Genomic DNA, 54,937 nt, shown 5'->3' on the forward strand with positions numbered 1-54,937 from the left:
GGCATCCATGCCCGTCACCTCCCTCCGCAAGACCTGCGTTCGGCCTCCTGAAGTCGCGAAGTTACGGGCGGCGCCTGCACTGGCGCAGCTGTCGCTAGTGGGCTTCGGGGTAGACTTCTGATCGGCAACGGCAACGGCAACGGCAACGGCCCACGCGTTCGCGTCAATGGGTCTGCCAGATCCCATTGCTGCGTTCGCAATCACTGCGCGCCTGCCCCAGGCTTGGGGTGTCGTAGTAGTAGGTGATAATCCGCGCATCCTTGGGCACAGCCGGCCGGGTCGAGGGCTCGCCGCGCCCTGCGGCATCAGGATTGGCCAGGGTTTCCTGGGTCAGCGGGGCGATGCAGCTGCCCACGCTGCCATCAGCGCAACGCTCGACCTTGCGTTTCTGGCTGTTGAGCATCTCCTTGCTCTCGTTGCTGCACGACCAGGCGATCGCTTCAGCCGGCATGTTGCCGTAGCTGTAGCAGGTATGCTGCTGCACCGGCTTGACCGCCTCGCTGGACGAGCGGGTGACCACGTCGCAGCCCTCGGCCAGCACCTGCCCGCTGAGCAGGCAGCCCAGCAATGCCACACACACAATGAACCGCATGACGAACCTCCCGGGCCCGTGGGGCCCTCAGCGCTTGTCCAGGGCTGGCCCGGCCTGTCGGCGCAGGGCCTTGGCGCGCTTCTCCAGGATCAGGTAGGTAATCACCGCCAGCAACAGCGGGATCAGGTAATACAGCGTCCGATACCCCAGCAATGCGGCCACCAGCGTGCCCTGGCCCAACTGTCCGTGCAGCAGGGCAAGGAACACCGCCTCCAGCACCCCCAGCCCGGCAGGAATATGCGCCACTACCCCTGCCACGCAACTGATCAGCAACACCCCCAGTACCGAGGGATAGAACAGCGCCGGCGGCAGCAGCAGGTGGATCAGCGCCGCCATCAACGCCCAGTTGCTCGCGCCCAGCGCCACTTGGCACAACGCCAGGCGCAGGCTCGGCAGGGTCACTTCATGCCCGCGCAGATGCCATGTGCGTCGCTTGGCAAAAGCACAGGCGAGCAGGTAGCTCGCCGCGACCGCCACCATCAGCACACCGATCAGGCGCAAGCCGCCGGCCCCCACCGCCCAGCTTGCCGGCAACTTCACCAGGCCCAGGGCGAACACCGTGCCGGCCAGCAGCAAATAGCCCATCCAGTTGGTCAACAGACCCAGGGTGAGGATGCGGGTGATGGTCGCGGTGTCCAGCCCCAGCCGGCTGTACAGGCGGTAGCGCAGCGCCACGCCGCCGACCCAGGTGGTGAAATTGAGATTGAACGCGTAGCAGACAAACGCCACCGGCAGCACCTGACGGGCTGGCAACCGGTGACCGGTGTAGGCGCGGGCGAGCAGGTCGTAGCTGGCGAACACCAGGTAGCTGCACAGGGCCAGCAACAGGCCAAGGACCAGGGTGGAAGGTCGATAGGCCAGCAGCGACTGGCGCACCTCGTTCCAGTCCAGGTTGCGTGCCAGGGTGAACAGCAGCACCGGGATCAGCACCAGGAACAGCAGGGTGAGCAGGCGCATGCCCCAGGTCTGCCAGCGTGGCTTGGCCATCAGGTCTTGCCCCCGTTGAAGTCCGCCGGCGCTTCGCTGTCCGTCTGCAGCGACTGCAGGCGCTGCCGGTGCGCGGGGAACCAGCCGGCGATACGCGGGAAGTAGCGGGTGATGTGAAAGCCCAGGAATATCAGCGGCGCGCGCCACCAGTAGCCACGCACCATGCGTTCCAGGGTCACGCGCTTGCAATGCGCGGCGGTCAGTTCGCTCAGGTGGCGGTACAGGCCATCGTTGAAGGCGCGGTCGCGGATCATCAGGTTGGCTTCGAGGTTGAACGACAGGCTCAGCGGGTCGAGGTTGCTCGAGCCTACGGTGGACCACTCGTCGTCCACCAGTGCCACCTTGCCGTGCAACGGGCGCTGGCAGTACTCATGGATCTGCACATTGTCGCGCAACAGGTAGTTGTAGAGCAGCCGCGACAGGGCGCGTACCCAACGCATGTCCGGTTGCCCCTGGAGGATCAGGGTCACCGCAACGCCGCGCCGGGCAGCATTGCGCAGCTCGCGCAGCAAGCGGTAGCCGGGAAAGAAATAGGCGTTGGCCACGACGATGCGTTGCCGAGCTTCACGGAAGACTTGCAGGTAGCACGCCTCGATGTCGGTGCGATGGCGGCGGTTGTCGCGTTCCACCAGTACGGCGCTGGCCGAACCTGCGACGTCACCGCCCGGCACGACCGCGCTTGGGTCACCCAGCGCGGGGGCGAGCATCCGGCAGCTGGAGGCGTGCACCTGGGCCACTACCGGGCCTGTGACTTCCACGGCGTAGTCCTGCTTGGCCTGCGGGCCGAAGTCGCCGAGATGATCGGCACTGTAGTTGATACCGCCAATGAACGCGCGCTGGCCGTCGATCACCAGGATCTTGCGGTGCAGACGCCGGAACAGGTTGGTGCGCATGCCGGCCAGACGCGGCTGCGGGTCGAATGCATGGAAGCGCACCCCGGCCTCGGTCATCGAGGCAATGAACCCGTCAGGCAGGTCGGCGGTGCCGTAGCCGTCAACCGCCACTTCCACCCGCACGCCGCGCCGCGCCGCGTCGATAAGCGCCAGGCGCAGCGGCTGGCCGACCTTGTCGTCGTAGATGATGAACGTTTCCAGGAGGATCTCCTCCCGCGCTTGGGCGATCGCCTCGAACACGCGCGGGTAGTACTGCTCGCCATTGATCAGCAGTTCGACGTGGTTGCCATCGCTCCAGGTCTGCTTCATAGCGTCACCTGCGCTACCAGCGGGGCATGGTCGGAAAGGTGGGACCACGGGTACCTCGACAACACCCGTGCCTCGCACGCCTGGGCATTGCGCAGGTAGATGCGGTCCAGGCGCAGCAGCGGCAGGCGCGCGGGAAAGCTGCGCGCCGGCCTGCCGAAGGCTTCGACCAGCGACACCGACAGCCGCGCATCGGCCTTCAGCCGCCAGTCGTTGAAGTCACCGGCGACAATGACCGGATCGTCCGGTGGCAGGCGCTCGAGCAAGGTCAGCAGCAGGTCGACCTGACGCTGGCGGTGGTCCTCGCGCAGGCCCAGGTGCACACAGATCGCGTGCACCTGCTCATGACCGGGCACTTCAAGCTGGCAGTGCAACAAGCCGCGCTCTTCATTGCCGTGAATCGACACGTCATGGTTGTCATAGGCGCGGATCGGGAACTTGGACAGCAGCGCGTTACCATGGTCGCCATGGGGGTAGACCGCATTACGTCCGTAGGCGAACTGCGGCCACATGCTGTCGGCAAGAAATTCGTACTGCGGGGTCTGCGGCCAGGCCGGATGGCGCTCGGCATGCCGTTGGTGGCTGCCATGCACTTCCTGCAGGAACACCAGGTCGGCGCCGGTGGCGCGCACCGCCTCGCGCAGCTCCGGCAGGATGAAGCGGCGGTTGAACAGGGTGAAACCCTTGTGCACGTTGAGGGTCAGCACCGTCAGGCGGTGCACGGCCGCGACCTTGTCGATGATGCGGTCGGGGGCGGGTAGGGTGCCGTTCATAGTGACTCCTGCGGCTCGACGCCAGGTTCGGTCACCAGTTCGCCGTCCAGGCCAAGCTTGCCCAGCAGGCGACGCGCATCGTAGGGGGCATGCACCTTCTGATCGTTGTCGAAGTAGCAATACACATCCCGGGAGGCGCGCTTGACCGGGGCACGACGGATGACGCGCTGGGCATCCTCCGGCTGGCCGCCCGCGGCCCAGGCCTGGATGCGCAGGCGCCAGCGACGCAGCGCGCTGGCGGTGTAGCCGCTGCTGTAGAGCTCGACATCGCCATGCAGGCGCAGGTAGACGAAATCGGCCGTGACTTCCTCGACACAGGGCCATTTGCCGGCGCTGTCGGCAACCACCAGCGCGACCTTGTGCTTGCGCAGCAAGTTGATGAAGGTGTCGCAGAGGAAGCTCGGATGGCGGATCTCCACGGCATGGCGCAAGTGCGCATTGCCACGGATGGCAGTACCACCATTGTCCTGCAGGCGTTCGGCCGCGTGCCGGGCACAGGCGCGCGCAGCCTTGCGATCGCGGGGCAGCAGGTCGAGGAAAGCGCTGAAGCGCTGGGCGTCGAACTTCATGCTCGGGGGAAACTGCCAGAGAAACGGCCCCAGCTTGTCGCCCAGCAGCAATGGCCCCGAGGCAAAGAAATTGGCCAGCGGCTCGTCGATGTCGCGCAGCCGTCGCACGTGGGTGATGTAGCGCGGCGCCTTGACCGAGAAGACGAAGCCTTCCGGTGTTTCATCGCGCCACTGGCGGTAGCGCTCGGGGGTCTGCAACGCGTAGAACGAGCCATTGATCTCGATGCTGTTCACCGCCCGAGAGGCGAATGCCAGCTCATCGTCCTGGCGCAGACCCTTGGGGTAGAAGTCCTTGCGCCATGGGCCATAGCGCCAACCGGAAATACCAATGCGGATCTCGCTCACGAGGGCTCCCTTTCGTTCGTGCACTCTTGACTAGCGACCGGCATCGCGGCGTCAGGGTTCACCAGGAATGACGAGTGGCCAGTGACGCAAAACCCGGAACTTTGCCTACCATGCGGCCCTCCACCACAAAGGGAAGCAGCCAATGGAGGCAACGCCGATGAACAGCGAGACAGAACCGGGGGAAGTGCAGGCGCCGCCAGCACCGACCGAGGCATACGACGAAGAACCCGAGGTGCTCCCGGACGACCCTGACATCGAGGGCCTGCCCGGAGAAACCCGGCAGCCGGCCTGAAGGAGCGCTAGCCATGAAATTCGATCGTTTCGCCCAATGGCTGGCCAACCGCAGCGGACGTCCACTGACCTTTGCCGTGGCATTGCTGCTGATCATCCTATGGGGCGTGAGCGGACCGCTGTTCGATTTCAACGACACTTGGCAACTGGTGATCAACACCTCGACCACCATCATCACCTTCCTCATGGTGTTCCTGATCCAGAACACCCAGAACCGCGACAACGACGAACTGCACATCAAGGTCGACGAACTGCTGCGCACCACCCAGCGGGCGCACAAGGCCCTGCTCGACCTCGAGGACATGGGGCCGGCCGAACTGCATGCGCTGCGCAAGCAGTACCAGCAACTGGGCGAGCACGACCAAGCGGCGCCGGGCAACGATGCACCGGCCAAGGACACCCCTGACTGACCCTGGAGGACGGCATGGCCAGACACATCATCCACTACACCGGCCCGATCAATTCCGCGACCTGCGGCAACCTCATCAACACCTGTTCCAAGGCGTTGCAGCAGGGCGCAGAGGTGCTGCAGATCAACATCGCCACCATGGGCGGCGAATGCAGCTACGGTTTCACCCTGTACAACTTCCTGCGTTCACTGCCGGTGCCGGTGCACACCCACAACCTGGGCACGGTCGAATCGATGGGCAACATCCTGTTCCTGGCAGGCAGTCACCGCACCGCCTGCGCCTTCAGCAAGTTTCTGTTCCACCCGTTCCACTGGACCCTGCATGGCTCGGTGGACCATGCACGGATGGCCGAGTACGCCATGAGCCTGGACTATGACCTGCGCCTGTATGCGCAGATCGTCGCCGAGCGCACCGAGGGTGCGAGCGAGCGGCTCGATGTGCCGCGCTACCTGATGGCCTATCCGCGAATCCTGGGGCCCCAGGAAGCGCTCACCTGCGGGATGATCCAGGCCGTGGACGAGCTGCCGATCGAGGCCGATGCCGTACAGTGGAGCGTCCATGCCTGAGCCGTGGCGGCACTGGCCCCGCAGCCGGTCAGGGCAAGTGTCCGAGGGCCAGTTGCAGGCAAGCGTGGTGCATGGGGCGTCTCCTTCATGCTTGGCCTGGCGGATAAGTGCCGTCGGTCAGAACCTTGGCACACCAAATGAGCCGTTGGCCTGCGCCCCTGTTCGTAATTGAGTGCACGGCATCTTCGCGCGGCACGTCCAACCTAGCGTAAAGGAGAAACGTCATGGCTCGTGACCAGGATCAGACCGGACAACGCGGCGGCACCAAGCAGACCAATCCCGGCAACTTCGCCAACGATCGTGAAAGGGCCTCCCGGGCGGGCCAGAAGGGCGGCCGCAACTCAGGCGGCAACTTCGCCAATGACCGCGCCCGCGCCTCCGAGGCTGGTCGCAAAGGTGGCCGCAACAGCCACGGGAACGCCAGCGGTTCGTAACCTTGCGGGCCCTCTCTTGCTGTTGTCGGACATTTTTTGAATTTTCATGGAACAACGTGATCTGTCAGAAAGTCATCCATGGAGAAGAGGAGGGCCTGCGTCAATGCCAAGTCCCCAGTTGTTTACCATCGAATACCTGCTGCATGGTCAGCCACGGCGTTTCATCATCCGCCAGGAACACATGGACAATGCCGAGGCCTGGCATTGGGCGAGTTGCGACGCGGGTTTGGGGATCATTCCGAAGTTCGGACGCGAGCGCATCAAGAAAGTCAGCCGGCCCATGGCCGAACGACATGGGATCACCGAAGTGCGCTGGCGGGTGTGAGCCGGCGCGGATGGTTGTAGACAATCGTCGATGTGCGCATCAGTGTGAGAGCGGGCCTGGCCCGCTCTCACACTGCCATGCACACTCAGGTGCCTGACTCCGGATCGCTGGCCGGTACCCCAGGACGGTTCTCTTCCTCGGTCAGGTCGGGGTCGGCATCCGGGTCGTCGGCCTGATCGTTGCGTCGGTCTGGCTCGAGTTCCGGCCAGTCGCTCTGCACATCGCCACCGCCCATCCAGTGTTTCGTGCTCATGTCGTCATCCTCTCCTCAGCGTGAAAAAAACGGCCCACGCTCGGGCAGGCCGAACACAGGAGTGAACATCGCCACCCTCATGGATTGGGAGGTTGCAAAGCGCTTGAAGGGTCGATTGCATGCCACTGTGCGCCGACCAGCGGTCGCTCAGTTTCCGGAATATTTCACCGCGGCGGCCGTGCGGGTCGGCACATTGAGGGTCTTGAGCAGCGACGACACATGGATGCGCACGGTGAATGGCGAGATGTCCAGCGCCCGGGCGATCTCCTTGTTGGTCTTGCCCTGGGCGATCAGGCGCAGTACGTCCTGTTGGCGGTGGGTGAGCTGTTCCAGCTCGCTGGGGGCATCGAGATGCGGCAACAATCCGCTGGGGGCGTAGTCGACCACCACTTCGCCGTCGCGAATGGCAAGGATGGCGGCGCCGATCGCCTCGGGGCTGACGCTCTTGCCGATGAAGCCATCGACGCCGGCGGCCATGACTTCGCAGATCACCTGCGGGTCGTCGACCATCGATACAACGATCAGCGTGGTGCGCTGCAATTGTCGGCGCAGCTCGGCGAGGCGGCCGATGCAGGTGAGGCCGGGGAAGCGCAGGTCGAGGATCAGGGTGTCGGGCGTCTCGCCCATGGCGGCCAGCCTGAGCACGTCAGCGAGGCTGCCAGCTTCCTCCAGACGCGCCTCGGGCAGGATGCGCCGTACGGTGTTGACCATGGCCTCCCTGAACAGCGGATGGTCATCCGCCACGATGATGCGGCAACTCACGTCGTGGAACTCCCTGTCAGCCGACACATGCTAATTTAGCAGTCACCTGCGGTTTTTTCCCACGCAGCGTGCCGCAAATGCCGACTGGCGCACAAGGACGTTACCCATGAAGTTCGAGAAGAACAACGAGCTGGACCAGGCCAACCTGCGCATCATCGTCGCCTCTTGTGCGATCACCTACGTGGCGTTGCTGGGTTTCCTGCCGGGCCGCTCGCCCGCCACCTACCTGCCGGTGCTGCTCTACTACGCGGGCTTCGTGGTGGTCTCCATCGGCATGCGCCAGGCGATCAAGCGTTGGCCGGGACACTACCCGGCGCGGCGCATCTTCGGCATGCTGGGCGATTACACCGGCACCAGTTTCGGCCTGGTGGTTGGCGGCGAAACCGCACTGCCGCTGTATGCAGTGATGGTCTGGATCAACCTGGGCAACGGCATGCGCTTCGGCTCGCGCTACCTGGCCATCGCCACCGTGCTGGCCCTGGCCGCGCTGGTTGTGGTGTGGCAACTGACCCCCTATTGGCAGGAACAGCCGTTCCTGCTGCCGATGCTGCTGACCACCAGCACCCTGATTCCGTTCTATGCCCACCTGCTGCTGGAGCGCACGCGCAAGGCCACAGCCCTGGCCGAGGCGGCGACCCGCGAAAAATCGCGCTTCCTGGCCCAGGCCAGTCACGACCTGCGCCAGCCGATCCACTCCATCGGCCTGTTCACCGCCTGCCTGCGCGAAGCGCGGCTGGGCGAGGAGGAGCGGCGCCTGGTGGACAGCATTGATCGCTCGCTGCTCAACGTTTCGCAGTTGTTCCGTTCGATCCTCGACCTGTACACCCTGGACAACGGCCGGGTGCAGCCCAAGTGGGAAACCTTCGCCGTGGATGGTTTCCTGCGCGAGTTGTTGCGCCAGAACAGCGAGGCGGCGCGCTGGGCCGGGGTCGAGATGCGCCTGGTGCCCAGCCGCCACTGGACACGCGCCGACCCGGGGATGCTCGCGACCATGGTGCAGAACGTGCTGTCCAACAGCTTCAAGTATGCCGCCGGGCGCCCGTTGCTGATCGGCGTGCGGCCACGCGGCGAGGGCCTGGCCATCGTTGTCTGCGACCAGGGCCGGGGCATTGCCGAAGAGCACCAGGGCCGCGTGTTCGAAGAGTTCTATCGGGTGCGCGAGGCGCGTGACAAGGACGTCGAGGGCGTCGGCCTGGGGCTGGCCATCGTCAAGCGCCTGGGGCAACTGATGGGTTTGACTGTCAGCCTGCGCTCGCGCCAGGGGCATGGCACCACGCTGACCTTGCAAGGGTTGCCCAAGGTGCCGGCACAAGTGCCACGGGCCGTTGCCGACCAGGCGGTGCAGGCCGGCATGCTCACCGGTTTGCGGGTGTGCCTGGTGGAGGATGACCACAACGTCCTGCAGGCCACCAGTGCCCTGCTGCAACGCTGGGGGTGCGAGGTGCAGGCCGAGAGCTCGCCCTTTGGCCTGGCCAGTGACTGTGATGTGATCGTTGCCGACTACGACCTCGGCCCGCAGGCCACCGGCATCGACTGCATCGACCAGTTGCGCGCGCAACGCGGCGCCGAAGTGCCGGCGCTGATCATGACGGGCCATGATCTCGACAGGCTGCAGGGCGCCCTGCAGGCACGGGGTATCGCGGTACTGGCCAAGCCGGTGCGCCCGGCGGAGCTGCGTGCGGCGCTGCGCGGTTTGCGTGAGAGCGTGGCGGCGCCGGTCGCCTAGGCCGGCGCCGTCGACCCTCACTGGAAGACCGGCGCCTGGCCTTCTTTCCAGCAGGTGGGGGATGGCGTGTAGATACCCATGCCGGCCACGGCCACCAGGCCGCCGCTGGGCACCTGGCAGTCGTACTGGCCCTTGCTGGTGCTGGCGGTGAAGTAGGTGGTGTTGGAGTCGCTGCGCAGGTTGCTGACCTTGCTCACGGGCACGCCCAAGGTGACCTCGGTGCGTTGCTTGAGGGTGTCGGCACTGGGGCTGGCGGTCTGGCAGCCGGCCACGGCGGCAAGGGCGCTGAGCAGGACGAGGGACTTGAAGGGGAAGGACTTGAGGATCATCGCGTTGCTTCCTTGGCATTGTTCTCGGTACGGCGCCCGCGCCGCCAGGAAGGGGGCTGGCGGTGGGACGCTGGACCGACTATAGCGCCAGGGAAACGTTGCGCGATGTAGGGCGGATGTGCGAGGTGGCATTTTGCCTTGATTGGGTTGCGGGATGCCTGCCATCTGACTGCATGCAGGCATCTCGCCGCCCACTCGCAGTCAGCGCTTGAGCACCAAGGTCAGAATGTCATAACTGGCCACCAGCTCACCCAACTGGTTGGTCACTTCCACATCCCAGGCCACCACGCCTTGCGCCTGCCCCTGAGGGCTGGTCTTGCCCTGGTCGATCTTGCGCTTGCAGGTCAGGCGCGCCTGGATGGTGTCGCCGATGCCCACCGGGGTGATGAAGCGCAGCGTGTCCAGCCCGTAGTTGGCCAGCACCGGCCCTTCGCCGGGGCTGACGAACAACCCGGCGGCCGCCGACAGCACGAAGTAGCCGTGGGCGATGCGTTTACCGAACTGCGACTGTTTGGCGGCGATCTCGTCGAAGTGCATGTAGAAGTGATCGCCCGACAGGCAGCCGAAGTTGACCAGGTCGGCCTCGGTCACTGTGCGCCGGTGGGTCAGCAGCGACTCGCCGATGCGCAAGTCATCGAAATGGCGGCGGAACGGGTGCACCTCGGTTTCGATCACCTCGGCCCCGCGCACGTACTCGCCGGTCACCGCCATCAGCATGCTCGGCGAGCCTTGCACCGCGGCTCGCTGCAGGTAGTGCTTGACCGCGCGCAGGCCGCCCAGCTCCTCGCCGCCGCCGGCACGGCCGGGGCCGCCGTGCTTGAGCTGTGGCAACGGTGAGCCATGCCCGGTGGATTCCTTGGCCGCCTCGCTGTCGAGTACCAGCAGCCGCCCGTGCCAGGCCGCAGCCACCGGGATGGCCTTGGCCGCCACGCCGCGGTCGGCGGTGACCAGGCTCGCCACCAGGCTGCCCTTGCCGCGGGCGGCCAGGGCCAAGGCCTCGTCGAGGTCGTCGTAGGCCATCAGCGTGCTGACCGGGCCGAACGCTTCGATATCATGGGCACCGCCCTCGGCATGCGGGTCGCGGGCCAGCAGCAGGGTCGGGGCGCAGAACGCCCCCTCGGCCACGCCATCGCCGACCGGGGTGAAACCGTCACTGGCGCCCAGCAACTGCTCGCAGGTGGCCAGCAACTGGCGCACGCGCTCGGCGACATCACGCTGCTGGTCATGGGAGGCCAGCGCCCCCATGCGCACGCCCTCCACCGAAGGATCGCCCACCACTACCTTGCGCAGCCGTTCGCGCAGGCGAGTGGCCACCGCGTCGATGTGCCTGGCGGGGACGATGGCGCGGCGGATCGCCGTGCATTTCTGCCCGGCCTTGGTGGTCATTTCCCGCGCCACTTCCTTGATGTACAGCTCGAACTCCTCGCTGTCAGGGCTCACGTCCGGGCCAAGGATGGCGCAGTTCAGCGAGTCGGCCTCGGCGGTGAAGGGCACCGAGTTGCGGATCAGGTTCGGGGTGACGCGCAGCTTGGCTGCGGTGTCGGCGGAGCCGGTGAAAGTCACCACGTCCTGCCCCTGCAGGCGCTCGAGCAGGTCACCGGTGCTGCCGATCACCAGTTGCAGGCTGCCGGCCGGCAACAGGCCCGATTCGTTCATCAGGCGTACCACGGCCTCGGTCAGGTAGCTGGTGGACGTGGCAGGCTTGACGATGCACGGCATGCCGGCCAGGAAGGTCGGGGCGAATTTCTCCAGCATCCCCCAGATCGGGAAGTTGAAGGCGTTGATATGCACGGCCACGCCCACACGCGGCACCAGGATATGGCTGCCGGCGAAATGGCCTTGCTTGCCCAGGGGGATCGCCGGACCTTCGTGCACCAGGTTGCCCGACGGCAGCTCGCGGCGGCCCATGCTCGAATAGGCGAACAGCGTGGCGTTGCCGCCTTCGATGTCGATCCAGCTGTCGGTGCGGGTGGCGCCGCTGTGATGGGACAGGGCGTAGAGCTGCTCCTTGCGCTCGGCCAGGTACAGCGCCAGGGCCTTGAGGCGGGCGGCGCGCTGCTGGAAATCCATGGCCAGTAGCTGCTTCAGGCCCTGGGCGCGGGCAAAGTCCACGGCCTCGGCGAAGTCCGGGCGTTCCTCGTGGCTGTAGGCCAGAACGTGACCGTCGAGGGCGCTACGCAGGGCCTGGGCGCCGTGCTGGCCGATCCAGCGGCCGGCGATGAAGCTTTGCAGGGTAGGGGCGGCGGACATGCTGTTCTCCTTGCTGTTCTGATAGACAGGGGGCGCGCTTACCAGAGCGCCAGGGTGTAGCCGATGATCAGGCGGTTTTCGTCCACGGCATTGGTCAGGCCATTGCCGGAACGGAAGGTGACATTGCGCCAGCGCAGACTTACGTCCTTGAGCGGGCCGCTCTGGATCACGTAGGTGATGTCGGTGTCGCGTTCACGCTCGCGGCCATTGCTGAGCGTGGCGGTTTCGGCGTGGCGGCCGTCGGTGTAGCGGGTCATGAAACTCAGCCCGGGGATGCCCATGGCCACGAAGTCGTAGTCGTAGCGCAGCTGCCAGGAGTCGAGCCCGGCGCGGGTGAAGGTGTTGTAGGTGACCAGGTTGACGGTGTACGGGTCGCCGCCGTTGAGGAACGGGAAGGCGCTGTCGCCGGACATCTGCTGCCAGGTGGCGGTGAACTTGTGGGCCTTCACGCCCAGGGTGAACATGGCGTTGAAGTTGCGGTTGTCGATCTTGCCCGCGCGCTCGGCGCCGTCGCCGCGGCTGTCGAAGTAGCGCAGGTCGCTGCGCAGGCTGACGCCCTCGGCCAAGGGTTGGGTATGCAGAAAACCGACGTATTGCTGGCGGTAGATCTCCTCGAGCTTGGCGTAGTAGTAGCTGACGCTGGCCTGCGGGGTGATGGCGTAGCTGCCGCCGGCGAAGTCGAAGTGGTCGCTGCTGGCGGCGCCGTAGCCGATATCATCGCGCCCGGACGAGTCGCGCAGGTTGGCCTTGGTCAGGCGGCCGCCGTTGAAGGTCAGGCCGTCCAGTTCCTGGCTGGTCAGCAGGCCGCCCTGGAAGGTCGAAGCCAGCAGGCGGGTGTCGTTGTACACCACCACCGGCAGGATCGGCTGCAGGGTGCCCAGGCGCAGGGTGCTCTTGGAGACCCGCAGCTTGGCGGTCAGGCCCAGCTCGCTGTAGTCATCCACCGGCTCCAGGCTGTTCGGCCCGTAGGGCAGCAGGCCGGTGTTGCGTCGGTCGCGGCTGGAGTCGAGCTTGATGCCCAGTTGGCCCATGGCGTCCACCCCGACACCAACCGGCCCCTCGGTGAAACCCGATTCGAAGCGGGCGGTGAAGCCCTGGCCCCATTCTTCGGCCTTGCTCTGCGGGGCGTTGCTCTGGCGGAAGTCACGGTTGAGGTAGTGGTTGCGCAGTTCGAGGCGGGCGTGACTGTCAGCGATAAAGTCCGCCATGGCCGGCAAGGGCAGGGCGAGGGTGGCCAGCCAGGCGGCTGACTTGAGGTGCGTGCGGTTCATTGTTGTTGTACCCGACATTGTTATTGTTCTTGAGGTCAGTGCTTGCTGGCACCGGCGGCGCCGATACCGGTCATGGAGCGGATGAACTGGGCCAGGTAGCGCCCACGCTCTTCGCGCGCTTGTTCCGAGCCGTCGGTAACCGAGAAGGCCCAAGCCGCGAGGAAGGCCAGCGACATGGAGAACAGCGCCGGGTTGCTGTAGGGGAACAGCGCCCGTTCGTTGTGCAGCACGTTGACCCACACCGCCGGCCCCAGCACCACCAGCACGATCGCCGAGACCAGCCCGGCCAGGCTGCCGCCCACGGCGCCACGGGTGGTCAGGCCCTTCCAGAACATCGAGAGCAGCAGCACCGGGAAGTTGACCGAGGCGGCCACCGCCAACACCAGGCCGGAGAGGAAGGCGATGTTCTGCGACTCGAACAGCAGCCCCAGCAGCACCGCGAACAGGCCGATCCCCAGGGTGGCCAGGCGCGACACGCGCATTTCTTCCTGCTCGCTGGCCTGGCCCTTGCGCACCACGCAGGCGTACAGGTCGTGGGACACCGCCGAGGCGCCGGACAGCGCAAGGCCCGCGACCACGGCGAGAATGGTGGCGAAGGCCACCGCCGAGATGAAACCGAGGAACAGGTTGCCGCCCACCGCCTGGGCCAGGTGCACCGCGACCATGTTGCCGCCGCCGATGATCGCCCCCGTGGCGTCGCGGTAGGACGGCTCGGTGCCGACCATGACGATGGCGCCGAAGCCGATGACGATCAGCAGCAAATAGAAGTAGCCGATGAAACCGGTGGCGTAGAACACGCTCTTGCGCGCTTCCTTGGCGTCGCTGACGGTGAAGAAGCGCATGAGGATATGCGGCAGGCCGGCAGTGCCGAACATCATGCCCAGCCCCAGGGAAATGGCGTCCACCGGATTGGACAGCAGCGCGCCCGGCGCCATGATCGCCTGGCCCTTGGCGTGCACGGCCACGGCGCTGGCGAACATCGCCTCGGTGCTGAAGCCGAAATGCCTGAGCACCATGAATGCCATGAAGGTCGTGCCGCAGAGCAGCATCACCGCCTTGATGATCTGCACCCAGGTGGTGGCGAGCATGCCGCCGAAGGTGACGTACAGCACCATCAGCGCACCCACCAGCATCACCGCGTACAGGTAGCTGATGCCGAACAGCAGCTCGATCAGCTTGCCGGCGCCGACCATCTGCGCCACCAGGTACATCAGCGCCACGGCCAGGGTGCCGAAGGCCGAGGTCAGGCGCACCGGAGCCTGGGCCAGGCGGTAGGAGACGACGTCGGCGAAGGTGTACTTGCCCAGGTTGCGCAGGCGTTCGGCGATCAGGAACAGGATGATCGGCCAGCCGGCCAGCACGCCCAGGGCATACAGCAGGCCGTCGTAGCCGTTCATGAACATCATCGCCGAGATGCCCAGGAAGGACGCGGCGCTGATCATGTCGCCGGCGATCGCCAGGCCGTTCTGCATGCCGGTGAGGCCGCCGCCGGCGGTGTAGAAGTCGCTGGCCGAGCGGGTGCGCAGGGCGGCCCAGCGAGTCACCAGCAAGGTGAAGCAGACGAACACCAGGAACATCGAGATGGCGGTCCAGTTCATCGCGCGCACTCCTGCTTGACCACTTCGTTGAGCGGGTCGATGACGCGGTTGGCGCGGTGCATGTAGATGCCGGTGAGGGCAAAGGACAGCAGCACCATGAGCACTCCCACCAGCATGCCGACGCTGGTCACGCCGCCGCTGAGAGACTGGCCGAGCACGCCGGGGGCGAAGGCCACCAGCAGGACGAAGCCGTAGTAGGCGGCGAGCATGGTCAGGGTCAGTGAGCCGTTGAGGCGGCGCTTGCGCTTGATCAGTTGCACGAAGGCGGGGTGGTTGCTGATGGTTTCGAGGTGTTCGGGTGTCATGGGAGCGTTCTCTCTGGCTGTTGTAATTGTTTTTTCAGGTCACGCGTGTGTTGCCGAGGGCTTCATCGCTGGCAAGCCAGCGCTTGTGGTAGCTGGCTTGCCAGCGATGAAGGCAATGCGGTCTCAAAGCTGATCGAAGTCGAGCACCACCTTGTCGCTCAACGGGTAGGTCTGGCACGACAGCACATACCCGGCGGCCACTTCGTAGTCTTCCAGGGCATGGTTGCTGTCCATCTCCACCTCGCCCTCGATCACCTTGCACTTGCAGGTCGAGCACACCCCGGCCTTGCACGAGTACGGCAGCTCGGCGCCGATGGCGTTGCCGGCGTCGAGCACGCTGCGGGTGTTGCGCGGCAGGTCGAAGGCCAGGGCGCGGCCATCGCTGATCACGGTCACCTGGCTGATCGCCGAATCCAGCTCGCGGGCCGCTTCACGGGCCTCGCGGCGAGCTTCGCTGCCGGCGGCGGCGAACAGTTCATAGTGGATGCGCGCCTTGTCCATGCCGTTGGCCTGCAGGCTGTCGCGCACGGTTTCGGTCATGGCCTGGGGGCCGCAGATGAAGGCAGCATCGAGAGAGGCCACGTCGAGCCAGCGGGAGAACAGCTGGCCGCACTTGTCGGCGTCGATGCGGCCGTTGTACAGGTCGACGTCCTGTTGCTCGCGGCTGAACACGAAAATCAGGTTGAGGCGCTCGAGGTACCGGTTCTTCAGGTCCTCGAGGCGGTCGCGGAACAGCGCGCTGTTGCTGGCGCGGTTGCCGTACAGCAAGGTGAAGCGGCTGTTGGGTTCAGTGGCCAGCGTGGTGGCGACCAGCGACAGGATCGGAGTGATGCCGCTGCCGGCGGCCACGCCCAGGTAGTTGCCCCGGCGCGTCGGTTCCAGCGGCACGAAGAAGCTGCCCGCGGGCGGCATCACTTCGAGCTGCTGGCCGGCCTTGAGCATTTCGTTGGCAAACGCCGAGAAACGACCGCCCGGCACGCGCTTGACGGCGACCCGCAGCTCGTCGTCCTGCACCGCGCTGCAGATCGAGTAGGAGCGGCGCACCTCTTCGTCATCCAGGTGGGTGCGCATGACCAGGTACTGGCCCTGGGTGAAACGGAACTCATCGCGCAGGTGCGCGGGCACGTCGAAGGCGATGGACACCGCGTCCCGGGTCTCCTGGCGCACTTGCTTGATGGTCAGGCTGTGAAACTGGCTCATGGCGTTCTCCACGGCTCAAAGGCATTTGAAATAGTCGAACGGTTCCAGGCAGGCGCGGCAGCGGTACAGGGCCTTGCAGGCGGTGGAACCGAACTGGCTGAGCAGTTCGGTATCGGCGCTGCCGCACTGCGGGCAACACACGCTGGGTGCCGCCCCACGCAGGTTGGCGCGGCCCTCGGGTGGGGCGATACCGTAGGCGCGCAGCCGCTCACGGCCTTGCGCACTGATCCAGTCGGTGCTCCACGCCGGGGTGAGACGACGCTCCAGCGCAGGCTCCGCGAAGCCGGCCTGTTCCAGGGCCTGGCGAATGTCACTCTCGATCACCTCGGTGGCCGGGCAGCCGGAGTAGGTCGGGGTGACCACCAGGTGCAGGTGGCCGGCGCGCCAGTCGAGGTCGCGCACGACACCTAAGTCGACCACGCTGACCACCGGTACTTCCGGGTCCATCACCTCGGCCAGCACCGCCCAGGCCCGGCTCAGGTCGCCGTCGCGCAAGTCCCTGGCGCCCCGGTCGCCAGCGATCAGCTCACCAGGTTGCATCGGGGTAGGCTCGTGGCAGGAACTGCATTTCAGCCAGCAGCAGGCCGAGGTGTTCGGTGTGCAGGCCCTTGCGCCCGTCCAGGTAGAAGTGGCTGGCGGCCTTGGGCAGGGGCAGATCGACCGAGGCGAAGATGGCCGTGACGGTGTTCAGCCAATGCTGGGCGATCTGCGCCGGGTCGGCGCCGATACCGGCTTTGGCCAGCTGGACTTCACCGTCGTTCGCCACGCTCAGTTCGACCGTGAAGCGCCACAAGGCCGGGATGGCTTCGAGCATGCGTCGGCGGCTTTCTTCCGTGCCGCCCCCCAGGCGCTGTACCCATTCGCCGGAGCGGCGCAGGTGATAGGTGACTTCTTTCAGGGCCTTGGCGGCGATGCCGGCGATACGTTCATCGCGCGAGGCGCTGAGCGCTTCAAGCGTGGCGTGGTGCCAAGCGTCGTACAGGAACTGCTTGAGCAGGGTCACGGCGTAGTCGCCGTTGGGTTGCTCGACCAGCAGCAGGTTGCGGTAGGCGCGTTCGTCGCGACGGAACACCAGGGCATCGGCGTCGCGGCCGTCGTCCAGCAGCTCGGCGGCGTAGTCCAGCCAGTTGCGCGCCTGGCCCACCAGGTCGAGGCCGACGTTCATCAGCGCCAGTTCTTCTTCCAGCGCCGGCGCCTTGCCGCACCACTCGCACAGGCGCTGGCCCTGAACCAGGGCGCTGTCGCCGAGCAGCAGCAGGTATTGGATAAGTGCTTGCTTGTGCATGGCGGGCCTCACATGTGTCCGACTTCGGCGGGCAGCTCGTAGAAGCTGGCATGGCGGTAGACCTTGTCGTCCGCCGGGGCGAACAGCGGGTCCTTCTCGTCGGGCGAAGAGGCGGTGATCAGCGCCGAGGGCACCACCCACAGGCTCACGCCTTCGCTGCGGCGGGTGTACAGCTCGCGGGCGTTCTCGATGGCCATGGCGGCGTCGGCGGCGTGCACGCTGCCCACATGCTTGTGGTTCAGGCCGTGCTTGCTGCGCACGAAGACTTCGAACAGGGTCCAGACAGACATCAGGGGTATCTCCGCATCATTCGCCGCTTCAGGCGGCATTCTTGTTCTGTTGCTTGCGCGCATAGGCCACGGCGGCCTCGCGTACCCAGGCACCGTCTTCGATGGCCTTGCGGCGGGTGGCGACGCGCTCCTGGTTGCAGGGGCCGTTGCCCTTGAGCACCTCGTAGAACTCATCCCACTGGATCTGGCCGAAGTCGTAATGGCCACGCTCGGCGTTCCACTTGAGCTCAGGGTCGGGAGCGGTGCAGCCGAGCAGTTCCAGCTGCGGCACGGTCTGGTCGATGAAGCGCTGGCGCAGTTCGTCGTTGCTCTGACGCTTGATCTTCCAGGCCATGGACTGGGCGCTGTTGGGCGAGTGTTCGTCGCTGGGGCCGAACATCATCAGCGCCGGCCACCACAGGCGGTCGATGGCGTCCTGGACCATGTCCTTCTGTGCCTGGGTGCCGTGGCGCATCATGGTCAGCAGCAGTTCATAGCCCTGGCGCTGGTGGAAGCTTTCTTCCTTGCAGATGCGCACCATGGCGCGGGAGTAGGGGCCGTAGGAGGTGCGCTGCAGCACCACCTGGTTGACGATCGCCGCGCCGTCCACCAGCCAGCCCACCGCGCCCATGTCGGCCCAGCTCAGGGTCGGGTAGTTGAAGATGCTCGAATACTTGGCCTTGCCGCTGTGCAGCTTGGCGATCTCTTCGTCGCGGTCGGCGCCAAGGGTTTCCATGGCGCTGTACAGGTACAGGCCGTGGCCGGCCTCGTCCTGGATCTTGGCCATCAACTGCAGCTTGCGCTTGAGCGAGGGGGCGCGAGTGACCCAGTTGCCTTCCGGGAGCATGCCGACGATCTCGGAATGGGCGTGCTGGGAAATCTGGCGGATGAGCGTCTGGCGGTAGGCCTCGGGCATCCAGTTCTTGGCTTCGATCTTGATCTCGGCGTCGATCTTCTCCTGGAAGGCGCGCTCTTCGGGCGACATCTCTTCCAGGGTCTTCAGGCGTTTGACGCCGGTTTCTACGAGCTGTGCGTACATGGTCGGGCTCCCGCTGATGGGCTGCTTGGGGCGTGGCTCATTTATAAGCGATACAAAACACAACATCAAACTGTATTTGATGTATCAAATAAGATTTATGTATCGCTTTGCGGCCAATCGCTGGCAAGCCAGCTCCGGTGCAGCACAGACCTAAGGAATTGCGCGATCGCTGTGGGAGCCGGCTTGCCGGCGAAAGGGGCGCAGGCGCCCCCAGCTTTCTCAAGGCAAAAAAAAGCCCCGGATCAGGCCGGGGCTGAACGGAATGCCGATGAATCAGCTGGCCAGCCGCTTGTCATACACGTGACAGGCCTTGCCCTCTGAACGTTTCAGCGTGCCGCACGGCTGCAGCTGGATCTGCGTGCTGATGCCGATGTAGGTCTTGATCTGCTTCGCCAGCTCACCCACCACCTGCTTGCGCTGGCCCTCGTCGAGGTACTGGCTGTCGCTGCGCAGTTCAACATGCACCTCGACGCTGTCGAGATTGCCATTACGATACAGGTGAATCTCATACAGCTCGGAAAGCTGTTTTATCTTGAGCACCTGCTCCTCGATCTGCGTCGGGAACACATTGACCCCGCGGATGATCAGCATGTCGTCGCTGCGCCCGGTGATCTTGCCGATGCGCCGCATCGGCCGCGCCGTGCCGGGCAGCAGGCGGGTGAGGTCGCGGGTGCGGTAGCGCACCATCGGCAAGGCCTCCTTGCTCAGCGAGGTGAACACCAGCTCGCCGAGCTGGCCATCCGGCAACACCTGGCCTGTGACCGGGTCGATGATCTCGGGGTAGAAATGGTCTTCCCAGATGGTCGGGCCGTCCTTGGTCTCGATGCACTCCATGGCCACGCCCGGGCCCATGATTTCCGACAGCCCGTAGATGTCCAGGGCGTCGATGCCCAGGCGCTGCTCGATGGCGCGGCGCAGTTCATCGGTCCAGGGTTCGGCGCCGAAGATGCCCAGGCGCAGCTTGAGGTCGTGCGGGTCGATGCCCTGGCGCTCGATCTCGTCGGCGAGGTTGAGCATGTACGAGGGGGTAACCATGATGATGTCCGGCTGGAAGTCGCGGATCAGCTGCACCTGTTTCTCGGTCTGGCCGCCGGACATGGGGATCACCGTGCAGCCCAGGCGCTCGGCGCCGTAGTGCGCGCCCAGGCCGCCGGTGAACAGGCCGTAGCCGTAGGAGACATGCACCTTGTCGCCGCGGCGCCCGCCGGCGGCGCGAATCGAGCGCGCCACCACGTTGGCCCAGGTGTCGATGTCGTTCTGGGTGTAGCCGACCACCGTCGGTTTGCCGGTGGTGCCGCTGGAGGCGTGCAGGCGCACCACCTGGTCCTGGGGCACGGCAAACATGCCGTAGGGGTAGTTGTCGCGCAGGTCGTTCTTGCCGGTGAAGGGGAAGCGGGCCAGGTCCTCCAGCGATTTCAGGTCGTCGGGATGGGCGCCGCAGGCGTCGAAGCGCTGGCGGTACAGCGGCACATTGGCGTAGGCGTGGTTCAGGCTCCAGCGCAGGCGCTCCAGCTGGTGCTGGCGCAGTGCGTCGAGGCTGGCGGTTTCCATCGGGTCGAGCAGGGCGCGGTCGGCATCGTGGTAGAGATTCATGGTTTCACTCGAGTTGTTCTTGTCGTGGGCCGGGGCCCTGAGTGTCATGGCAGGCAGCATACTGCCCGCGTCGCTTGGCGTCTCTGGCGGCTGATCAGAGGCGTTCGATCACCAGGGCGATGCCCTGGCCGACGCCGATGCACATGGTGCACAGGGCGTAACGGCCGCCGGTCAGCTCCAGCTGGTGCAGGGCGGTGGTGACCAGGCGTGCGCCGCTCATGCCCAGCGGGTGGCCCAGGGCGATGGCGCCGCCGTTGGGATTGACCCGCGGATCGTCGTCGGCCAGACCCAGCTCGCGCAGCACGGCCAGGCCCTGGGCGGCAAAGGCTTCGTTGAGCTCGATCACGTCCATGTCGGCCAGTGCCAGGCCGGTCAGCTCCAGTACCTTGTGAGTCGCCGGCACCGGGCCGATACCCATGAGGCGTGGCTCGACGCCCGCCACCGCAAGGCCAAGCACCCGGCCACGGGCCTTGAGGCCGTGGCGTTGCGCGGCCTGTGGGCTGGCCAGAAGCAGGGCGCAGGCGCCGTCATTGACGCCCGAGGCATTGCCGGCGGTGACGCTGCCGCCGTCACGGAACGGCGTGCCCAGGCGCGCCAGTTGTTCCAGGGTGGTGTCGCCCCGCGGGTGCTCGTCCTGCTCGATACGCTTGGGCGGGCCTTTGCGCTGCGCGATCTCCACCGCGACGATCTCCCGGGCCAGGCGGCCATTGGCCTGGGCGGCGGCGGCCTTGAGCTGGCTGCGCAGGGCAAAGGCATCCTGGTCTTCGCGGGCGATGTTGAAGCGCTCGGCGACGTTCTCGGCGGTTTCGGGCATCGAATCGATGCCGTATTGCGCCTGCATCGACGGGTTGACGAAGCGCCAGCCGATGGTGGTGTCGAACAGCTGCGCGCCGCGGCCAAAGGCCTGTTCCGACTTGCCCATGACGAAGGGCGCGCGCGACATCGACTCGACGCCGCCGGCCAGCATCAACCCGGCTTCGCCGCAGCGCAGGGCGCGGGCAGCATTGCCGATGGCGTCCAGGCCCGAGCCGCACAGGCGGTTGATCGTGGTGCCGGGCACCTCGATCGGCAGCCCGGCCAGCAGGCCGGCCATGCGCGCGACGTTGCGGTTGTCTTCGCCGGCCTGGTTGGCGCAACCGAGAATCACATCGTCCAGTGCCGCCCAGTCGAGTCCGGGATGGCGCGCCATCAGCGCCTTGATCGGCACCGCGGCGAGATCGTCGGGGCGCACGCTCGACAGGGCGCCGCCGTAGCGGCCGATGGGGGTGCGCACGGCATCGATGATCAGCGCGTGGGGCAGGCTGACGTCATTCATTTGAAGTCTCCGGCGACAGCACGGTGCCGCGCACTTTGTAGGATTTGCCGTGGAACAGGGCGATCAGTTCGCCCTGCTGGTTCTCGATGCGCACGTCGTAGTTGCCGGTGCGGCCTTTGCGGCTTTGTTCGCTGGCGCTGGCCTGCAGGCGGTCGCCGAGCCGCGCCGGGGCCACATAGTCGATGCTGCAACCCAGGGCCACGGCTGCTTCATCGTAGCTGTTGCAGGCGAAGGCGAAGGCCGAATCGGCCAGGGCGAACAGGTAGCCGCCATGGCAGGTGCCGTGGCCCTGGATCATGTCGGCGCGCACGGTCATGCCCAGGCGGGCGCTGCCGGGGCCGGCTTCGAGCAGCTCGATGCCCAGGCCCTGGCTGGCGGCGTCACGGCCGAACATGGCCTCGGCGCAGGCGCGGGCCAAAGTGTGTGCGGATTGATCAGCCATGCAGGCGACCTCCTTCGGCGTGGGTGCGGCGCAGCAACAGGGACGGGCGGTAACGTTCCTCGCCGTAGCTGCGTTGCAGGTTGTCGAGCACGTTCAGGGTGTAGCCGATGCCCAGGTCGTCGGCCCAGGCCAGCGGCCCGCGCGGGTAGTTGACCCCGGCGCGCATGGCCAGGTCGATGTCACCGGGAGTGCCTACTCCTTGCAGTACGGCGTCGGCGGCTTCGTTGGCGAGCATGGCCACGGTGCGCAGCACCACCAGGCCGGGCAGGTCGGCGACCGGGCAGGCGCTCAGGCCAGCCCGGGCAAGCAGGGCGACGGCCTGGTCCAGGGCCTCGGCGCTGCATTCGGCACCGTGGCTGATGGCCAGGCGCGTGGCGCTGGCGTAGTCCAGGGCCAGGTCCAGCAGCACCAGGTTGCGCAAGCCGTCCTCGCGCGCGCGCTGGCTGGCCAGTCGGCCATCGGACACCGCCAGGGTGGCATCTCCCACACGGACCAGGCCGGCGCCGGCGCGCTCGGTGACGTCGACACCGTTGGCGCGCAAGCGCTCGACCAGGGGCTGCAGGGCACCCAGGTCGCCTTCAACCGTGCAGCGCTCTACAGGCGTCTGGCTGGTCAATGTCGCGGGCTGTAGCCGTTCGGCACCCTCGGCGTAGCTATAAAAGCCCTGGCCGGTCTTGCGCCCGAGGCGCCCGGCGTCGACCAGCTCTTTCTGCACCAGCGACGGCTGGAAGCGGAAATCGCCATAGAAGGCTTCGAACACCGAGCAGGTCACCGCGTAGTTGACGTCATGACCGATCAGGTCGGTCAGTTCAAAGGCGCCCATGCGAAACCCCCCGGCGTCGCGCAGCACGGCATCGAGGGTGGCGCAGTCGGCGGCGCCCTCCTGCAGCAGGCGCAGGCTTTCGGCATAGAAGGGCCGGGCCACGCGGTTGACGATAAAGCCCGGCGTCGAACGGGCATGCACCGCTTGCTTGCCCCAGGCACGGGCGGTGTCGTAAAGCGTGGCCGCCAGGCTCGGCGCAGTGGCCAGCCCGGAGACGATCTCCACCAGCGCCATCAAGGGCGCCGGGTTGAAGAAGTGCATGCCAATGACCCGCTCCGGGTGCTTGAGCCCGGCGGCGAGGCTGGTGATCGACAGCGAAGAAGTGTTGCTGGCCAGGATGCAGTCCGTGGCGCACAGGGCTTCAAGCCGACGCAGCAGGTCCTGTTTGACTGGCAGTTGTTCGACGATGGCTTCGATCACCAGATGGGCCTTGGCCAGGGCGTCGAGGCTGTCCACCGGTTGCAGTCGGTCGCGGATCGCGCTGCGGCTGTCAGGCGCAAGCTTGCCTTTTTCCACCTGCCGGCCGAGCAGGCGATCGATGCCTTCGATCGCCTGCTTGGCGGCGCCGGGGCGCGTATCGTAGAGACGCACGGGATGACCGGCCTGGGCCGCCACCTGGGCGATGCCGGCACCCATGGCGCCTGCACCGATTACTGCCACCAGGGCGTCGTTGTCGAGTGCGGCCATGGTCAGCGCCCCTTGAACACAGGTGTGCGTTTGTTCATGAAGGCGCTGACGCCCTCGCGGTAATCCTCGCTGCGCCCGGCCAGGCGCTGGAGATCGCGCTCCAGTTCCAGCTGTTCATCGAAGCGGTTGTCGAAACTCTGGTTGAGGGCACGCTTGATCAAGGCCAGGCCGTAGGTGGGCTGGGCTGCCAGGTGACGGGCCAGGCCGAGTGCTTCGTCGCGCAGCGCGGCATCGTCCACCACCCGGTGGATCAGCCCCCATTGCTCGGCCTGCTCGGCGCTCAGGCGCTCGCCCAGCAGGGCCAGCGCCTTGGCCCGGGCCATGCCGACCAGTCTGGGCAGCAACCAGGTGCCGCCGGAATCCGGCACCAGGCCAATCTTGCAGAACGCCTGAATGAAGCTCGCCGAGCGTGCCGCCAGCACCAGGTCGCAGGCCAGTGGCAGGTTGGCCCCGGCACCAGCGGCCACGCCGTTGACCGCGCAGATCACCGGCAGCGGTAGGTCGCGCAGGCTGCGCACCAGCGGGTTGTAGAACTGTTCGATGGATTGGCCGAGGTCAGGCAGCTCGGCGCCGGGCGCGACATTGCGGTCGGCCAGGTCCTGGCCTGCGCAGAAGCCACGGCCTTCGCCGGTCAGCAGCAGCACGCGGGCGTGGTCGCTGTGGCGTACCTGCTTCAAGGCCTCGCGCACCTCCAGGTGCATCGCGGTATTGAAGCTGTTGAGCTGCTCGGGCCGGTTGAGCGAGAGGAGGGCGACGCCGTCGTCGCCGATGGAAAACAGGATGTGCTGGAAAGACATGACTGGCTCGCTCCGTCAGTCGGTGGAAGGCTTACAGCCCTTGGAATCGGGCCGGGCGTTTTTCCTGGAAGGCGCGGATGCCTTCGTTGCGGTCGGCGGTGCCGGCCAGCAGGGTGAAGGCATGGCGCTCGAAGCGCAGGCCGCTCGCCAGGTCCATGTCCTGGGCCTTGAGCAGCGCCTCCTTGGCCAGGCGCACCGCCAGCGGCGCCTTGGCGGCGATGGCGACGGCCACCTGCAGGGCGCGCTCGACGGTGAGTTCGGGCTCGGTGACTTCACTGACCAGGCCGGCCTGCAGGGCATGGCGGGCGCCGATGGCCTCACCGCCCAGGACCATCTGCATGGCCAGCGGCTTGCCCACGGCGCGCAGCAGGCGCTGGGTGCCGCCAGCCCCGGGAAGGATGCCGAGGTTGATTTCCGGCTGGCCGAAACGGGCGTCGCTGCCGGCGATGACGATATCGGCGCACATCACCAGTTCGCAGCCGCCGCCGAGGGCGAAGCCGTTGACCGCGGCGATCAAGGGTTTGCCGAAGCCGGCGATGCGCTGCCAGTGGAGCACGCGCGGGTCGCCGAGGATGCCGACCAGGTCGCGCTGGGCCATTTCGTTGATATCGGCGCCGGCGGCGAAGGCCTTGCGGCTGCCGGTGATGACCACGGCACGGATCTGCGGATCCTGGTCGGCGGCATTCAGTTCTGCGGCCAGCTCTTCCAGCAGCGCTGTGTTCAGGGCGTTCAGGGCTTGCGGGCGGTGCAGGGTGATCAGGCGGACACCGTCCGCCGGGGCCTGCACGATGAGGTTGCTTGGCATGGGATACCTCGGGCTGCACGTTCGGCGCCGGCTGGGGCCGGCTTTTCTTGGAATTGTTCGTGGTGCTGGGGCAAGTATATGTTCAATGCGATACATAAAATCAACATAGAAATTATAATTAAGTATCTTGATGTGAGGCGAGTTACGCTATCGCGGGGCAAGCCCGCTCCCACGCTGCCTTGCTTTCATAGCTGATATTGGGGGCTGGCTTGCCCAGTGATGAGGTCTTCACAGGTCTGAAGCTTTGTGAAGAAAGCGATACACCAGCAATGCATTGACTAAGTGATTTGATCTGATACAGGATCGAAAGATCTTCTGAATCATATCGAGAGCCAAACCCATGCCCTGCTACCGCCTCGACGGCCTGACCCCCGTGGTCCACCCCAGCGCCTACGTACACCCCAGCGCCGTGCTGATCGGCGACGTGCTGGTCGGCGCAAACTGCTACATCGGCCCCTTGGCCTCGCTGCGCGGCGATTTCGGGCGAATCATCCTGGAGGAGGGCGCCAACCTGCAGGACACCTGCGTGATGCACGGTTTTCCCGGCGGCGACACGGTGGTCGAGCGCAACGGCCATATCGGCCATGGCGCCGTGCTGCATGGCTGCCGGATCGGCGAGGATGCCCTGGTCGGCATGAACGCGGTGGTCATGGACGCCGCGCATATCGCCCCGCGCTGCATCGTTGCCGCCACGGCCTTCGTCAAGGCCGGCTTCGAATGCCCGCAGCAACACCTGGTGGTCGGCGCGCCGGCCGTGGCCAAGCGCCCGCTCAGCGACCAGGAACTGGCCTGGAAGCAGCGCGGTACCGCCGAGTACCACCGCCTCGCCCGGCGTTGCCTGAGCGCGCTGGAGGAATGCCCGCCATTGACCGCGCCGGAGCAGGACCGCCCGCGCATGGGCGACTCCGGCTTCAGGCCCAAGGCCGAGGGCGGTGCATGAGCCTTGCGCGGTCGCGGCAGGCAGGTATAGTCGAGGCTTTAGCCGCGCCGCGTTCCCCCATGAGCAGCCTTGCCCCCCTGAATCACCTGATTACCCGTTTCCAGGAGCAGACGCCGATCCGCGCCAGCTCCCTGATCATCACCCTCTACGGCGATGCCATCGAACCCCATGGCGGCACGGTCTGGCTGGGCAGCCTGATCAACCTGCTGGAGCCGATGGGCATCAACGAGCGGCTGATCCGCACCTCGATCTTCCGCCTGACCAAGGAAGGCTGGCTGACCGCCGAAAAGGTCGGCCGGCGCAGCTACTACAGCCTCACCGGCACCGGCCGGCGGCGCTTCGAAAAAGCCTTCAAGCGCGTCTACAGCGCCAGCCTGCCGGCCTGGAACGGCGCCTGGACCCTGGTGCTGCTGGCCCAGCTCGACGCCACCAAGCGCAAGGCGGTGCGTGAAGAGCTCGAGTGGCAAGGCTTCGGCGTCATGGGCGCGAACCTGCTGGGCTGCCCGCGCACCGACCGTGCTGACCTGGCCGCCACCTTGCGCGAGCAGGATGCCGAGGACGACTGCATCGTCTTCGAGACCCACGCCCAGGAAGTACTGGCCTCCAAGGCCCTGCGCGCCCAGGTGCGGGAAAGCTGGAACATCGAGGAACTGGGCCAGCACTACAGCGAGTTCATCCGCCTGTTCCGCCCGTTGTGGCAGGCGATGAAGGACCTGGACGCGCCAAGCCCGCAGGACTGCTTCCTGGCGCGCACGCTGCTGATCCACGAGTACCGCCGCCTGCTGCTGCGTGATCCGCAGTTGCCGGACGAGTTGTTGCCGGGGGATTGGGAAGGGCGCGCGGCGCGGCAGCTGTGCCGCAACCTGTACCGGCTGGTGCAGGGCAGGGCGGAGGAGTATCTGGCCAGCGCACTGGAAACGGCGGATGGGCCGTTGCCGGATGCCAACGAGAGTTACTATCGACGCTTCGGCGGGCTTGGCTGAGTGAAAGGAACGGGCAAGCCCTCTCGTGCGAAGAGGGCGTGCAAGTTGTCAGATGACAAAGAACCCATGGGTTCCGTCACGCCCCAACTGTTCCACCAACCCGAACTCCCAATCCAGATACCCCTGCATCGCTTCGCGCGGGCTATCGGTACCCTCGTAGGGCCGCCGATAACGATCGATGCGCGGCGCACCCAGGCGCTGCTCGCCTTGTTCGGTCGGCAGCCCGGCGGCGTTCCAGGCGCTGTTGCCGCCCTCGAGCACGAACACCGGCTTGCCGCTCAGGGCCGCCACCTCTGGTGCGGCATAGCGCGCCAGTTGGCTCGAGCCGCAGGTCAGGACGAAGTGCCGTGCTGCCGGTAATGTCGCCAGTACTTCTTCAAGTTGGCTACGCAGCGCCCACACCGCACCGGGAATATGCTGCCGGACATGGTTGGCGCTGGTGGTGAAGTCCAGCACCTGGGTGCCCGGATCCGAAAGCCAGTCGGCGAGGAGGGCGGGGCTGATGGTTTCAGCCTCGGGCGGTGCCGGCACGGGCGCGACCCAGACGCCGGTTTCCGTGAAGTCGTCAGACGACAACCCATCGAGCACCGCCACCGCCCAGCCCATCTGGGCCAGCCACGACGCACTCATGTTGGCGCGCACGCCGTCGTCGTCCACCAGCACCAGGCGCGCGCCGCGCACACTGGCGACATGGTCGGTCTCCTGTACCAGTTGGCCACCGGGCGTGGAGCGGGCGCCGGGCAGGTGGCCCAGGGCAAACTCCTCGGGCGTGCGCACATCGAACAGGTAAGTGGTGCGCTGCGCTTCGGCCTGCCATTGGCGCAGGCCTGCCGGATCGATGCGTGCCACACCGGCGCGGTCGGCCACCTGGCGGGCGCGTTGCGCGGCGCTGTCGCGGGTGGTGGCGGTCACTGCGCGGAAACGGCGCGACTGGCCATGTTCCAGTGCCTGCCCGGCAAGGGTCCAGCCGATGGTGCCGTTGCGCAGGGCCGCCACCGGGTTGGGGACGCCGGCATTGACCAGCGATTGGGTGCCAATGATGCTGCGGGTGCGCCCGGCGCAATTGACGATCACCCGGGTGTCCGGGTCGGGGGCCAGCTCCGCCACGCGCAGCACCAGCTCGGCGCCGGGCACGCTGATACCGCTGGGGATGCTCATGGTCTGGTACTCGTCGAAGCGGCGGGCATCCAGCACCACCACATCGGCGTTGGCGTCGAGCAGCGCCTTGACCTCTTCGGCCGGCAGCGACGGTGTATGGCGCTCGGCCTCCACCAGCTCGCCGAAAGCCTTGCTCGGCACGTTGACGTCTCGGAACAACTCGCCACCTGCTTCGCGCCAACCGGCCAGGCCGCCGTCGAGCAGCGCCACGTCGGTGTAGCCCAGGGCGAGCAGGCGCTGCGCGGCGGTCAACGCCAGCCCTTCGCCGTCGTCGTAGACGGTGATGGGCGTGTCGCGCCGTGGCACTCGGGCGTAGATCTCCAGTTCAAGGCGCGACAGCGGCACATTGGCGGCGAACAGCGGATGGGCCTGGGCGAACGGGTCTTCCTCGCGGACATCGAGCAAGGCCAGCTCCTGGCCGGCAAGCAGTGCGGTGCGGATAGCGTGGTAGCTGCGGTGGGTAGCCTGGCTCATGCGCGGTTCTCTTTCGACAGATCCCAGAGGTTGGGCAGGTGGCTGTTGGAATAGCCGGAAATGAAGGGCTTCTCTTCGCCCTCGGCGCTGTACACCGCACGCCGCACGGCGCCGATGTTGGCGCCGTAGACATGGATGCTGACGGAAGTACGGTCGGCATGGGCATTGCGCACCTGGTGCAGGTCGCCGATGCGCGGCGACACCGCGATCACCTCGCCGGGCGCGAGCCGCTCGGCCGGGCTCTCCGGCTGCAGGGCACCGTGCGCCAGGGCATAGCCCTGGCTGATTTCGCTGCCGCGCAGCATGCCGATCAGCCCCCAGGTGCGGTGGTCGTGCACGGGTGTTTCCTGCCCCGGCCCCCAGACGAAACTGACGATGGAGAACCGCTGGCCGGAGTCGGCGTGCAGCAGGTATTGCTGGTAGCGCTCCGGGCTGGGCCGGGCGTAGTCGTCCGGCAGCCAGTCGTCGACACTGACCAGGTCGCGCAGCAACCGCGCGCCGTGGTCGAGCAGGCGCGGCTCGTCCGGCGCCTGGGCGAGAAGGTCGGCCAGCTCGCCGATGAAGCTGCGTAGCCGTCCGAGGTTGGGCGTTTGAGACATAGGTTCCCTCGATGTCCGTCAGGTTAGGCAGCGCCGGGCGCTACCGTGGCGAGGAAAAAGGTATTATTCTTTTTGCGTATTTTTCCAGATATTTATTATGCGAATTAAGAATGAAGATAGATGATATCGATGCATTCGTGGCCGTCATCCGCAGCCAGTCCATCAGCCAGGCGGCTGAATCGCTGCGCCTGACCCAGCCGGCCATCACCCGCCGGGTGCAGAACTTCGAGGAAGCCCTCGGCGTCAGCCTGCTGGACCGCAACACCAAACCATTGAAACCCACGCCCATGGGCATGCGCGTCTACGAGCAGTGCCGGGCGGTGCTGCGCGAGATGGACGCGCTGCGCGAACTGGTGCTCAGCGACGCCTTGCCCAGTGGCGCGCTGCGCCTGGGGGTGCCGCAGACCATCGGCGACGTGGTGCTGCTCGACGCCCTCAGCCAGCTCAAGGCGCTGTATCCCGACCTGCAGACCCAGGTCGCCACCGGTTGGGGCAGCCACCTGCTGGGCAAGATGGAGAACGGCGAGCTGGACGCGGTGGCGGCACTGTTCCCGGCCGGCAAGGTGTTCCCCGAGGGCATCGTCGGTCGCTCGTTGGCGCGCATGGACCTGGTGGTGGTGGCTGCCCGCGGCGAGGTGGGCAAGCGCAGTTGCAAGCTTGCCGACTGCTACCAGCGTGGCTGGGTGCTCAACCCCGACGGCTGTGGTTTCCGTGCCGGTCTGCAGCGGGCGTTGAACGACGAAGGGCTGTCGCTGCGGATCAACCTGGAAACCTTCGGTACCGAGTTGCAACTGGGCTTGATCGCCAATGGCCTGGGCTTTGGCCTGGTGCCACGACCGTTGCTGGACAACAGCCGCCACCGCGAGCGCCTGGACATCGTGCAGGTAAGTGATTTCAAGCCGGTGATCGACTTGTGGCTGATCCATCCGCGTTTTCTCGGCAACCTGCAGGCGCCGGTGGCGTTGTTTGGCGAGACCGTGGCGCAACGGGTGGCGAATCAACCGTAGGCGCGAGGCTGAAATGGGGCTGCGTTGCAGTCCCGAAGCACCTATGCAAATTTAATAATTTGCATATGTTGGCAATTGTTGAATGCATTATTTGTATATTAGGTTAGAAGCATATCGAATTTCACGGCACTTTTTAAGATCGATAGCATAAGGATCAAGCCAGACACCGGCGGGCTTGATCGACACTCCCGCCGCGGCCAGCAATCAATGGATCGGCCTTGAGCGAGGAGATGGAATGTCCCGGCAAAGCAACACACTTGTCCCCGCCACGGCCCTGCTGACCCTGTTGCGCTGGCAGGGTTGGCGTAACCTTGGCCTGCGCCTGATCAGCCCGTTGCTGTTGCTGGTGGCGTGGGAACTTGCCTCGCGCAGCGGCCTGTTGCCGCCGCGAATCATCGCCGCGCCCAGCGCCATCGGCGACACCCTCTGGCAGATGATCGTCAGCGGCGAGCTGGCCGGGCATTTGTGGGTATCCCTCAAACGTGCCCTGAGCGGCCTGGCCATCGGGGTCAGCGTGGGCACTCTGCTGGCGTTGCTCGCAGGCCTTTCGCGGCGTGGCGAACTCGCCATCGACTCGCCGGTGCAGATGCTGCGCACCTTGCCGTTCCTGGCCATCGTGCCGCTGTTCATCCTGTGGTTCGGCGTGGGCGAAACGCCCAAGATCGCCCTGATTGCCCTGGGCACCACCTTCCCGGTGTACCTCTCCCTGTTTTCCGGCATCCGTGGCGTCGACCCCAAGCTGGTGGAGGCTGGGCAGCTGTTCGGCCTGGGGCGCCTGGGGCTGGTCTGGCACGTGATCCTGCCCGGCGCGCTGCCGGCGTTTTTCGTCGGCCTGCGCTACGCCTTCGGCATCAGTTGGCTAGGCCTGGTGGTGGTCGAGCAGATCAACGCCAGCGCCGGGCTGGGCTATCTGGTCAACGACGCCCGCGACTTCATGCGCACCGACGTCATCGTCATCTGCCTGATCGTCTACAGCGTGCTGGGCCTGTCTATCGATGCCCTCGTGCGCTTGTTCGAACGCCTGGCCCTGGCCTGGCGCCCCACCTTCATAAGGAACTGATCATGGAAGTCGCACTGCAACGCTTGCGCCCACCGGTGCGGGTGCGCGGGCTCACGCGCAGGTTCCAGGGCCACACGGTGCTCGATGGCCTGGACCTGGACCTGGCGCCCGGCGAGTTCGTCGCCTTGCTCGGCCGCAGCGGCTCGGGCAAGACCACCTTGCTGCGGGCGCTGGCCGGCCTGGACCGGGTGGAGGCGGGCACGCTGGAGGTGCCCGGCGTGCATGCGGCGGTGTTCCAGGAACCGCGGCTGATGCCCTGGAAGCGGGCCTGGCGCAATGTCCTCCTGGGCCTGAGGGGCGCCGAGCCAAAAGCGCGTGCCCTGGCCGCGCTGCGTGAGGTGGGCCTGGCGCACCGCACCGAGGCCTGGCCGGGGACCCTGTCCGGTGGCGAGGCCCAGCGCGTGGCCCTGGCCCGGGCGCTGGTGCGCGAGCCGCAATTGCTGCTGCTCGACGAGCCGTTCGCCGCGCTGGACGCCTTGACGCGCATGCGCATGCACCAGTTGATCCTCGAACTGTGGCGCACCCATCAGCCGTCGGTGCTGCTGGTCACTCATGACGTTGACGAAGCCTTGCTGCTGGCCGACCGGGTCGTGGTGCTGGACGCCGGGCGCATCGCCGAGCAGATCCCGATCCGCCTGCCGCGCCACCGCGAGGTGGCCAGCCGGGGCTTCCAGGCGCTGCGCCAACACCTGCTGGCCCTGCTCGGCGTCGAAGCGCCTGCGCCCAGCCATGCCCATTCCCTCGCACGGACCGCCCACCGATGAGCCTCGACTTGCATACCGCCGCCAAGGCGGCCGACCTCGATTCGCCGGCCTTCGCCGACCTGCTGGCCCGCCTGAGCGACGAATTCGCCGCCAGCGCCGCCGAGCACGATCGCCAAGGCAGCTTCCCCCACGCCAACCTGCGGCGCCTGCATGAACATGGCCTGCTGGCCCTGACCGTGCCGCGCCGCCTGGGTGGCAGCGAAGCGACGCTGGCCCAGGCCCGGCGGGTGATCGCCGCCGTGGCCCGGGGCGAGCCGTCCACCGCCCTGGTGCTGGTGATGCAGTACCTGCAGCACGCGCGCCTGCAACAGAACCAGGCCTGGCCCGAGCACCTGCGCCTGCGCCTGGCCCGCGAGGCGGTGGCGGACGGCGCGCTGGTCAACGCCCTGCGCGTGGAGCCGGAACTGGGCACCCCGGCCCGGGGCGGCCTGCCGGGCACCGTCGCCCGGCGGGTGGCCGAGGGCTGGCGGATCAGCGGGCGCAAGATCTACTCCACTGGCATCCCCGGCCTGACCTGGCTGGCAGTATGGGCGCGCAGCGACGAGGAAGAGCCTCGGGTCGGCACCTGGCTGGTGCATCGCGACACACCGGGCATCCGCATCGAGGAAACCTGGGACCACCTGGGCATGCGTGCCACCTGCAGCCACGACGTGATCTTCGATGATGTGCTGGTGCCCGCCGAGCACGCCGTCGACATCCTCCCGGCGCGCCAGCCACGCCCGTCCGAACTCGATCACAACGGCGTGTTGTGGCTGACCGTGCTGCTGTCGAGTATCTACGACGGCGTTGCCCGTGCCGCCCGCGACTGGCTGGTGGGCTGGCTGGCCGGGCGCACCCCGGCCAATCTCGGCGCGCCGCTGTCGAGCCTGCCGCGTTTCCAGGAACTGGTGGGGCGCATCGACGCCTTGCTGCTGTCCAACCGGGTCCTGCTCGACGCCGCTGCCGAAGGGCGCATCCCGGCGAGCGAGGCCACCCAGGTCAAGTACCTGGTCACCACCCAGGCCATCAGCGCGGTCGAACTGGCCGTCGAAGCGATCGGCAACCCGGCGCTGGCCCGGGGCAACCCGCTTGAGCGGCATTACCGCGATGTGCTGTGCAGCCGTATCCACACCCCGCAGAACGACGCGGTGCTCGGCGCCGCCGGCCGTGCGGCGTTTGCCTTGCCCAGCCGTGGCGGCCAGGCATGAGCGGCGTGCGCATCGCCAGTCAGCTGGACGCGCGGTTCAACGCGTTGCTGGCCGCCGCCGTACCAGGCGTGGAAATCCTGGCGCTGCCCAGGGGCGTACCCCATGGGCTGCCGGACGATGTTCGGGTCCTGCTGGCCGCGCCAGACCCAGGCCTGCGTGACGCCGTTGCGCCGCCCTCGGGCTGGCCGTTCGGGCTCGGTTTCGTGCAACTGGTCAGCTCCGGCATCGACTTCTTCCCCGGTTGGTTGCTCGAGCCGGTGCCTGTGGCCAGTGCTCGCGGGGTGACGGCGGACAGCCTGGCCGAATTCGCCCTGGCGGCGATGTTCGCCGCCGCCAAGCAACTGCCGCAGTTGTGGATCGACGAGCCCGGGCAATGGCAGCCACGTCCGCTGGCCTTGCTGGCCGGCAGCACCTTGGGTATCTACGGTTTCGGGCGGATCGGCCAGGCCCTGGCGCGCAAGGCCCTGGCCCTGAACATCGAGGTGATCGCCCTGCGGCGTTCGGCCAGGCCGTTCGAGGTGGCCGGCGTACGGGGCGTGGCCAGCGTCGAGGAACTGTTCGCCCGCGCCGATCACCTGGTACTGGCGGCACCGGCCGACCCGTCGACCCTGCATGTCGTCGATCGGCGTAGCCTCGCCCACGCCAAGCCCGGTCTGCACCTGATCAATATCGCCCGGGGCAGCCTGGTGGACCAGGACGCCTTGCTCGATGCCCTGGACAGCGGCCAGGTGGCCCTGGCCAGCCTCGATGTCACCGAGCCCGAGCCGTTGCCGGCCGGGCACCGGCTGTACGGCCATCCCAAGGTCCGGCTGAGCCCCCATACCTCGGCCAACACGCCGCAGGTGTACCGCAACCTCGCCGCGCTGCTGGCGCGCAACCTCGAACATTTGCGCAGCGGACGACCGCTGGAGAACCTGCTGGCCCAAGGAGAGACCGCATGAGCGCCAGGCTGAGCCGCTTACCCACCGCCTATTCATTGCCCCGCGACGGCCACACCGTGCATCGCTGGCAGGACCCGCCCCAGCAACCGACCCACGAGGCCGAGCGCCTGCTGCGCAAGCAGCGCCTGGCCGGCTCGTTCCGCCTGTTTGCCCGGCATGGTTTCGACATGGGCGGCGCCGGCCATATCACCGTGCGCGACCCCCAGTACCCCGATCACTTCTGGGTCAATCCGGTGGGCGTGTACTTCGGCCATATCCGCGTCAGCGACCTGCTGTTGGTGAGTCCTCGGGGCGAGATCGTCGAAGGGCAGGGCGCGTTGAACCTCGCCGCCTTTGCCATCCACGCGGCGCTGCACGAGGCGCGCCCGGACGTGGTGGCCGCCGCCCATGCCCATTCGTTGTACGGCAAGGCCTGGTCGAGCCTGGGACGCCTGCTCGACCCGCTGACCCAGGACGCCTGCGCCTTTCATGGCAAGCACGCGCTGTTCGACAACTTCACCGGGGTGGTGCTGGAGGCCAGCGAGGGCGCGCGCATCGCCGCCACGCTGGGGCCGGACAAGGTCGCGCTGATCTTGCAGAACCATGGCCTGCTGACCGTCGGGCGCACAGTGGAAGCGGCGGTGTGGCGCTTCATCGCCCTGGACAACGCCGCCCACGCGCAACTACTGGCCGAGGCCGCCGGCACGCCACGGCCGATCCCGGCGGCGGTGGCCGAGCACACTGCGCGCCAGGTCGGTACCGAGTTCGGCGGCTGGTTCAGCTTCCAGCCGTATTGGGACCGCCTGCTGCGCGACGAACCTGACTTTCTCGACTGAGTGCAAGGAGGCGCCATGAATCGCCGTCGTTTTCTGCAGTACAGCGCCCTGGGCGGGCTCGCCTGCGCGCTGCCCGGTGTCTTTGCCCGCGACTGGCAAGGGCTGACCCTGGGCGTGGCCACCTACAAGGGCGCCGCGCCGACCTTCTTCGAACAGGCCGGCATCGAGCGCCCACCGTATGGCGTGAAATACGCCGAGTTCAATGGCGGCAACCTCGGTTTCGAGGCGCTGGTCAGCGGTACCCTGGACCTGGCGCCGATGAGCGAGATCCCGCCGATCTTCGGCATCCGCAACCAGGCGCCGGTCAGGCTCATCGCCGTGCTGACCGGTGATGTCAACAACCAGGCCTTCATCGTGCCCAGGGGGTCGACGATGCAATCGCTGGCCGAGCTGCCGGGCAAGCGGGTCGGGTACATCCGCTCCACGTCGTCGCACTACCTGCTGCTGCGCGCCCTCAAGGACCAGGGCCTGACCCTGGCCGACATCCAGCCCCTGGCGCTGACGCCCCAGGATGGCTTCGCCGCGTTCCAGAACGGCAACCTGGATGTCTGGGTGACCTTTGGCTACTTCATCCAGCTGGCCGAGCTGCGCAGCGGTGCGCGGGTGCTGCGCACCGGGCAGGGCTACCTGTCGGGCAACTACGTGATCGCCGCCAACCGGCGGGCGATCGAGGATCCGCTCAAGCGCGCGGCGATCGAGGACTATGTGCGCCGCGAATACCGCAGCTGGCAATGGGTGCAGCACCACCCCGAGGCGTGGGCGGCGCGATGCGAGCAGGTGCTGGGCATCCCCCGGGAAGTGTTCATTGCCCAGTACAAGGCCCAGAGCGGGCCGCGGGTGCTGCAGGCGGTGGACGATGCCGCGGTGCGGTCGCAGCAGGATGTGGCCGACACCTTCCACGCCGCCGGCGTACTGCCCCAGCGCCTGGACGTGGCGCCGTTGTGGGATCGCAGTTTCAGCTGGACCGAGTGATTCATGCGATCCCCCGCAGGGGCACGCCTGGCAAAAAGGACTCCCATGCCTCGTTCAACTCGATACGCCTGGCTGCCGCTGGCACTGGCCTGCAGCACCGCGCTGGCCGATGTCGCGCCCTCGACCCACGCCCTGCATGAGCGCCTGATCGTGCTCGACAGCCACCTGGACACGCCCATGCAACTGGCCCGGCCCGGCTGGGACATCGGGCAGCGCCACCGCTATACCGACGATCTGTCCCAGGTCGACCTGCCGCGCATGCGCGACGGTGGCCTGGACGGCGGATTCTTCGCCATCTTCACCCCCCAGGGTCCGCTCACGCCCGAGGGACGCACCCTGGCCAGCGAACATGGCCTGGCGGTAATCACCCGGATCCGCGACATGGTCGCCGCCCGGCCGGACGCGTTCGCCCTGGCCACGCGGGCGCAGGAGGTGCCGGCGATCGTTGCCTCAGGGCGGCGGGTGGTGCTGATCAGCATGGAAAACGCCGAACCGCTGGCGGCCGACCCCGGCCGGCTGGCCACCTACCACCGTCTGGGCCTGCGCATGCTGGGCCTGGTGCATGCGCAGAACAACGATTTCGCCGACTCGGCCACTGCCTTGCCGCACTGGCATGGGCTGAGCCCGGCCGGCCGCGAGCTGGTGCAGGCGGCCAACCGTCTGGGGATCCTGATCGATGTGTCCCATGCCTCCGATGCGGTGTTCGATCAGGTGTTGGCGTTGTCCCGTGCCCCGGTGATCGCCTCGCATTCCGGCGCCCGGGCCATCGGCCCGCATCCGCGCAATCTCGATGATGAACGTTTGCGCCAGCTTGCTGCCGGGGGCGGGGTGGTGCAGGTCAACACCTACGCCAGCGACCTGGTGCCGCGTGCGCCGAATCCCGCCCGGGACAAGGCCCTGGCACCGCTGTACCGGGAGTTCCGCCTGGCGGCCAGCCTGCCGCCCGCGCAGGTGGCGGACCTGGCCCGGCGCATCCGCGAGGTCGAGGCCAGGTATCCGTTGCCGGCAACCAGCCTGGACGACTTCATGGCGCATCTGCTGCACATCCTTGACTTAGTCGGGCCACGGCATGTCGGCATCGGCGCGGATTGGGATGGCGGCGGCGGGGTGGCGGGGCTGCGCGATGTCAGCGATTTGCCGGAGATCACTGCGCGGTTGTTGGCGGCGGGGTACCACGAACGGGACCTCGCGGATATCTGGGGAGGGAACCTGTTGCGAGTGATGGGAGAGGCGCAGGCCGCTGCTGCCGCGAGCTCAGGTGTTTCAAAATAATTATGCGTTTTGTGCAGAATGTAAAGCTTGAGACATTACACATTTTAATATTTGCATATGCTCAAAATGTATTTCTCTTATCCCATCCCGCTCTCTAGGATGGCTCCACATAGAGCGTTTTCGTAGCTTGATAACATCAAACCATAACTGAAAGCGATAACCGTGGACCAGGGAGAGTGCCCGCGATGCCATTGACCAGACGACAGCTCATTGCCCGTATCGGTGTGGTTGGTGGCCTGCAGGCTGCCACGGCGGCACTGGGCCTGTTTGGCACGTCGGGGGCGGCACGGGCCAGCCAGGAGAACTACGCCGCGTTGCCACTGGCCCGTGTAGGGCAGGGCGCCACTGTCACCGTGGTCGGCGCTGGCATCGGCGGCCTGGTGGCGGCCTACGAGCTGCGCAAGGCCGGTTTCGCCGTCACCCTGCTGGAGGCCCGCGAACGGGTAGGCGGGCGCAACTGGACCGTGCGCCGGGGGGATCGGGTCGCGTTTACCGATGGCAGCGTGCAGACCGTCGCGTTCGACGAGGGTTTCTACCTCAACGCCGGCCCCGGCCGCCTGCCCAGCCACCACCAGTTGATGCTCGGCTATTGCCGCGAGTTGGGAGTGGCGCTTGAGGTGCTGGTCAACACCAGCCGCAACGCCCTGGTGCGTCCCGACCTCGACCAGCCGCCGATGCAGATCCGCCAGGCGGTCAACGACAGCCGTGGGCACCTGGCCGAACTGCTGGCCAAGGCCGTCGACCGCCAGGCCCTGGACCAGGAACTGAGCCTGGACGACCGGCGCAACCTGCTGGGCTTCCTGCGCACCTGGGGCGACCTGTCGGAGAAGCTCGAGTACCTGGGCTCGGCGCGCTCGGGCTACAAGGTCTGGCCCGGGGCCGGCGACCAGCAGGCCCTGCGCAACGACCCGCTGCCCCTGCGCACCTTGCTCAACCCGGCCCTGGGCACGGCACTGATGATCGATGAGTACCCGGAGTTCTCGCCGACCATGTTCCAGCCGGTGGGCGGCATGGACCGTATTCCCCTGGCCTTCCAGCGCCACCTGCAGGATGTTCTGCGCCTGGGGGCCGAGGTGGGCTCGATCCGCAATTTCGAGGATCGGGTGGAGATCGGTTACCAGCAGCAGGGTCAGCCACAGCGCATCACCAGCGACTATGCGGTGATCGCCTTGCCGCTGCCGCTGCTGGCGAAGCTCGACAGCAACTTCAGCGCCCAGGTGCGCCAAGCGATCGCCGCCGTGCAATTCGGCCATGCCAACAAGGTGGCCTGGCAGTCCCGCCGGTTCTGGGAGACCGACTACCAGATCTACGGCGGCCTGTCGTTCATCAATCAGGCGTCTTCCGGCCTGTGGTACCCCAGCGGTGGCTTCAACCAGGCCGAAGGCATTCTCGTCGCCGCCTACAACAACGGCGAAACCGCCCGCCAGTTCGCCGACAAGTCGGTCGCCGAGCAGATCGCCCTGTCGCGCCAGGCCGTGGAGCTGCTGCACCCTGGTCACGGCCACGAGCTGCGCAAGCCGTTGGTGGTGGATTGGGGGCGCATACCCCACAGCCTCGGGCCGTGGATCAGCCACCCGCTGGCCGACGCCGACTACGACCTGCTCAACCAGGCTCAGGGGCGGGTGCACCTGACCAGCGACGCGCTGGCCCACAGTGGCATCGGCATCTGGCAGGAAACCGCCGCCAGCGCCGCCCGGCGGGTGGTGCGCAACCTGTGCGAGCGTGCCCAGGGCACCGCCCAGGCCCGGCAGACCGCCTGAGCAATACACAACGAAAACCATCTGCCAGGTAGCGGACCTCCGAGGCTGGCGCCTACACATCAGTGGAGCTTCGCCATGCCTTTCAAGCACGCCCTTCTGGGGTTGGGGGTCCTGTTCGCCGCGGCCAGCCAGGCCGCCGATATCGAGCGCGTCCCCTCGACCTATCCCAACTCGCCGATCCTGCAGTCGGCGACCCTGCCGCCGGGCACGGTGCTGACCTTCGTCTCGGGCATCCTGCCCGACCCGGCCGACCCCAAGGCGGCCAAGGATGAACTACGCGCCAATGGCGACACCGAGGCGCAGACCGTGGCGGTGCTGCGCAAGGTCGAAGCCGCCCTGGCGCCGCGCGGCCTCGGCCTGGGCGATGTGGTGCAGTTACGGGTGTACCTGGTCGGCGACCCGCAATTGCAGGGGCGCATGGATTTCGACGGCCTGCAGCGCGGCTTTCGCCTGTTCTTCGGCAGTGAGCGCCAGCCGTTGAAACCGACCCGCACCACGGTGCAGGTGGCCGGGCTGGTATTGCCCGGCGCCCTGATCGAAGTCGAGGCGGTCGCCGCCAAGGCCCGTTGAGCCCCCGAACCCGAGAGCGGCGGCCGGGCCATGGCCGCCACAAGGAATATCCGCAGATGCCCAAGACCTTCAAGCTTTCCCCCGTGGCCACCGCCCTGGCCCTGAGCCTGGCCGGCGAGGCCATCGCCGCCGAAGACCCGGCGCTGTCCACCGTGGTGGTGACCGGCGTGCGCGGCAGCCAGCAGCGCACCGTGACCGACAGCCCGGTGCCGGTGGACGTGATCTCCGGCGAACAACTGCGCACCAGCGGCCAGAACGGCCTCAAGGACATGCTCACGCGCCTGCTGCCCTCGTTCAACGCGCCGACCATCAACGGTGGCGGCACCGCCTTCCTGGTACGCGGCATCAGCATGCGCGGCCTGGGCGGCGACCAGGTGCTGATCCTGGTCAACGGCAAGCGCCGGCACAACACGGCGATGATCAACAACAACGCGCGTGTCGGCACGGCCGCGGTGCCGGTGGACCTGGACCTTATTCCCACCGCGGCGATCGAGCGCATCGAGGTGCTGCGCGACGGCGCGGCGGCGCAGTACGGCTCCGACGCCATCGCCGGGGTGATCAACATCATCCTCAAGCAGGACGCCGAGGGCATCACCTCCGACAGTTCCGTCGGCCAGTACTATGCCGGGGACGGCACCAGCGGTCATGAGGCGGCCAACGCCGGCTTCGGCCTGGGCGACGGTGGTTTTCTCAACCTGTCGTTCGACGCCAAGGTACAGGAACCCTACGACCGCGCCGGCGCCGTGCGCGGCAATTTCACCACCCTGGCCAACGGCCAGCCCGACCCGCGCCTGAGCGAACGCCACGGCTGGGGCGAGGAATACGGCCTGGGCCGCGACCGCACCTACAGCGGCGCCTACAACCTGGAACTGCCCCTGGGCGAGGAACTGAAGCTGTATTCGTTCTCCACCCTCAGCTACCGCGACGGCAAGAAGGTCCTCGGCCACCGTGCGCCCACCGACATCACCGCCACCAACTGGCTGGCCAACCCGCCTTATCCGAAGGGCGGCCAGGCCACCCGCGAAGTGGAGGAGACCGACTACCAGTTTCTCGCCGGTCTCAAGGGCCTGGCCGCCGAGTGGGATTGGGACCTGTCGACCACCTATGGCCGCGACAAGGCCAAGCTGTACACCGACAACAACCTCAACCTGTCCAACGACCCGTTGCTGAGCCAGCGCCGCTTTCACCTGACCGACGAGATCTTCGACCAGTGGACCACCAATCTGGACTTCAGCCGGGCCCTGGACATTGGCTGGAGCAGCCCGCTGGAAACCTCGTTCGGCGTCGAGTACCGCTGGGAGAAGTACCAACTTACCGAGGGCGAACCCAATTCCTACAACTATGGCGACTACGTCATCCCCAGCGGCCCGCTGGCCGGACGGCGTCCGGACCCCGGCCTGTTCTCGGTCAACGGCACCACGCCGGAGGATGCCGGGCAGATGATCCGCCATAGCGGTGCGGCCTACGTCGACTTTGGCCTCAACCTCACCCCGCAGTGGTACAGCGCCTTCGCCCTGCGCTACGAGCGCTACAACCAGGAGGTCGGCGAGACCGTCAGCGGCAAGTTCACCACCCGCTACGAGTTCGCTCCGGGTTATGCGGTGCGCGCGGCGGTGAGCAATGGTTTCCGTGCGCCGTCGCTGGCGCAGAACGTGTTCTCTTCGACCAGCTCGGTGACGATCTTTGGCGCCGGCGGCAGCACCAGTACCGCACGCACCAAGCAGATGCGCCCCGGTTCGCCCGAGGCCATTGCCCTCGGCGCCCAGACCCTGGAACCGGAGAAGTCGCGCAACTACAGCCTGGGCTTCACCGCCGAGCCCACCGAGCGCCTGCGCCTGACTGCCGACTTCTACCTGATCGACATTGACGACCGCATCCTACAGACCGGCGTGCTCACCGGGCCCGCGGTGTCGCAAATCCTGGTGGCCAACGGCCTGTCGCCTGACTTGTCCGGGCAGTACTTCGCCAATGCCGCGGACACCCGCACCAAGGGCGTCGACCTGGTGGCCGAGTACCGCCAGCCGCTCGCCGAGTACGGCACCGTGCGCTGGAGCCTGGCCTACAACCGCAACAAGACCAGCATCCGTGACCTGGCCGATACTCCGGCGAGCCTGTCGAGCCTCGGCGCAGGGTACGTGCTGTTCGACCGCCAACAGCAGATCGACCTGACCAAGGCCACGCCCAAGGACAAGTGGATCCTCAACAGCAACTACAAGGTCGACGACTGGACGGTGAACCTGACCCTCACTCGCTACGGTGAGTACACCGAAGGCTCGAACATCCCGGCCAACGACCGCACCTACGGCGCCAAGTGGATCACCGACATCGATGTGGCCTACGACCTCACCCAGAACATCACGGTGGCGCTGGGGGCCAACAACTTGTTCGACAAGTACCCGGACAAGATCGGCATCGTGCCCTGGGCCGGGACCTACGAGTACGGGATGTTCTCGCCCTATGGGCTGGGTGGGGGTTACTACTACGGCCGTGTGAGCCTGGCGTTCTGATGAGTCATTTATTCAGTTGGCGTCACATGCTGACGGGGTTGCTGTGCCTGATGCTGGGGATCGCTCACGCGGACGAAACCCTGCGCGTCTCCAGCCAGAAGAACTCGCTGCAGTTGCTGCTGCAGGCCGCCGGCGAGCTCGACGATGTGCCATATCCCCTGGAGTTCGCCGCCTTCGGCGCCGCCGCACCCACCGCCGAGGCCCTGGCGGCCGGCGCGGTGGATATCGGCACCCTGGGCACCGCGCCGTTCGTGTTCGCCACCGCGGCCGGCGCCGGGCTCAAGACCGTCGGGGTGGTGCGCCTGCAGGTGACGCCCACGGCGGTGGCGATCGTCGTGCCCGAAGCGTCGCCGCTGAGCGACGCGGCGTCGCTGGTGGGCCGGCGCATCACCACCACCCGTGGCTCCATCGGCCATTACCTGGCGCTGGCAGCATTGCGCGCCACTGGCCACAGCGGCCGCGACGCCACGTTCGTGTTTCTCCAACCAGGCGAGTCGCGCAGCCTGCTGGCCAACGGCGGCGCTGACGCCTGGGCCACCTGGGACCCGTACACCAGCATGCTCCAGCTCGAAGGCGGCACGCGGGTGCTGGTCAGTGGCGAAGGCCTGTTCGCCGGCAACATGCTGCTGGTGGCCAACCCTGCGGCGATCCGCGACAAGCCGGCGCAACTGCGGGATTTCCTGCGCCGGGTTGGCCGCGCCTGGGACTGGGCCAACGCCCATGTCGAGCAGTTTTCGGCGGTCCAGGCCCGCCAGAGCGGGCTGCCGCTGGAGGTGCACCTACGCTCGAACCGCTTTTCACAGCCACGCCAAGTTGCGGTGGACGACGCGCTGGTCAGGGACTTGGCCGACACCGCTCGGCTGTACCAGGACGAGGGGGTGATCGGCCCGGGCTTCGTTGCCGAACAACAGCTGGACAAGCAGTTCAATGAAGTACCGGAAGTTCAATGAAAGTTATCCGCGACGCGTAACTTGAGTTGTAATTTTTATAATGTTCATGCGCATTGCTGATAATGGCTGAAGTTGTTCAGTAATATTTTGAAAAAAGTTTTGAGGCTAGAGAAAAACGATATTTCACAAGTGCTTGCCGCTTGTTGAAGATGGCCTGGCGACCATCGGAAGTCGCCGGTTAGCCGCCATTCACAGGTGCAGTCAAACCGTTCAGGAATACGCGAGGGAGTGTTCATGCTGACGATTACCACGGTCGAGGAATTGACCGCCGCACAGTTAGACGATGTGATTCACGCCCGCACACTGGGCATCCTGATCAAAGGCTTCGCACCCGCCGATACGGTGGCCCTGGCCCTGGAGCGCCTGAGTCATCACGAACTGCGTGGTGCCTTCAGCGAGCAGACCGAGTTCGTGCGCCTGGGCAAGGCCTACATCGAGATCAGGGACGAGGCCAGCCGCGCCGAGTACCACGGCCAGGCCATCGCCAATATTCGCAAGATCCGCAGCGCCTTCGGCCCGCTGGCATCGCCCATCGACCATTTGCGCCTGCTGCTCGACGAGGTCTGGCCCAAAGGGGCGCGGCTGCTGGATGTGAACGGGCGCAAGTGCTTCGTCGGCATCGCCCGCTTCCAGGGCAACAACGTCGACCTCACGCCGCATACCGATGACCTGGCCCGCAATGCCCCGGCCGACCACCAGCCGCGGCTGCTCACCCAGCTGTCGACCAACATCTACCTGCAGATCCCCGAGGACGGCGGCGAGCTGGAGATCTGGAACCTGCACCCCGACGAGGCCGAGTACGAACGCCTGCGCGGCCAGCGCGCCTACGGTATCGAGCGCCACCTGCTGCCGCCGCCGGACCTGGTGGTCAAGCCCGAGGCGGGCGACCTGATCTTTCTCAACCCGCGGTTGATCCACGCGGTGCGCCCCTCGGCCACCAGCACCCGGGTCACCCTCGGCGTATTCATCGGTTATTTCGGCGACGACCAGCCTTTGGCCTACTGGAGCTAAGCAACATGAGCAATGTGGAAGCGATCAACCTCAAAGCCTATTTCAACAAGGGCGGCGAAGCGCTGGACTTCACCGGCAAGCGCTGCGTGCTGGCAGTCAGCGTGGGCCAGGAATACCACGAGGAGCAGAAACTCAGCTCCACCGTGCACCTGATCAACAAATCCGGCTTCAGCCAGGTGAAGGTGGTGGTGGCCGACACCTTGCAGCGCCACAACAAGCACGGCAAGTCGCCGGGCGAGGCGCTGTCGGCGTCGATTCGCGATGGTGACGCGTGGCTGGCGCGCAACCGCAAGTACCTGGCCGGATTGGAGGCGCCGGTAAGCATCAGCCGCTGGAACCAGGAGCTGGCCTCGGACCGTTACGCCGAGCTGCGCCAGCAGGTGAACCAGCTTTATCGTGAAAGCGAGGACCTGCGCGGCGCCATCGAAGCGACCATCGGCGTGTTCATCGAGCGTCTGCGCTTGCGTGACCCCGAGGCGGACCTGGAGCGCGCCGCCGCTCAGTGCCGCGAGTACATCCTCGAGGAGGTGCCGATCATCCTGCCGCAGTGGGCCGAGCAGGGGTTCGACTACGTGATCTACCCGCAGCAGATGACCGACGCCATGGCGACCGCCCGGCGCCTGCTGGTCGAGCCTCACGCGCCAGATCGCGTGCACTGGCTGCCATTGAAGTTCAAGAAACGCGGCATCCCGATTCCCTTCACCCTGCCAGGGGTGGTGCATCCGGCCTGGGCCGCCAGCGCCATCGCCATCTGACCTTAAGCCACGCAGGCCCCACGCCACACGGACGATGGCCTTCACACTGAAATCCGGAACAGGAGTTTCCATGGGCGTTTTTGCGCAACAGCAACGCAAATGGTGGGCTTTGCTCGGTGTGAGCATCGCCAGTTTTCTCGGCTGCGTCGACTTCACCATCGTCAACACCGCGCTGCCGGCGTTGCAGGCCGACCTCGGCGCCTCGGTGGGCAGCCTGCAATGGGTGATCAACGGCTTCATCCTGGCGTTGTCCAGCAGCATGGTGCTGGTGGGCAGGCTGGCCGACCTGAAAGGCCGCCGGCGGGTGCTCAACCTGGGGCTCACGGTCTTCGGGCTGGCCTCGCTGGCGGCAGGGCTGGCCACCACCATCGATACGCTGGTGGCCGCGCGGATCGCCCAGGGCCTGGCCTGCGCGGTGTTGTACACCGCGTCGGGGGCGATCGTCGCGGCCACCTTCGCCAGCGAGGAACAAGGCAAGGCATTCGGCGTGCTGTTTGGCGTCAATGGCATCGGCCTCGCGGCGGGGCCGGTGTTGGGCGGGCTGATTACCAGCGCCTTCGGCTGGCAGTGGATCTTTCTGGTCAACGTGCCGTTCGTGTTGCTCAGCCTGGCGATCATCGCCGTGGCGGCGGACGAGTCGCGGGCCGGCGAGGACGGCGCGCGGCTCGACTGGCTGGGGGCGGCGTTGCTGCTGCTGGGTTTGCCGAGCCTGGTGCTGGCCATCGTCCAGGGCGCCGACTGGGGCTGGACCTCGGCCAATACCCTGGGCCTGCTGGGGGTGGCGCTGCTTGCCCTGCTGGCCTTCGTCGCGGTCGAGTTGCGGGTCGAGGCGCCGATCATCGACCTGCGCCTGTTCGCCAACCGCCGTTTCGTCGCGGCGGTCACCGCCAGCTTCGGCCTGGCGGTGTTCTATTGCGTGGCATTTTTCGTGATGCCGTTGTACCTGGCGTTGATCCGTGGTGAGAGCGTGCAGGCCAGCGGCCTACTGTTGCTGCCGACCACCCTCGGCGTGGCGTTGCTGTCGCCGTGGGTGGGCCGCCTGGTGGACCGCAAGGGCCCGGCATTGCTGGTGCAGGCGGGGTTGCTGCTGTTTGTGCTGTCCGCCGTGCTGCAGGCGGCATTCGGCGAGCAGACTTCGTTGCTGCACCTGCTCGGCGCCTTCGCGCTGATGGGGCTGGGCTGGGCGTGCATCCTCGGGCCTTCGACGGTGCTGGGGATCTCCTCGGTGCCGCAGCAGGTGAGTTCGGTGGCCATGGGCTCGCTGATGACCCTGCACAATGTCGGCGGTGGGCTCGGCCTGGCGGTCGGGGTGGGGCTGTACCGGGCGGTGGCGGCCGATACCTTGTCCGGCGCCACGGGCGTATCTGCGCAGACCGCTTGGCTGGCCAGGGCGGCGGCGGCGCCGGAGCAGGGCGCGGCCCTGCTGGGCGAGCACCTGGGGCAGGGCGGCGACGTCCTGCAGGGCTGGGTGCATGCCGCGTTTCTCGACGGCTACCAGGCGTTGATGGTGTTCCTCGCCGTCAGTCTGTTGCTGGTCTGGGGCGCGGTGACCCTGCTGCTGCGCACGACAAAAGCGCCGGTGCCTGCCCAGGAGCCCAGCCATGGCAAGGCGTGACGGCCGCCTGCGACTGGGGGCTTTTCTCTCCGGCGCCGGCGCCCACGCCGGCAGTTGGCGACACCCGCAGGCCGACGCCGATGCCTCGATCAACTTCGAGCGCTATCGACAGTACGCCCAGACCCTCGAGCGCGGCTGTTTCGACGCGCTGTTCCTCAACGATAACGTCGCCGTCGGCGAGCTGGATCCACGGGTGCTGCGCAGCAGCGCCTACAGCCTGCGCTGGGACCCGCTGACCCTGCTGCCGGCACTGGCGGTGGTGACCCGCCACCTTGGCTTGATCGCCACTGCCAACACCAGCTTCAACGAACCGTACAACATTGCTCGCACCTTCGCGTCCCTCGATCACCTGTCCGCTGGTCGTGCCGGCTGGAACCTGGTCACCGGATTGATCGGCGGCGAGAACTTCAACCACGCGGCGCACGTGTCCCATGCCGATCGCTATGCCCGTGCTGGGGAATTCTTCGACGTGGTCACCGGGCTTTGGGACAGCTGGGCGGACGATGCCTTCCCGCTGGACAAGGCCTCCGGCACCTGGCTGGAGCCCGCGCGGATGCGGGTGCTCGACCACCAGGGCGAGCATTTTCGCGTGCGTGGCCCGTTGAATGCGCCACGGCCGTTGCAGGGTTGGCCGGTGATCGCCCAGGCCGGCTCCTCTGAAGCCGGAAGAGCGTTGGCGGCGCGCAGCGCCGAGCTGGTGTTCACCGCCCAGCAGACCTTGACCGAAGGCCGGGCATTCTATGCGGACATCCACCAGCGCCTGGCCCTGGCCGGTCGGCCGCCGCAATCATTGGTGGTGTTGCCGGGCCTGGCGCCCGTGGTGGGGCGCACGGCCAGCGAAGCGCAGGAGAAGCACGAGCAACTGCAGGCGCTGGTGGATCCGGAGGCGGCGCTCAAGGCACTGTCGTTCCTGCTGGATATCGGCATCGACCTGGAGCGGCTGCCACCCGATGCCCCGGTTGTGCTGCCGGCCCCGCTGCCACTGACCGAACGGCACAAGAGCCGCCAGCAGCTGGTGGTGGACCTGATCCGCCGCGAACGGCCCACCGCCAGGCAATTGCTGGCCCGTCTCGGTGCCGGCGGACACCGGCTGCTGGTGGGCACACCCGGGCAGATCGTCGAGGAGATGGCCTGTTGGTTCGAGGAAGGGGCGGCGGATGGCTTCAACCTGCTGTTCACCCATCTGCCGGGCGGGCTGGATGATTTTGTCGGCCAGGTGGTGCCGGAGTTGCAGCGGGTGGGGTTGTTCCGGCGCGAGTATGAGGGGCGTACGTTGCGGGAGAACCTGGGGTTGCGGTATGTGCCGAACCGGCATTTTTCCAACTGAGCATGGCACCTGTGGGAGCGGGCTTGCCCCGCGATAGCTTTAGCGCCATCGCGGGCAAGCCCGCTCCCACGCAGCCCCGTGCTACTTCAGAGGGGGCAGCTCAACCCCGCTGATCGAAGAAATGCCCCATCAGCTGCAACAACGGCCGGCGTCGGTTCTTCACCGCGAACTCCCATTCATGCGTCTGCGACGGCGCATGGCCGAGCTCATGCTCGCCCAGCAGCTTCTGCACCTTGGCCAGGCGGTACCAGGGCACCGAGGGGAAGGCATGGTGGACGATGTGCAGGTTGAAGTTGAGGATCACGAAACGCGACCACAGCGGCAGGCTCTTGCAGTCGTGGGACACGCCGTCCTGCTCCCAGAACTGCAGGCGATCGGCATCGCGGGCGAGCAGCGGGGCCTCGGCGTGGTGCGGCAGGTTGAGCAACTCGACCATGAAGAACAGGAACACCCAGGTGATCAGGTAGAACAGCACCAGGTCCAGCAGGTGCCCCAGGCTCCAGGCCAGCACGGCCGCCGCCAGGTAGCCGGTCAGGTACAGGTGGGCGAAGCGGATCTCCTTGAGGATCCGCGGCGAGCTGTCGCCCTTGGCCTTGGCGATGAATGGCGCGCGCCAGTTGAGCAGGAAGTGGTTGGCGGCGATCATCGGGATCCAGTGCTTCCAGACGAACTCCAGGGTGCGCTCCTGCTTCTTGGTCATCACCGAGAAACGCTCGATCATGCCGCGGTTCTCCGGATCGTTCAGCGGGTGCGCGGTCCAGGTGTGGTGGGCCATGTGGAAGCGCCGGCGGACCAGGAACGGCAGGGCGATCAGCCAGCCGTTGCAGTGGCCGATGAAATCGTTGAACCGGCGGTTGGCCGAGGCGGCGCCGTGGGTTGCCTCGTGCATGATCAGGTAGAGCTGCACGGTGGCCAGACCGGCCAGCGCCAGGCCCAGCAACTGCAGGGCGGTGGAGTCGGCGAGCCAGAGGTTCCAGGCCACCGCCAGCAGCAGCAGGTCGGCGACCCACAACATCACGGTCCAGGGTTCCCGGGCGCCGTCGGGGATCTGTTTTCTTACACTAAGCCATTGGTCCTTGGTCACTTGCTGAAACTCCGATCGGTTAGCTGGCGGCCCGGGAAGCCGGGGCCGCGGGAAGGCTGCAGAGGTTGTTGGCCAGGTGCGCGTAGGCCAGGTCGAAGCGGGCGATGTCATCATCGAAACCGTGGCTGCGCGGCGCCACGGCGAAGTCCTGGAACACCAGCTGGATGCAGTCGTAGCGGCTGCCGTTCTCCAGGTGCCAGGCCGGCAGGTAGGCGGTGATCGCAAAGCCCAGGCGGCGCAGGCTGGCCAGCAGCTCCAGCTTGTCGGCCAGGATCACCAGGCCGACGTACTCGGCCTGGGAATACTGACGCAGCAGCGCGCCCAGCTCGGTCAGCACGGCATGGGTCGAGGCATAGTGGCCGCATTGGCCCGACAGCATCAGCGCGGCGGCCTGCGGGTCGTGGCTGTAGCTGAGCTGGCCATGGCGTTCGGCGCCGGTCGGGCCGCTGAGGTAGGTGTCCGGGTAGCTGCCGGGGGCAACGGCAAGCTGCAGGGCGGGGTAGAGCAGCCTGCGGATATAGTCGGCGGCGCGGGTGGTCACGTACCAGGGGGCGACGTGCGCGAAGCCGGCCTGGGGTACGGGGTGGATGGCGGTCAGGTGATACTCGCGCAGGCCATCGACCTTGTCCGGGCCGCCGTCATGGCCCACCAGCACGGCGGGGCGGATCTTCTTCATGACGCCGTGGCTGGCGATGTTGCGGGTAATGTAGAAGCCCAGCTCCATGGGCGCTGGTCGGTGCGTCTCGAAACCGAGGCGGACCAGGCTGGAGATGGCGCCGGTCCTGCGCGCGTCAGGATGGATCACGCCGTGGCACACCTCCCACGACTGGTTCCACGGGCGGCGGGCGATGCAGCAGCAACCGGCCAGGTTGCCCTCGGCCTCGGCGACGAACCACTGCTGTTGCCCGCTGCTCATCGAGTGGCGGATGTAGGACGCGCTCTGGCAGGGGTGGGTGGTCTGCCCATAGACCTGCTGGAACAGCGCGGCGAGGGCTTCGATATCTGTGGGGTTGGCTGGGCGATAGCGCAGTGTTTCGGTTTCCGGCAACGGCGCAACGGCCGTTTGCGGCGAACGGGTCGCAGTCATGACGCACCTTTTGTCTTTATTGAAGGCGAACGAAGGCAGTGACCGCCCAGGGCAGGTCACGGGCACGTGTCGGTTTTGGCGCTGCGGTCAGTGGCGAGGATGTCGTCGGTTGACGGCGAAGCAGGCGGGGGCGAGCAAAAGGCAAGGCAGGGCGGGTTTGAACGGAGCGTCATCCGTGAGCATGGCCATTACGCAACTCCTGTACATGGCGGGGTTCTTGTCCGAGGCAAACAGAAATCCTTCCCGTTGCCAGGAAACGGACTATAGAGCCACGCCATGGGCTGTCAAACGCGCACCGAGGGTCGCCTGTGCGGCGGCCCGTGTGGGTAGGCCAAGGGGCGGATCAGCCCGCCCCCGGTTTTTCGGCACGCCAGCTTCCAGGGGCGCGCGTTGTAGGCACAGGCTTACATGCAAACGCCCGTAATGACGACTCGGCGTTCAGCTATCGCTGCCCTTGGGATGGGCGATGATGCGTTGCGGTTCGGCTTTTCCCAGGCCCGGCGCAGGCACCCGCAGAGGCTGGCTGGCAGTGCTGTAGACCTGGGTGCGAGTGGCCAGCCCGTCGACCAAGGCGCCTTGCAACGGTTGCCTGGCTGGTGGCTTGCCACGGGCCTTGAGATCGACGATCACCTCGTCGACCAAGGCATCGATCTGCGTGCTGTCCCGGTGGTGGGCTGTGGTGATCAGGTGCGCGGTGTCGCCCGAAGTGGCCAGGCAATGACGCTTCCACACGCTGGCCGAGGGGCAAGGGAACACCACGGTGATCGAATTGGGGTTGCGCCAGGCGTCGATCCCCGCCGCCCGCAGCCGGTCCACCGCATGCTGGGCCAGGTCCAGGCAGCGCTGGATACGTTCACGCCAGTCGTCCATGGAGCGGCTGCGCAGGGCGGCCCACATCATCAGCGGCGTATGGCCGTTGCGCGAGCCGCTGATGGTCTGGTCGCGGGCGCTGATGTAGTCGACCTCCACCGAGATGCGCTCGACGTTGGCGCGCCGGGCCACGACGATGCCGCAGGGCATCGGCGAGCCGATCATCTTGTGCCCCGAGACGCAGATCGAGTCGATGCCGTCGGCGAACGAGTAAGGCTCGGGGGCGTCGACGAAGGGCAGGATCATGCCGCTCAGGGCCGCGTCGGCGTGCAGGTAGTAGTCCTCCCGGCGGATGCCGGCCTGGGCCAGGCGCTGCTGGATGACGGCGATATTGTCGGTGGCGCCGCGCAAGGTGGTGCCGATGTTGGCGAAGATGATCGGGTGGCGCTCGCCGTCGGCCGCGATCCGTGCGACCAGGTCGTCATAGTCCATCTCGCCACTGGCCTGGGACGCCACCACCTGGGCTTTGATACGCAGCAGGCGGACGATCTTGGCCACCGAGTAGTGGGTGTCCTGGGAGTAGTAGAGCGTGGCGTCGGGGAATAGCTCGCGGGCCAGGTAGCAGCCGAACATGTTGCCTTCGGTGCCGCCATTGGTGACATAGCCCCAGCTGTCCTCGAAGGGGATGTGGAACAGTTCGGCGAAGAAGCGCATGACCTCGCGCTCGAAATCGAAGGAGTTGAGCAGGTAGTTGCTGTACTCGTTCCAGTCGCCGCAGTTGTTGATGGAGAAGCGCATGAAACGGTGCAGCAGGCTGTAGTCGAAATCGGCGGATTCGGGGTAGCCGACATTGAAGTACTGGTGGGTGAGGCAGTAGCGCCAGAACCCCTCGAGACGTGCGTGGTCGGCAGGTGAGAATGTCATGTCCAGCTCCATGGAGCGCGCCCGGCCGACCTGGGCCGGGCGCGTTGCGGGTGAAAGTCCTTGTCGGTGGCCGTGTCGGGCTCAGGCGGCCAGGGTGGCGCCGCCGTCGACCACGATGTCCTGCAGGGTCACGTGGCCGGCCTGCTCGGAGGCGAGGAACAGCACCACATGGGCGATGTCGTCGGGCGTGGCGATCTTGCCCAGGGGCACGCCGAGCTTGAACTGCTGTGGCAGGCCGTCGATCAGCTGCCGTTCTGCCGCCGGATCGCCCAGCATGCCGGCCAGCATCGGCGTGCGTGTCGAGCCTGGCGAGACCACGTTGCAGCGCACGCCGTAGGGCGCAAGCTCCAGGCCCACGCAGTGGCTGAGGCTGACCAGCGCGGCCTTGGAGGCGCAGTAGGCGGCCATGTTCAGGCGCGGCACATGGGCGGCGTTGGAGGCGACGTTGACGATGGCGCCGCGGCGCTGGCGGCGGAACACCGGGGTCCATTGGCGCATCAGGTAGAACGGCGCGCTGGCGTTGACGTCGAGGCAACGCTGCCAGTCCTCGCAGGACACCTCGTCGCTGAGCCCGAGCCGCAGTACGCCGGCGACGTTGACCAGCACATCGAGATACTGCGCCTGTTCCTTGAGCCGGTCGCAGACTCGTTGCACGTCGGCCGGATCGGTCAGGTCGACATGCAGCAGCGGGAACGGCACGTCGGCCTCCTCGCAATCCAGGCCGATGACCTCGGCGCCTTCCTCGACAAAGCGCTGCGCCACGCAGCGGCCGATGCCGCTGGCGGCGCCGGTGACCAGCACGCGCCGTCCAGTGAAGCGGGCCATGGCCATCAGGCAGCCCCCCGCGCTTGTACCAGCGACCACCAGCCGTCCAGGGTCGGCGCGTTGGCCAGCTCCTCGAAGCTGACGGCGATGCCGCGCTGCTTGAGCTCGGCCGCCAGCTTCATCACCTGCAGCGAGTCCAGGCCGTAGAAGATCAGGCTTTCCTGGGGATCGAGCTCGCTGTCGTCCTCGATCATCTGGCGCACCCGGCCGTGCAGCCAGTCGCGGGTGGTCACGCCCGCCGGCTGGGTCAGCAGGGTGGCGGTGTCGGTGACATGGCCACAGCGGGTGGCCACGTACTTCAGGGCCAGGCGGTGCTCTTCCTCGGAGAAGTCGGCCACCGCGTCGCCCACCAGGAAGGCCTGGATATCGTTCATGAAGGCATCGGCGGCGGTGATCATGCAGCCGATATGGGCGTACACGCCGCCGATCAGCAGTTGGTCACGCTGCCAGCCACGCATGCGTTCGAGCAGGTCGGAGCGTTGGAAAGCGCTGTAGCGCCATTTGGTCAGCACGGTATCGCCCGGCTGTGGCGAAAGCGCGTCGATGATCGGTTGCTGCTCGGGGCTCGCTGCCGGCAGGCCCGGGCCCCACATGGCGTTGAGCAGGGCGCGGTCTTCCGGCGGCTGTTCATGGGGCTGGGCGGTGTAGACCACCGGGATGCCCTGCGCGCGAGCCCACTGGATCAGCCGCGACAGGTTGTCCACCAGCGCGGTGAGCAGGGCACCGTCCGGCTGATAGAAGCGCAGGAAGTAGCGCTGCATGTCGTGGATCAGCAGCACGGCGCGGGCCGGATCGGGTTGCCAGGTGGTCTTGTTGGCCGGGTAGCTGGCCGGTTGCGGCATGGGGTAGTCGTGGATGGTTGGAATGGTCATGTCGGATCCTTGGACGGTCAGGCGGTCGGGGCGACGGCGAGCAGCGCGCGCAGTTGCTTCTTGTCGATCTTGCCCACCGCGGTCAGCGGCATGGCATCGATCAGCCGGATGCGGTCCGGGAGCTTGTATTCGGCGATGCCCAGGCCCATCAGGTGGCGGCGCAGGGCGATCGGCTTGAGTTGCGGGTTGCGCGAGACGATGAACGCGCAGCTCTTCTCGCCAAGCAGTTCGTCGGGCAGCGCCACCAGGGCGGCGTGGGTCACGTCGGGGTGCATGACGATCAGGTTCTCGATCTCCTCCGAGGCGACCTTCTCGCCGCCGCGGTTGATCTGGTCCTTGACCCGCCCGACGACCCGCAGGTTGCCGTCGGCGCTGCGCTGGACGATGTCGCCGGAGTGGTAGAAACCGTCCTGGTCGAACACCTGGACGTTGTGTTCGGGGCTCTTGTAGTAGCCGCAGAAGGTATAGGGGCCGCGGGTGGCGAGCATGCCCGGCTCGCCGTCGGCGACCGGTTGGCCCTGCTCGTCGAGGATGTGCACCTCGTCCAGTTCGCTGATCGGCCGGCCCTGGGTGGTGAACACCTGCTCGTCGCTGTCGTCCAGGCGGGTGTAGTTGACCAGGCCCTCGGCCATGCCGAATACCTGCTGCAGCTTGCAGCCCAGCACCTCGGGAACCTGGCGCGCCAAGGCCTCGGCGAAACTGGCGCCGCCGACCTGCAGCAGGCGCAGGCTGCGCAGCTTGGCGGCGTGCCCGGGGGCGGCCTGCAGCCACAGGGCCACGGCGCTGGGCACCAGGGCGGCCATGGTCACGGCGTGGCGCTCGATCAGGGCGAAGCAGTGCAACGGCTCCGGGTTGGCCGCCATGACGATGCAGCCGCCAGCGTGCAGCACGCCCAGGCCACCGGGGGAACTGAGGGTGTAGTTGTGCGCCGCCGGCAGCGCGCAGAGGAAGCGCGTGGCGCTGTCGAGGGCACAGATCTGCGCGCTGGCCCGCACGCTGTAGGCGTAGTCGTTGTGGGTGCGCGGAATCAGCTTGGGAGTACCGGTGCTGCCACCGGACAGCTGGAACAGCGCCACTTCGCCGGCTGGGCTGGGGGCGTAGTGGGTGCCGCGCACATCGGCGCTGGCGCTCCAGTCGTCGAGGGCATCGAGCATCAGCGTCAGCTTCGGACGCAGGCCTTCCTTGGCCAGGTCGTCGAGGAACGCTTCGTTGCGGAATACTTCATGCTCTGCCGAGGCGATCAGCAGGGCCGGCTGGATCTGCCGGGCGAAAGCGCCCAGCTCGTGCTGGCGGTGGCTATACAGCGCGTTGACCGGAGCAATGCCGGCCTTGAGCAGGGCGAACAGCACGATGTAGAACTCGGCGACGTTGGGCAACTGCACCAGTGCCGTGTCGCCCTGGCCAAGGCCGTGGGCGGCCAGGCGCGAC

At 66.8% G+C, this 54,937-nt stretch carries 53 protein-coding genes and 3 pseudogenes (1 of these 56 cut by a window edge); 25 read left to right on the forward strand and 31 right to left on the reverse strand.

Translation table 11 applies throughout. The features are described 5' to 3' along the window. Positions 1-163: 163 nt before the first annotated feature. The 5 genes from AC3WL2_RS04085 to AC3WL2_RS04105 are packed head-to-tail and all read right to left on the reverse strand — an operon-like array spanning position 164 to position 4,465. Positions 164-592 carry a hypothetical protein gene (locus AC3WL2_RS04085; protein ID WP_102682058.1) on the reverse strand — a complete coding sequence of 143 codons (429 nt, stop codon included), beginning with the start codon at positions 590-592 and terminating at the stop codon, positions 164-166. 27 nt (positions 593-619) lie between these two features. Beyond that, positions 620-1,579, reverse strand: coding sequence for a lysylphosphatidylglycerol synthase domain-containing protein (locus AC3WL2_RS04090; protein WP_102682057.1), 960 nt, complete (start codon positions 1,577-1,579; stop codon positions 620-622). Beyond that, positions 1,579-2,781, reverse strand: coding sequence for a cardiolipin synthase ClsB (clsB, locus tag AC3WL2_RS04095; protein ID WP_102682056.1), 1,203 nt, complete (start codon positions 2,779-2,781; stop codon positions 1,579-1,581). Before clsB ends, AC3WL2_RS04090 begins: the two co-directional genes overlap by 1 nt. Then, positions 2,778-3,551, reverse strand: a complete 774-nt coding sequence (locus AC3WL2_RS04100) for an endonuclease/exonuclease/phosphatase family protein (RefSeq protein ID WP_102682055.1) — start codon at positions 3,549-3,551, stop codon at positions 2,778-2,780. The genes clsB and AC3WL2_RS04100 overlap by 4 nt, the downstream gene beginning before the upstream one ends. Then, a complete protein-coding gene (locus tag AC3WL2_RS04105; protein ID WP_102682054.1) occupies positions 3,548-4,465 on the reverse strand; it encodes a DUF72 domain-containing protein in 918 nt (305 codons plus the stop codon). The genes AC3WL2_RS04100 and AC3WL2_RS04105 overlap by 4 nt, the downstream gene beginning before the upstream one ends. A gap of 157 nt (positions 4,466-4,622) precedes the next feature. On the opposite strand from AC3WL2_RS04105, the gene AC3WL2_RS04110 reads away from it, so the two are divergent. From AC3WL2_RS04110 to AC3WL2_RS04130, 5 genes are all read left to right on the forward strand, one after another. Then, a complete protein-coding gene (locus AC3WL2_RS04110; protein ID WP_256582675.1) occupies positions 4,623-4,757 on the forward strand; it encodes a hypothetical protein in 135 nt (44 codons plus the stop codon). 13 nt (positions 4,758-4,770) lie between these two features. Next, on the forward strand, positions 4,771-5,166 hold the full coding sequence (locus tag AC3WL2_RS04115) for a low affinity iron permease family protein (protein ID WP_102682053.1): 396 nt from the start codon (positions 4,771-4,773) through the stop codon (positions 5,164-5,166). Between the two features lie 14 nt (positions 5,167-5,180). Next, positions 5,181-5,732: an ATP-dependent Clp protease proteolytic subunit gene (locus AC3WL2_RS04120; protein WP_102682052.1), complete on the forward strand. Its 552-nt coding sequence runs from the start codon at positions 5,181-5,183 to the stop codon at positions 5,730-5,732. Between the two features lie 224 nt (positions 5,733-5,956). Then, positions 5,957-6,166: a con-10 family general stress protein gene (locus AC3WL2_RS04125; protein WP_102682051.1), complete on the forward strand. Its 210-nt coding sequence runs from the start codon at positions 5,957-5,959 to the stop codon at positions 6,164-6,166. A 103-nt stretch (positions 6,167-6,269) separates the two neighbouring features. After that, on the forward strand, positions 6,270-6,491 hold the full coding sequence (locus tag AC3WL2_RS04130; RefSeq protein WP_031316561.1) for a DUF6555 family protein: 222 nt from the start codon (positions 6,270-6,272) through the stop codon (positions 6,489-6,491). An 85-nt stretch (positions 6,492-6,576) separates the two neighbouring features. On the opposite strand, the gene AC3WL2_RS04135 is transcribed toward AC3WL2_RS04130, so the two are convergent. Then, entirely contained in the window at positions 6,577-6,744 is a 168-nt protein-coding gene (locus tag AC3WL2_RS04135) for a hypothetical protein (RefSeq protein ID WP_158247482.1), read from the reverse strand. Between the two features lie 147 nt (positions 6,745-6,891). Next, positions 6,892-7,506 (reverse strand): LuxR C-terminal-related transcriptional regulator, encoded by a 615-nt coding sequence (locus AC3WL2_RS04140; protein WP_102682050.1) that lies wholly within the window; start codon positions 7,504-7,506, stop codon positions 6,892-6,894. A gap of 106 nt (positions 7,507-7,612) precedes the next feature. Between AC3WL2_RS04140 and AC3WL2_RS04145 the strand changes: the two genes are divergently transcribed. Then, the gene (locus AC3WL2_RS04145; protein WP_102682049.1) at positions 7,613-9,232 is read left to right on the forward strand and encodes an ATP-binding response regulator; all 1,620 of its coding nucleotides are present in this window, start codon (positions 7,613-7,615) and stop codon (positions 9,230-9,232) included. Between the two features lie 17 nt (positions 9,233-9,249). Here the strand turns inward: AC3WL2_RS04145 and AC3WL2_RS04150 are convergent, their stop codons facing one another. The 9 genes and pseudogenes from AC3WL2_RS04150 to paaB all read right to left on the reverse strand — a co-directional run bounded on the left by AC3WL2_RS04150 (position 9,250) and on the right by paaB (position 17,760). Continuing rightward, the gene (locus tag AC3WL2_RS04150) at positions 9,250-9,561 is read right to left on the reverse strand and encodes a hypothetical protein (RefSeq protein ID WP_102682048.1); all 312 of its coding nucleotides are present in this window, start codon (positions 9,559-9,561) and stop codon (positions 9,250-9,252) included. Positions 9,562-9,762: 201 nt separating this feature from the next. Then, complete coding sequence (paaZ, locus tag AC3WL2_RS04155; protein WP_102682047.1) at positions 9,763-11,811, reverse strand: phenylacetic acid degradation bifunctional protein PaaZ; 2,049 nt, start codon at positions 11,809-11,811, stop codon at positions 9,763-9,765. 38 nt (positions 11,812-11,849) lie between these two features. Then, on the reverse strand, positions 11,850-13,082 hold the full coding sequence (locus tag AC3WL2_RS04160; protein WP_102682046.1) for an OprD family porin: 1,233 nt from the start codon (positions 13,080-13,082) through the stop codon (positions 11,850-11,852). Positions 13,083-13,117: 35 nt separating this feature from the next. Then, a pseudogene (locus AC3WL2_RS04165) lies at positions 13,118-14,686 on the reverse strand (cation acetate symporter); the annotation flags it as partial. Next, the gene (locus AC3WL2_RS04170) at positions 14,677-14,985 is read right to left on the reverse strand and encodes a DUF485 domain-containing protein (protein ID WP_102682044.1); all 309 of its coding nucleotides are present in this window, start codon (positions 14,983-14,985) and stop codon (positions 14,677-14,679) included. The pseudogene AC3WL2_RS04165 and the gene AC3WL2_RS04170, both read right to left, overlap by 10 nt. A 123-nt stretch (positions 14,986-15,108) precedes the next feature. Beyond that, a complete protein-coding gene (gene paaE / locus AC3WL2_RS04175) occupies positions 15,109-16,185 on the reverse strand; it encodes a 1,2-phenylacetyl-CoA epoxidase subunit PaaE (protein WP_102682043.1) in 1,077 nt (358 codons plus the stop codon). Between the two features lie 15 nt (positions 16,186-16,200). Then, positions 16,201-16,725, reverse strand: a complete 525-nt coding sequence (gene paaD / locus AC3WL2_RS04180) for a 1,2-phenylacetyl-CoA epoxidase subunit PaaD (protein WP_102682042.1) — start codon at positions 16,723-16,725, stop codon at positions 16,201-16,203. Beyond that, the gene (gene paaC, locus AC3WL2_RS04185) at positions 16,712-17,470 is read right to left on the reverse strand and encodes a 1,2-phenylacetyl-CoA epoxidase subunit PaaC (protein WP_102682041.1); all 759 of its coding nucleotides are present in this window, start codon (positions 17,468-17,470) and stop codon (positions 16,712-16,714) included. Before paaC ends, paaD begins: the two co-directional genes overlap by 14 nt. Before the next feature lie 8 nt (positions 17,471-17,478). Next, entirely contained in the window at positions 17,479-17,760 is a 282-nt protein-coding gene (gene paaB, locus AC3WL2_RS04190; RefSeq protein ID WP_011533969.1) for a 1,2-phenylacetyl-CoA epoxidase subunit PaaB, read from the reverse strand. Between the two features lie 37 nt (positions 17,761-17,797). Between paaB and AC3WL2_RS04195 the strand changes: the two are divergent. Then, positions 17,798-17,911 (forward strand): annotated as a pseudogene (locus AC3WL2_RS04195) (hypothetical protein); the annotation flags it as partial. Here the strand turns inward: AC3WL2_RS04195 and paaA are convergent. From paaA to paaF, 7 genes and pseudogenes are all read right to left on the reverse strand, one after another. Then, positions 17,894-18,844: pseudogene (paaA, locus tag AC3WL2_RS04200) on the reverse strand (1,2-phenylacetyl-CoA epoxidase subunit PaaA); the annotation flags it as partial. The pseudogenes AC3WL2_RS04195 and paaA overlap by 18 nt on opposite strands. Before the next feature lie 207 nt (positions 18,845-19,051). Continuing rightward, positions 19,052-20,371 carry a phenylacetate--CoA ligase PaaK gene (gene paaK, locus AC3WL2_RS04205; RefSeq protein WP_038707537.1) on the reverse strand — a complete coding sequence of 440 codons (1,320 nt, stop codon included), beginning with the start codon at positions 20,369-20,371 and terminating at the stop codon, positions 19,052-19,054. Positions 20,372-20,465: 94 nt separating this feature from the next. Then, entirely contained in the window at positions 20,466-21,686 is a 1,221-nt protein-coding gene (gene pcaF, locus AC3WL2_RS04210; RefSeq protein ID WP_102682039.1) for a 3-oxoadipyl-CoA thiolase, read from the reverse strand. After that, positions 21,679-22,128, reverse strand: a complete 450-nt coding sequence (gene paaI / locus AC3WL2_RS04215; protein WP_102682038.1) for a hydroxyphenylacetyl-CoA thioesterase PaaI — start codon at positions 22,126-22,128, stop codon at positions 21,679-21,681. Before paaI ends, pcaF begins: the two co-directional genes overlap by 8 nt. Further along, positions 22,121-23,638, reverse strand: a complete 1,518-nt coding sequence (paaH, locus tag AC3WL2_RS04220; RefSeq protein WP_102682037.1) for a 3-hydroxyacyl-CoA dehydrogenase PaaH — start codon at positions 23,636-23,638, stop codon at positions 22,121-22,123. Before paaH ends, paaI begins: the two co-directional genes overlap by 8 nt. A 2-nt stretch (positions 23,639-23,640) precedes the next feature. Then, on the reverse strand, positions 23,641-24,435 hold the full coding sequence (paaG, locus tag AC3WL2_RS04225; protein WP_102682036.1) for a 2-(1,2-epoxy-1,2-dihydrophenyl)acetyl-CoA isomerase PaaG: 795 nt from the start codon (positions 24,433-24,435) through the stop codon (positions 23,641-23,643). 31 nt (positions 24,436-24,466) lie between these two features. Then, the gene (gene paaF, locus AC3WL2_RS04230) at positions 24,467-25,240 is read right to left on the reverse strand and encodes a 2,3-dehydroadipyl-CoA hydratase PaaF (RefSeq protein ID WP_102682035.1); all 774 of its coding nucleotides are present in this window, start codon (positions 25,238-25,240) and stop codon (positions 24,467-24,469) included. Between the two features lie 340 nt (positions 25,241-25,580). On the opposite strand from paaF, the gene paaY reads away from it, so the two are divergent. Together paaY and paaX are read left to right on the forward strand one after the other, a co-directional pair. Next, positions 25,581-26,180: a phenylacetic acid degradation protein PaaY gene (paaY, locus tag AC3WL2_RS04235; RefSeq protein WP_102682034.1), complete on the forward strand. Its 600-nt coding sequence runs from the start codon at positions 25,581-25,583 to the stop codon at positions 26,178-26,180. A 59-nt stretch (positions 26,181-26,239) separates the two neighbouring features. After that, a complete protein-coding gene (gene paaX, locus AC3WL2_RS04240; protein ID WP_102682033.1) occupies positions 26,240-27,163 on the forward strand; it encodes a phenylacetic acid degradation operon negative regulatory protein PaaX in 924 nt (307 codons plus the stop codon). A 48-nt stretch (positions 27,164-27,211) separates the two neighbouring features. On the opposite strand, the gene AC3WL2_RS04245 is transcribed toward paaX, so the two are convergent. Next, positions 27,212-28,795, reverse strand: a complete 1,584-nt coding sequence (locus AC3WL2_RS04245) for a rhodanese-related sulfurtransferase (RefSeq protein WP_102682032.1) — start codon at positions 28,793-28,795, stop codon at positions 27,212-27,214. Beyond that, a complete protein-coding gene (locus AC3WL2_RS04250; RefSeq protein WP_102682031.1) occupies positions 28,792-29,394 on the reverse strand; it encodes a cysteine dioxygenase family protein in 603 nt (200 codons plus the stop codon). Before AC3WL2_RS04250 ends, AC3WL2_RS04245 begins: the two co-directional genes overlap by 4 nt. 110 nt (positions 29,395-29,504) lie before the next feature. Between AC3WL2_RS04250 and AC3WL2_RS04255 the strand changes: the two genes are divergently transcribed. From AC3WL2_RS04255 to AC3WL2_RS04330, 16 genes are all read left to right on the forward strand, one after another. After that, positions 29,505-30,401 (forward strand): LysR family transcriptional regulator, encoded by an 897-nt coding sequence (locus AC3WL2_RS04255; protein WP_102682030.1) that lies wholly within the window; start codon positions 29,505-29,507, stop codon positions 30,399-30,401. Positions 30,402-30,636: 235 nt separating this feature from the next. Beyond that, positions 30,637-31,461, forward strand: coding sequence for an ABC transporter permease (locus AC3WL2_RS04260; protein WP_102682029.1), 825 nt, complete (start codon positions 30,637-30,639; stop codon positions 31,459-31,461). Positions 31,462-31,463: 2 nt separating this feature from the next. Further along, positions 31,464-32,225 carry an ABC transporter ATP-binding protein gene (locus AC3WL2_RS04265; RefSeq protein WP_046855626.1) on the forward strand — a complete coding sequence of 254 codons (762 nt, stop codon included), beginning with the start codon at positions 31,464-31,466 and terminating at the stop codon, positions 32,223-32,225. Then, positions 32,222-33,412: an acyl-CoA dehydrogenase family protein gene (locus AC3WL2_RS04270; protein WP_102682028.1), complete on the forward strand. Its 1,191-nt coding sequence runs from the start codon at positions 32,222-32,224 to the stop codon at positions 33,410-33,412. The genes AC3WL2_RS04265 and AC3WL2_RS04270 overlap by 4 nt, the downstream gene beginning before the upstream one ends. Then, positions 33,409-34,353 carry an NAD(P)-dependent oxidoreductase gene (locus tag AC3WL2_RS04275; RefSeq protein WP_102682027.1) on the forward strand — a complete coding sequence of 315 codons (945 nt, stop codon included), beginning with the start codon at positions 33,409-33,411 and terminating at the stop codon, positions 34,351-34,353. The genes AC3WL2_RS04270 and AC3WL2_RS04275 overlap by 4 nt, the downstream gene beginning before the upstream one ends. Beyond that, positions 34,350-35,168 (forward strand): class II aldolase/adducin family protein, encoded by an 819-nt coding sequence (locus AC3WL2_RS04280; protein WP_102682026.1) that lies wholly within the window; start codon positions 34,350-34,352, stop codon positions 35,166-35,168. The genes AC3WL2_RS04275 and AC3WL2_RS04280 overlap by 4 nt, the downstream gene beginning before the upstream one ends. Positions 35,169-35,183: 15 nt before the next feature. After that, positions 35,184-36,140, forward strand: coding sequence for an ABC transporter substrate-binding protein (locus AC3WL2_RS04285; RefSeq protein ID WP_102682025.1), 957 nt, complete (start codon positions 35,184-35,186; stop codon positions 36,138-36,140). 45 nt (positions 36,141-36,185) lie between these two features. After that, on the forward strand, positions 36,186-37,412 hold the full coding sequence (locus AC3WL2_RS04290) for a dipeptidase (RefSeq protein WP_102682024.1): 1,227 nt from the start codon (positions 36,186-36,188) through the stop codon (positions 37,410-37,412). Positions 37,413-37,597: 185 nt separating this feature from the next. After that, complete coding sequence (locus tag AC3WL2_RS04295) at positions 37,598-39,172, forward strand: flavin monoamine oxidase family protein (protein ID WP_102682023.1); 1,575 nt, start codon at positions 37,598-37,600, stop codon at positions 39,170-39,172. A gap of 75 nt (positions 39,173-39,247) precedes the next feature. Then, positions 39,248-39,742 carry a RidA family protein gene (locus AC3WL2_RS04300; RefSeq protein ID WP_102682022.1) on the forward strand — a complete coding sequence of 165 codons (495 nt, stop codon included), beginning with the start codon at positions 39,248-39,250 and terminating at the stop codon, positions 39,740-39,742. 56 nt (positions 39,743-39,798) lie between these two features. Next, positions 39,799-42,249, forward strand: coding sequence for a TonB-dependent receptor plug domain-containing protein (locus AC3WL2_RS04305; RefSeq protein ID WP_102682021.1), 2,451 nt, complete (start codon positions 39,799-39,801; stop codon positions 42,247-42,249). Continuing rightward, a complete protein-coding gene (locus AC3WL2_RS04310; protein WP_256582672.1) occupies positions 42,249-43,199 on the forward strand; it encodes an aliphatic sulfonate ABC transporter substrate-binding protein in 951 nt (316 codons plus the stop codon). Before AC3WL2_RS04305 ends, AC3WL2_RS04310 begins: the two co-directional genes overlap by 1 nt. Positions 43,200-43,433: 234 nt before the next feature. Further along, positions 43,434-44,210, forward strand: coding sequence for a 2OG-Fe(II) oxygenase (locus AC3WL2_RS04315; protein ID WP_046857791.1), 777 nt, complete (start codon positions 43,434-43,436; stop codon positions 44,208-44,210). A 5-nt stretch (positions 44,211-44,215) separates the two neighbouring features. Beyond that, positions 44,216-44,965 (forward strand): tRNA-dependent cyclodipeptide synthase, encoded by a 750-nt coding sequence (locus tag AC3WL2_RS04320; protein ID WP_102682019.1) that lies wholly within the window; start codon positions 44,216-44,218, stop codon positions 44,963-44,965. 70 nt (positions 44,966-45,035) lie between these two features. After that, positions 45,036-46,580 (forward strand): MFS transporter, encoded by a 1,545-nt coding sequence (locus AC3WL2_RS04325; RefSeq protein ID WP_102682018.1) that lies wholly within the window; start codon positions 45,036-45,038, stop codon positions 46,578-46,580. After that, complete coding sequence (locus AC3WL2_RS04330) at positions 46,567-47,907, forward strand: LLM class flavin-dependent oxidoreductase (RefSeq protein ID WP_173862415.1); 1,341 nt, start codon at positions 46,567-46,569, stop codon at positions 47,905-47,907. Before AC3WL2_RS04325 ends, AC3WL2_RS04330 begins: the two co-directional genes overlap by 14 nt. A 100-nt stretch (positions 47,908-48,007) precedes the next feature. On the opposite strand, the gene AC3WL2_RS04335 is transcribed toward AC3WL2_RS04330, so the two are convergent. The 6 genes from AC3WL2_RS04335 to AC3WL2_RS04360 form a co-directional block, all read right to left on the reverse strand. Continuing rightward, on the reverse strand, positions 48,008-48,991 hold the full coding sequence (locus AC3WL2_RS04335) for a fatty acid desaturase family protein (protein WP_102682017.1): 984 nt from the start codon (positions 48,989-48,991) through the stop codon (positions 48,008-48,010). Between the two features lie 19 nt (positions 48,992-49,010). Continuing rightward, positions 49,011-50,078, reverse strand: a complete 1,068-nt coding sequence (locus tag AC3WL2_RS04340) for a GNAT family N-acetyltransferase (protein ID WP_102682016.1) — start codon at positions 50,076-50,078, stop codon at positions 49,011-49,013. A gap of 438 nt (positions 50,079-50,516) precedes the next feature. After that, entirely contained in the window at positions 50,517-51,812 is a 1,296-nt protein-coding gene (locus AC3WL2_RS04345; protein WP_102682015.1) for a histidine decarboxylase, read from the reverse strand. An 81-nt stretch (positions 51,813-51,893) separates the two neighbouring features. Next, positions 51,894-52,643, reverse strand: a complete 750-nt coding sequence (dhbA, locus tag AC3WL2_RS04350) for a 2,3-dihydro-2,3-dihydroxybenzoate dehydrogenase (RefSeq protein WP_094010349.1) — start codon at positions 52,641-52,643, stop codon at positions 51,894-51,896. Further along, positions 52,643-53,509: an isochorismatase gene (locus AC3WL2_RS04355; protein ID WP_023632374.1), complete on the reverse strand. Its 867-nt coding sequence runs from the start codon at positions 53,507-53,509 to the stop codon at positions 52,643-52,645. The genes dhbA and AC3WL2_RS04355 overlap by 1 nt, the downstream gene beginning before the upstream one ends. A 17-nt stretch (positions 53,510-53,526) precedes the next feature. Next, positions 53,527-54,937: the 3' portion of a (2,3-dihydroxybenzoyl)adenylate synthase gene (locus AC3WL2_RS04360; protein ID WP_102682014.1), read on the reverse strand. The gene runs 191 nt beyond the window's last position; the window shows 1,411 of its 1,602 coding nt (coding positions 192-1,602); the start codon falls outside the window, past its right edge; its stop codon occupies positions 53,527-53,529.

This window comes from Pseudomonas sp. FW305-96 (assembly GCF_058783825.1).

Excerpts from the sequence above, each read along its gene's own strand:
- dhbA (WP_094010349.1), bottom strand. The coding sequence starts at position 52,643 with ATGGCCATGGCCCGCTTCACTGGACGGCGCGTGCTGGTCACCGGCGCC.
- paaH (WP_102682037.1), bottom strand. The coding sequence starts at position 23,638 with ATGGCCGCACTCGACAACGACGCCCTGGTGGCAGTAATCGGTGCAGGC.
- paaB (WP_011533969.1), bottom strand. The coding sequence starts at position 17,760 with ATGTCTGTCTGGACCCTGTTCGAAGTCTTCGTGCGCAGCAAGCACGGC.
- AC3WL2_RS04270 (WP_102682028.1), top strand. The coding sequence starts at position 32,222 with ATGAGCCTCGACTTGCATACCGCCGCCAAGGCGGCCGACCTCGATTCG.
- AC3WL2_RS04295 (WP_102682023.1), top strand. The coding sequence starts at position 37,598 with ATGCCATTGACCAGACGACAGCTCATTGCCCGTATCGGTGTGGTTGGT.
- AC3WL2_RS04300 (WP_102682022.1), top strand. The coding sequence starts at position 39,248 with ATGCCTTTCAAGCACGCCCTTCTGGGGTTGGGGGTCCTGTTCGCCGCG.
- paaY (WP_102682034.1), top strand. The coding sequence starts at position 25,581 with ATGCCCTGCTACCGCCTCGACGGCCTGACCCCCGTGGTCCACCCCAGC.
- AC3WL2_RS04275 (WP_102682027.1), top strand. The coding sequence starts at position 33,409 with ATGAGCGGCGTGCGCATCGCCAGTCAGCTGGACGCGCGGTTCAACGCG.
- AC3WL2_RS04250 (WP_102682031.1), bottom strand. The coding sequence starts at position 29,394 with ATGTCTCAAACGCCCAACCTCGGACGGCTACGCAGCTTCATCGGCGAG.
- AC3WL2_RS04085 (WP_102682058.1), bottom strand. The coding sequence starts at position 592 with ATGCGGTTCATTGTGTGTGTGGCATTGCTGGGCTGCCTGCTCAGCGGG.
- AC3WL2_RS04325 (WP_102682018.1), top strand. The coding sequence starts at position 45,036 with ATGGGCGTTTTTGCGCAACAGCAACGCAAATGGTGGGCTTTGCTCGGT.
- AC3WL2_RS04285 (WP_102682025.1), top strand. The coding sequence starts at position 35,184 with ATGAATCGCCGTCGTTTTCTGCAGTACAGCGCCCTGGGCGGGCTCGCC.
- AC3WL2_RS04265 (WP_046855626.1), top strand. The coding sequence starts at position 31,464 with ATGGAAGTCGCACTGCAACGCTTGCGCCCACCGGTGCGGGTGCGCGGG.
- AC3WL2_RS04305 (WP_102682021.1), top strand. The coding sequence starts at position 39,799 with ATGCCCAAGACCTTCAAGCTTTCCCCCGTGGCCACCGCCCTGGCCCTG.
- paaD (WP_102682042.1), bottom strand. The coding sequence starts at position 16,725 with ATGCAACCTGGTGAGCTGATCGCTGGCGACCGGGGCGCCAGGGACTTG.
- AC3WL2_RS04115 (WP_102682053.1), top strand. The coding sequence starts at position 4,771 with ATGAAATTCGATCGTTTCGCCCAATGGCTGGCCAACCGCAGCGGACGT.
- paaE (WP_102682043.1), bottom strand. The coding sequence starts at position 16,185 with ATGAGCCAGTTTCACAGCCTGACCATCAAGCAAGTGCGCCAGGAGACC.
- paaG (WP_102682036.1), bottom strand. The coding sequence starts at position 24,435 with ATGTCTTTCCAGCACATCCTGTTTTCCATCGGCGACGACGGCGTCGCC.
- AC3WL2_RS04110 (WP_256582675.1), top strand. The coding sequence starts at position 4,623 with ATGAACAGCGAGACAGAACCGGGGGAAGTGCAGGCGCCGCCAGCACCG.
- clsB (WP_102682056.1), bottom strand. The coding sequence starts at position 2,781 with ATGAAGCAGACCTGGAGCGATGGCAACCACGTCGAACTGCTGATCAAT.
- AC3WL2_RS04100 (WP_102682055.1), bottom strand. The coding sequence starts at position 3,551 with ATGAACGGCACCCTACCCGCCCCCGACCGCATCATCGACAAGGTCGCG.
- AC3WL2_RS04125 (WP_102682051.1), top strand. The coding sequence starts at position 5,957 with ATGGCTCGTGACCAGGATCAGACCGGACAACGCGGCGGCACCAAGCAG.
- AC3WL2_RS04135 (WP_158247482.1), bottom strand. The coding sequence starts at position 6,744 with ATGAGCACGAAACACTGGATGGGCGGTGGCGATGTGCAGAGCGACTGG.
- pcaF (WP_102682039.1), bottom strand. The coding sequence starts at position 21,686 with ATGAATGACGTCAGCCTGCCCCACGCGCTGATCATCGATGCCGTGCGC.
- AC3WL2_RS04255 (WP_102682030.1), top strand. The coding sequence starts at position 29,505 with ATGAAGATAGATGATATCGATGCATTCGTGGCCGTCATCCGCAGCCAG.
- paaC (WP_102682041.1), bottom strand. The coding sequence starts at position 17,470 with ATGCACAAGCAAGCACTTATCCAATACCTGCTGCTGCTCGGCGACAGC.
- paaZ (WP_102682047.1), bottom strand. The coding sequence starts at position 11,811 with ATGTCCGCCGCCCCTACCCTGCAAAGCTTCATCGCCGGCCGCTGGATC.
- AC3WL2_RS04260 (WP_102682029.1), top strand. The coding sequence starts at position 30,637 with ATGTCCCGGCAAAGCAACACACTTGTCCCCGCCACGGCCCTGCTGACC.
- AC3WL2_RS04130 (WP_031316561.1), top strand. The coding sequence starts at position 6,270 with ATGCCAAGTCCCCAGTTGTTTACCATCGAATACCTGCTGCATGGTCAG.
- AC3WL2_RS04345 (WP_102682015.1), bottom strand. The coding sequence starts at position 51,812 with ATGACATTCTCACCTGCCGACCACGCACGTCTCGAGGGGTTCTGGCGC.
- AC3WL2_RS04340 (WP_102682016.1), bottom strand. The coding sequence starts at position 50,078 with ATGACTGCGACCCGTTCGCCGCAAACGGCCGTTGCGCCGTTGCCGGAA.
- AC3WL2_RS04090 (WP_102682057.1), bottom strand. The coding sequence starts at position 1,579 with ATGGCCAAGCCACGCTGGCAGACCTGGGGCATGCGCCTGCTCACCCTG.
- AC3WL2_RS04290 (WP_102682024.1), top strand. The coding sequence starts at position 36,186 with ATGCCTCGTTCAACTCGATACGCCTGGCTGCCGCTGGCACTGGCCTGC.
- AC3WL2_RS04150 (WP_102682048.1), bottom strand. The coding sequence starts at position 9,561 with ATGATCCTCAAGTCCTTCCCCTTCAAGTCCCTCGTCCTGCTCAGCGCC.
- paaX (WP_102682033.1), top strand. The coding sequence starts at position 26,240 with ATGAGCAGCCTTGCCCCCCTGAATCACCTGATTACCCGTTTCCAGGAG.
- AC3WL2_RS04245 (WP_102682032.1), bottom strand. The coding sequence starts at position 28,795 with ATGAGCCAGGCTACCCACCGCAGCTACCACGCTATCCGCACCGCACTG.
- paaF (WP_102682035.1), bottom strand. The coding sequence starts at position 25,240 with ATGCCAAGCAACCTCATCGTGCAGGCCCCGGCGGACGGTGTCCGCCTG.
- paaI (WP_102682038.1), bottom strand. The coding sequence starts at position 22,128 with ATGGCTGATCAATCCGCACACACTTTGGCCCGCGCCTGCGCCGAGGCC.
- AC3WL2_RS04120 (WP_102682052.1), top strand. The coding sequence starts at position 5,181 with ATGGCCAGACACATCATCCACTACACCGGCCCGATCAATTCCGCGACC.
- AC3WL2_RS04145 (WP_102682049.1), top strand. The coding sequence starts at position 7,613 with ATGAAGTTCGAGAAGAACAACGAGCTGGACCAGGCCAACCTGCGCATC.
- AC3WL2_RS04330 (WP_173862415.1), top strand. The coding sequence starts at position 46,567 with ATGGCAAGGCGTGACGGCCGCCTGCGACTGGGGGCTTTTCTCTCCGGC.
- AC3WL2_RS04315 (WP_046857791.1), top strand. The coding sequence starts at position 43,434 with ATGCTGACGATTACCACGGTCGAGGAATTGACCGCCGCACAGTTAGAC.
- paaK (WP_038707537.1), bottom strand. The coding sequence starts at position 20,371 with ATGAATCTCTACCACGATGCCGACCGCGCCCTGCTCGACCCGATGGAA.
- AC3WL2_RS04160 (WP_102682046.1), bottom strand. The coding sequence starts at position 13,082 with ATGAACCGCACGCACCTCAAGTCAGCCGCCTGGCTGGCCACCCTCGCC.
- AC3WL2_RS04355 (WP_023632374.1), bottom strand. The coding sequence starts at position 53,509 with ATGACCATTCCAACCATCCACGACTACCCCATGCCGCAACCGGCCAGC.
- AC3WL2_RS04310 (WP_256582672.1), top strand. The coding sequence starts at position 42,249 with ATGAGTCATTTATTCAGTTGGCGTCACATGCTGACGGGGTTGCTGTGC.
- AC3WL2_RS04320 (WP_102682019.1), top strand. The coding sequence starts at position 44,216 with ATGAGCAATGTGGAAGCGATCAACCTCAAAGCCTATTTCAACAAGGGC.
- AC3WL2_RS04170 (WP_102682044.1), bottom strand. The coding sequence starts at position 14,985 with ATGACACCCGAACACCTCGAAACCATCAGCAACCACCCCGCCTTCGTG.
- AC3WL2_RS04280 (WP_102682026.1), top strand. The coding sequence starts at position 34,350 with ATGAGCGCCAGGCTGAGCCGCTTACCCACCGCCTATTCATTGCCCCGC.